Source organism: Nonomuraea sp. NPDC050680, from assembly GCF_040654555.1.
Lineage (GTDB): Bacteria > Actinomycetota > Actinomycetes > Streptosporangiales > Streptosporangiaceae > Nonomuraea.
Genome location: NZ_JBFAIF010000003.1, coordinates 113,111 through 169,789 on the forward strand (window position 1 = coordinate 113,111; position 56,679 = coordinate 169,789).

General features: G+C 68.4%; 55 protein-coding genes (2 of these 55 only partly in view). 33 read left to right on the top strand and 22 right to left on the bottom strand.

The features are described from left to right. The 6 genes in view from AB0H88_RS11680 to AB0H88_RS11705 are tightly spaced (at most 11 nt apart) and all read left to right on the top strand, a layout consistent with a single transcriptional unit that may run on beyond the window. On the top strand, window positions 1-476 hold the 3' end of the coding sequence (locus AB0H88_RS11680) for an ROK family transcriptional regulator (protein ID WP_357643314.1). Its footprint begins 682 nt before the window's first position; only the last 476 of its 1,158 coding nucleotides appear in the window; its start codon lies off the left edge, out of view; the stop codon is at window positions 474-476. An 11-nt stretch (window positions 477-487) separates the two neighbouring features. Then, window positions 488-1,972 carry a sugar ABC transporter ATP-binding protein gene (locus tag AB0H88_RS11685; RefSeq protein WP_357643316.1) on the top strand — a complete coding sequence of 495 codons (1,485 nt, stop codon included), beginning with the start codon at window positions 488-490 and terminating at the stop codon, window positions 1,970-1,972. Continuing rightward, a complete protein-coding gene (locus AB0H88_RS11690) occupies window positions 1,972-2,979 on the top strand; it encodes an ABC transporter permease (RefSeq protein ID WP_357643318.1) in 1,008 nt (335 codons plus the stop codon). Before AB0H88_RS11685 ends, AB0H88_RS11690 begins: the two co-directional genes overlap by 1 nt. Further along, a complete protein-coding gene (locus AB0H88_RS11695; protein WP_357643320.1) occupies window positions 2,976-4,022 on the top strand; it encodes a substrate-binding domain-containing protein in 1,047 nt (348 codons plus the stop codon). Before AB0H88_RS11690 ends, AB0H88_RS11695 begins: the two co-directional genes overlap by 4 nt. A gap of 11 nt (window positions 4,023-4,033) precedes the next feature. Next, window positions 4,034-5,164, top strand: a complete 1,131-nt coding sequence (locus tag AB0H88_RS11700; protein WP_357643322.1) for a Gfo/Idh/MocA family oxidoreductase — start codon at window positions 4,034-4,036, stop codon at window positions 5,162-5,164. Further along, window positions 5,161-6,165, top strand: coding sequence for a sugar phosphate isomerase/epimerase family protein (locus AB0H88_RS11705; RefSeq protein WP_357643324.1), 1,005 nt, complete (start codon window positions 5,161-5,163; stop codon window positions 6,163-6,165). The genes AB0H88_RS11700 and AB0H88_RS11705 overlap by 4 nt, the downstream gene beginning before the upstream one ends. Before the next feature lie 231 nt (window positions 6,166-6,396). Here AB0H88_RS11705 and AB0H88_RS11710 read toward each other — a convergent pair whose 3' ends face one another. Both AB0H88_RS11710 and AB0H88_RS11715 read right to left on the bottom strand, forming a co-directional pair. Continuing rightward, complete coding sequence (locus AB0H88_RS11710; protein ID WP_357643326.1) at window positions 6,397-6,879, bottom strand: DinB family protein; 483 nt, start codon at window positions 6,877-6,879, stop codon at window positions 6,397-6,399. 208 nt (window positions 6,880-7,087) lie between these two features. Then, on the bottom strand, window positions 7,088-7,726 hold the full coding sequence (locus tag AB0H88_RS11715) for a helix-turn-helix domain-containing protein (RefSeq protein ID WP_357643328.1): 639 nt from the start codon (window positions 7,724-7,726) through the stop codon (window positions 7,088-7,090). Between the two features lie 158 nt (window positions 7,727-7,884). Between AB0H88_RS11715 and AB0H88_RS11720 the strand changes: the two genes are divergently transcribed. Continuing rightward, entirely contained in the window at window positions 7,885-9,513 is a 1,629-nt protein-coding gene (locus tag AB0H88_RS11720) for a ubiquinol-cytochrome c reductase cytochrome b subunit (RefSeq protein WP_357643330.1), read from the top strand. Between the two features lie 81 nt (window positions 9,514-9,594). Beyond that, window positions 9,595-10,149 carry a dihydrofolate reductase family protein gene (locus tag AB0H88_RS11725; protein WP_357643332.1) on the top strand — a complete coding sequence of 185 codons (555 nt, stop codon included), beginning with the start codon at window positions 9,595-9,597 and terminating at the stop codon, window positions 10,147-10,149. Window positions 10,150-10,164: 15 nt separating this feature from the next. On the opposite strand, the gene AB0H88_RS11730 is transcribed toward AB0H88_RS11725, so the two are convergent. The 3 genes from AB0H88_RS11730 to AB0H88_RS11740 form a co-directional block, all read right to left on the bottom strand. Beyond that, on the bottom strand, window positions 10,165-10,680 hold the full coding sequence (locus AB0H88_RS11730; RefSeq protein ID WP_357643333.1) for a hypothetical protein: 516 nt from the start codon (window positions 10,678-10,680) through the stop codon (window positions 10,165-10,167). A gap of 118 nt (window positions 10,681-10,798) precedes the next feature. Continuing rightward, window positions 10,799-11,701, bottom strand: coding sequence for a hypothetical protein (locus AB0H88_RS11735; protein WP_357643335.1), 903 nt, complete (start codon window positions 11,699-11,701; stop codon window positions 10,799-10,801). Then, window positions 11,698-12,210: an RNA polymerase sigma factor gene (locus AB0H88_RS11740; protein ID WP_357643337.1), complete on the bottom strand. Its 513-nt coding sequence runs from the start codon at window positions 12,208-12,210 to the stop codon at window positions 11,698-11,700. Before AB0H88_RS11740 ends, AB0H88_RS11735 begins: the two co-directional genes overlap by 4 nt. Before the next feature lie 225 nt (window positions 12,211-12,435). Between AB0H88_RS11740 and AB0H88_RS11745 the strand changes: the two genes are divergently transcribed. The 3 genes from AB0H88_RS11745 to tsaA all read left to right on the top strand — a co-directional run bounded on the left by AB0H88_RS11745 (window position 12,436) and on the right by tsaA (window position 14,975). Further along, window positions 12,436-13,755: an aspartyl protease family protein gene (locus AB0H88_RS11745; protein ID WP_357643340.1), complete on the top strand. Its 1,320-nt coding sequence runs from the start codon at window positions 12,436-12,438 to the stop codon at window positions 13,753-13,755. A 101-nt stretch (window positions 13,756-13,856) separates the two neighbouring features. Next, window positions 13,857-14,528, top strand: coding sequence for a carboxymuconolactone decarboxylase family protein (locus tag AB0H88_RS11750; protein ID WP_357643342.1), 672 nt, complete (start codon window positions 13,857-13,859; stop codon window positions 14,526-14,528). A gap of 39 nt (window positions 14,529-14,567) precedes the next feature. Continuing rightward, window positions 14,568-14,975, top strand: coding sequence for a tRNA (N6-threonylcarbamoyladenosine(37)-N6)-methyltransferase TrmO (tsaA, locus tag AB0H88_RS11755; protein WP_357643344.1), 408 nt, complete (start codon window positions 14,568-14,570; stop codon window positions 14,973-14,975). A 13-nt stretch (window positions 14,976-14,988) separates the two neighbouring features. Here the strand turns inward: tsaA and AB0H88_RS11760 are convergent, their stop codons facing one another. Genes AB0H88_RS11760 through AB0H88_RS11770 form a run of 3 tightly spaced genes read right to left on the bottom strand, consistent with a single transcriptional unit; the run spans window position 14,989 to window position 16,733 of the window. After that, complete coding sequence (locus AB0H88_RS11760) at window positions 14,989-16,074, bottom strand: alcohol dehydrogenase catalytic domain-containing protein (RefSeq protein ID WP_357643346.1); 1,086 nt, start codon at window positions 16,072-16,074, stop codon at window positions 14,989-14,991. A gap of 18 nt (window positions 16,075-16,092) precedes the next feature. Then, entirely contained in the window at window positions 16,093-16,284 is a 192-nt protein-coding gene (locus AB0H88_RS11765) for a ferredoxin (RefSeq protein WP_219533778.1), read from the bottom strand. After that, complete coding sequence (locus tag AB0H88_RS11770) at window positions 16,281-16,733, bottom strand: pyridoxamine 5'-phosphate oxidase family protein (protein WP_357643348.1); 453 nt, start codon at window positions 16,731-16,733, stop codon at window positions 16,281-16,283. Before AB0H88_RS11770 ends, AB0H88_RS11765 begins: the two co-directional genes overlap by 4 nt. A gap of 85 nt (window positions 16,734-16,818) precedes the next feature. On the opposite strand from AB0H88_RS11770, the gene AB0H88_RS11775 reads away from it, so the two are divergent. Next, window positions 16,819-17,448: a class I SAM-dependent methyltransferase gene (locus AB0H88_RS11775; protein WP_357644746.1), complete on the top strand. Its 630-nt coding sequence runs from the start codon at window positions 16,819-16,821 to the stop codon at window positions 17,446-17,448. Here the strand turns inward: AB0H88_RS11775 and AB0H88_RS11780 are convergent. From AB0H88_RS11780 to AB0H88_RS11795, 4 genes are all read right to left on the bottom strand, one after another. After that, complete coding sequence (locus tag AB0H88_RS11780) at window positions 17,445-18,413, bottom strand: DUF1702 family protein (RefSeq protein WP_357643350.1); 969 nt, start codon at window positions 18,411-18,413, stop codon at window positions 17,445-17,447. The two genes, AB0H88_RS11775 and AB0H88_RS11780, sit on opposite strands and share 4 nt — an antisense overlap. A gap of 214 nt (window positions 18,414-18,627) precedes the next feature. Beyond that, window positions 18,628-19,668 carry a prenyltransferase gene (locus AB0H88_RS11785; RefSeq protein WP_357643352.1) on the bottom strand — a complete coding sequence of 347 codons (1,041 nt, stop codon included), beginning with the start codon at window positions 19,666-19,668 and terminating at the stop codon, window positions 18,628-18,630. Then, the gene (locus AB0H88_RS11790) at window positions 19,665-20,381 is read right to left on the bottom strand and encodes a methyltransferase domain-containing protein (RefSeq protein ID WP_357643354.1); all 717 of its coding nucleotides are present in this window, start codon (window positions 20,379-20,381) and stop codon (window positions 19,665-19,667) included. Before AB0H88_RS11790 ends, AB0H88_RS11785 begins: the two co-directional genes overlap by 4 nt. 43 nt (window positions 20,382-20,424) lie before the next feature. After that, window positions 20,425-21,678, bottom strand: coding sequence for a glycosyltransferase family 4 protein (locus tag AB0H88_RS11795; RefSeq protein ID WP_357643356.1), 1,254 nt, complete (start codon window positions 21,676-21,678; stop codon window positions 20,425-20,427). A 250-nt stretch (window positions 21,679-21,928) separates the two neighbouring features. Here AB0H88_RS11795 and AB0H88_RS11800 point away from each other — a divergent pair, with 250 nt between their 5' ends. From AB0H88_RS11800 to AB0H88_RS11810, 3 genes are all read left to right on the top strand, one after another. Continuing rightward, on the top strand, window positions 21,929-22,951 hold the full coding sequence (locus AB0H88_RS11800) for a GDP-mannose 4,6-dehydratase (RefSeq protein ID WP_357643358.1): 1,023 nt from the start codon (window positions 21,929-21,931) through the stop codon (window positions 22,949-22,951). 77 nt (window positions 22,952-23,028) lie between these two features. Next, window positions 23,029-23,586 carry a helix-turn-helix domain-containing protein gene (locus tag AB0H88_RS11805; RefSeq protein ID WP_357643360.1) on the top strand — a complete coding sequence of 186 codons (558 nt, stop codon included), beginning with the start codon at window positions 23,029-23,031 and terminating at the stop codon, window positions 23,584-23,586. Beyond that, complete coding sequence (locus AB0H88_RS11810; RefSeq protein WP_357643362.1) at window positions 23,579-24,409, top strand: SRPBCC family protein; 831 nt, start codon at window positions 23,579-23,581, stop codon at window positions 24,407-24,409. Before AB0H88_RS11805 ends, AB0H88_RS11810 begins: the two co-directional genes overlap by 8 nt. Here the strand turns inward: AB0H88_RS11810 and AB0H88_RS11815 are convergent. Next, window positions 24,406-24,870 carry a MarR family transcriptional regulator gene (locus tag AB0H88_RS11815; RefSeq protein ID WP_357643364.1) on the bottom strand — a complete coding sequence of 155 codons (465 nt, stop codon included), beginning with the start codon at window positions 24,868-24,870 and terminating at the stop codon, window positions 24,406-24,408. The genes AB0H88_RS11810 and AB0H88_RS11815 overlap by 4 nt on opposite strands. Before the next feature lie 85 nt (window positions 24,871-24,955). On the opposite strand from AB0H88_RS11815, the gene AB0H88_RS11820 reads away from it, so the two are divergent. From AB0H88_RS11820 to AB0H88_RS11830, 3 genes are all read left to right on the top strand, one after another. Beyond that, window positions 24,956-25,816, top strand: a complete 861-nt coding sequence (locus tag AB0H88_RS11820; protein ID WP_357643366.1) for an LLM class flavin-dependent oxidoreductase — start codon at window positions 24,956-24,958, stop codon at window positions 25,814-25,816. A gap of 268 nt (window positions 25,817-26,084) precedes the next feature. Continuing rightward, entirely contained in the window at window positions 26,085-27,143 is a 1,059-nt protein-coding gene (locus tag AB0H88_RS11825) for a DUF559 domain-containing protein (protein ID WP_357643368.1), read from the top strand. Continuing rightward, window positions 27,118-27,609 (top strand): SMI1/KNR4 family protein, encoded by a 492-nt coding sequence (locus AB0H88_RS11830; protein WP_357643370.1) that lies wholly within the window; start codon window positions 27,118-27,120, stop codon window positions 27,607-27,609. Before AB0H88_RS11825 ends, AB0H88_RS11830 begins: the two co-directional genes overlap by 26 nt. A gap of 329 nt (window positions 27,610-27,938) precedes the next feature. Here AB0H88_RS11830 and AB0H88_RS11835 read toward each other — a convergent pair whose 3' ends face one another. Then, entirely contained in the window at window positions 27,939-28,601 is a 663-nt protein-coding gene (locus AB0H88_RS11835; RefSeq protein WP_357643372.1) for an NAD(P)-binding domain-containing protein, read from the bottom strand. A gap of 101 nt (window positions 28,602-28,702) precedes the next feature. Between AB0H88_RS11835 and AB0H88_RS11840 the strand changes: the two genes are divergently transcribed. The 4 genes from AB0H88_RS11840 to AB0H88_RS11855 all read left to right on the top strand — a co-directional run bounded on the left by AB0H88_RS11840 (window position 28,703) and on the right by AB0H88_RS11855 (window position 32,559). Next, entirely contained in the window at window positions 28,703-29,089 is a 387-nt protein-coding gene (locus AB0H88_RS11840) for a helix-turn-helix domain-containing protein (RefSeq protein WP_357643373.1), read from the top strand. A 171-nt stretch (window positions 29,090-29,260) separates the two neighbouring features. Next, entirely contained in the window at window positions 29,261-30,844 is a 1,584-nt protein-coding gene (locus tag AB0H88_RS11845) for an alpha/beta fold hydrolase (protein ID WP_357643375.1), read from the top strand. Between the two features lie 342 nt (window positions 30,845-31,186). Beyond that, entirely contained in the window at window positions 31,187-32,002 is an 816-nt protein-coding gene (locus AB0H88_RS11850) for a class I SAM-dependent methyltransferase (RefSeq protein ID WP_357643377.1), read from the top strand. A gap of 56 nt (window positions 32,003-32,058) precedes the next feature. Further along, on the top strand, window positions 32,059-32,559 hold the full coding sequence (locus tag AB0H88_RS11855; protein ID WP_357643379.1) for a GNAT family N-acetyltransferase: 501 nt from the start codon (window positions 32,059-32,061) through the stop codon (window positions 32,557-32,559). Window positions 32,560-32,646: 87 nt separating this feature from the next. On the opposite strand, the gene AB0H88_RS11860 is transcribed toward AB0H88_RS11855, so the two are convergent. Beyond that, window positions 32,647-33,834 carry a cytochrome P450 gene (locus AB0H88_RS11860; protein WP_357643381.1) on the bottom strand — a complete coding sequence of 396 codons (1,188 nt, stop codon included), beginning with the start codon at window positions 33,832-33,834 and terminating at the stop codon, window positions 32,647-32,649. A 777-nt stretch (window positions 33,835-34,611) separates the two neighbouring features. Here AB0H88_RS11860 and AB0H88_RS11865 point away from each other — a divergent pair. The 8 genes from AB0H88_RS11865 to AB0H88_RS11900 all read left to right on the top strand — a co-directional run bounded on the left by AB0H88_RS11865 (window position 34,612) and on the right by AB0H88_RS11900 (window position 42,363). Continuing rightward, entirely contained in the window at window positions 34,612-35,457 is an 846-nt protein-coding gene (locus AB0H88_RS11865; RefSeq protein WP_357643383.1) for a fumarylacetoacetate hydrolase family protein, read from the top strand. Further along, window positions 35,454-36,761 carry an L-fuconate dehydratase gene (locus AB0H88_RS11870; protein ID WP_357643385.1) on the top strand — a complete coding sequence of 436 codons (1,308 nt, stop codon included), beginning with the start codon at window positions 35,454-35,456 and terminating at the stop codon, window positions 36,759-36,761. Before AB0H88_RS11865 ends, AB0H88_RS11870 begins: the two co-directional genes overlap by 4 nt. After that, window positions 36,758-37,492: an SDR family oxidoreductase gene (locus tag AB0H88_RS11875; RefSeq protein WP_357643387.1), complete on the top strand. Its 735-nt coding sequence runs from the start codon at window positions 36,758-36,760 to the stop codon at window positions 37,490-37,492. The genes AB0H88_RS11870 and AB0H88_RS11875 overlap by 4 nt, the downstream gene beginning before the upstream one ends. Before the next feature lie 117 nt (window positions 37,493-37,609). Further along, window positions 37,610-38,632: a sugar ABC transporter substrate-binding protein gene (locus AB0H88_RS11880; protein WP_357643389.1), complete on the top strand. Its 1,023-nt coding sequence runs from the start codon at window positions 37,610-37,612 to the stop codon at window positions 38,630-38,632. A gap of 29 nt (window positions 38,633-38,661) precedes the next feature. Further along, a complete protein-coding gene (locus AB0H88_RS11885) occupies window positions 38,662-40,113 on the top strand; it encodes a sugar ABC transporter ATP-binding protein (RefSeq protein ID WP_357643391.1) in 1,452 nt (483 codons plus the stop codon). Further along, a complete protein-coding gene (locus tag AB0H88_RS11890; protein WP_357643393.1) occupies window positions 40,110-41,102 on the top strand; it encodes an ABC transporter permease in 993 nt (330 codons plus the stop codon). The genes AB0H88_RS11885 and AB0H88_RS11890 overlap by 4 nt, the downstream gene beginning before the upstream one ends. Further along, complete coding sequence (locus tag AB0H88_RS11895; protein ID WP_357643395.1) at window positions 41,102-41,407, top strand: L-rhamnose mutarotase; 306 nt, start codon at window positions 41,102-41,104, stop codon at window positions 41,405-41,407. Before AB0H88_RS11890 ends, AB0H88_RS11895 begins: the two co-directional genes overlap by 1 nt. After that, entirely contained in the window at window positions 41,404-42,363 is a 960-nt protein-coding gene (locus tag AB0H88_RS11900; RefSeq protein ID WP_357643397.1) for an aldo/keto reductase, read from the top strand. Before AB0H88_RS11895 ends, AB0H88_RS11900 begins: the two co-directional genes overlap by 4 nt. A 102-nt stretch (window positions 42,364-42,465) precedes the next feature. On the opposite strand, the gene AB0H88_RS11905 is transcribed toward AB0H88_RS11900, so the two are convergent. Beyond that, window positions 42,466-47,955, bottom strand: coding sequence for a VWD domain-containing protein (locus tag AB0H88_RS11905; protein WP_357643399.1), 5,490 nt, complete (start codon window positions 47,953-47,955; stop codon window positions 42,466-42,468). Window positions 47,956-48,174: 219 nt separating this feature from the next. On the opposite strand from AB0H88_RS11905, the gene AB0H88_RS11910 reads away from it, so the two are divergent. After that, the gene (locus AB0H88_RS11910; RefSeq protein ID WP_357643401.1) at window positions 48,175-49,077 is read left to right on the top strand and encodes a hypothetical protein; all 903 of its coding nucleotides are present in this window, start codon (window positions 48,175-48,177) and stop codon (window positions 49,075-49,077) included. A 91-nt stretch (window positions 49,078-49,168) separates the two neighbouring features. Here the strand turns inward: AB0H88_RS11910 and AB0H88_RS11915 are convergent, their stop codons facing one another. Further along, window positions 49,169-49,588, bottom strand: coding sequence for a GNAT family N-acetyltransferase (locus AB0H88_RS11915; protein ID WP_357643403.1), 420 nt, complete (start codon window positions 49,586-49,588; stop codon window positions 49,169-49,171). Window positions 49,589-49,817: 229 nt separating this feature from the next. On the opposite strand from AB0H88_RS11915, the gene AB0H88_RS11920 reads away from it, so the two are divergent. Both AB0H88_RS11920 and AB0H88_RS11925 read left to right on the top strand, forming a co-directional pair. Further along, window positions 49,818-50,810 (top strand): aldo/keto reductase, encoded by a 993-nt coding sequence (locus AB0H88_RS11920; RefSeq protein WP_357643405.1) that lies wholly within the window; start codon window positions 49,818-49,820, stop codon window positions 50,808-50,810. A gap of 154 nt (window positions 50,811-50,964) precedes the next feature. Next, the gene (locus tag AB0H88_RS11925; protein WP_357643407.1) at window positions 50,965-52,137 is read left to right on the top strand and encodes a C45 family peptidase; all 1,173 of its coding nucleotides are present in this window, start codon (window positions 50,965-50,967) and stop codon (window positions 52,135-52,137) included. A 46-nt stretch (window positions 52,138-52,183) separates the two neighbouring features. Here AB0H88_RS11925 and AB0H88_RS11930 read toward each other — a convergent pair whose 3' ends face one another. The 5 genes from AB0H88_RS11930 to AB0H88_RS11950 all read right to left on the bottom strand — a co-directional run. After that, window positions 52,184-53,149, bottom strand: coding sequence for a DNA polymerase ligase N-terminal domain-containing protein (locus AB0H88_RS11930; protein ID WP_357643409.1), 966 nt, complete (start codon window positions 53,147-53,149; stop codon window positions 52,184-52,186). Between the two features lie 16 nt (window positions 53,150-53,165). Further along, window positions 53,166-53,840: a FadR/GntR family transcriptional regulator gene (locus AB0H88_RS11935; RefSeq protein ID WP_357643411.1), complete on the bottom strand. Its 675-nt coding sequence runs from the start codon at window positions 53,838-53,840 to the stop codon at window positions 53,166-53,168. 25 nt (window positions 53,841-53,865) lie between these two features. Continuing rightward, on the bottom strand, window positions 53,866-54,891 hold the full coding sequence (locus tag AB0H88_RS11940) for an MBL fold metallo-hydrolase (protein WP_357643413.1): 1,026 nt from the start codon (window positions 54,889-54,891) through the stop codon (window positions 53,866-53,868). Between the two features lie 82 nt (window positions 54,892-54,973). Continuing rightward, entirely contained in the window at window positions 54,974-56,092 is a 1,119-nt protein-coding gene (locus AB0H88_RS11945; RefSeq protein ID WP_357643415.1) for a steroid 3-ketoacyl-CoA thiolase, read from the bottom strand. 43 nt (window positions 56,093-56,135) lie between these two features. Further along, a protein-coding gene (locus AB0H88_RS11950) for a sigma-70 family RNA polymerase sigma factor (RefSeq protein WP_357643417.1) crosses the window boundary here: on the bottom strand, window positions 56,136-56,679 show its 3' portion. 449 nt of this gene lie beyond the right edge of the window; only the last 544 of its 993 coding nucleotides appear in the window; its start codon lies beyond the right edge, outside the window; the stop codon is at window positions 56,136-56,138.

Genomic DNA, 56,679 nt, shown 5'->3' on the forward strand with positions numbered 1-56,679 from the left:
CCGGCGACATCGGCCACATCCGGGTCTCCGGCCACGAGGACGCCGGCTGCCGCTGCGGCAACAGCGCCTGCCTGGAGGCCGTCGCCGGCGGCGCGGCCGTCGCCAGGAGGCTGACCGAGCTCGGCACGCCCGCCGAGACGGGGGCCGACGTCGTGGCGCTGGTACAGGCAGGCAACACGCAGGCGCTCCGGCTGGTCAGAGAGGCCGGCCGGCTGATCGGCGAGGTGCTCGCCAGCCTGGTCAACTTCTTCAACCCCGAGGTGATCGTCATCGGCGGCGCACTGTCGCGGGTCCACGAGCACCTGCTCGCCGGCATCAAGGAGACCGTCTACCGCAGATCGCTGCCGCTGGCCACACATCACCTCTCGATCGTGCCCAGCCGGACCGGGATCAACGCCGCCGCGCTGGGCGCCGGGATCCTGGCGATCGAGAACTACCTGTCGCCCGAGAACATCAACCGGATCGTCAACGCCTGAAGGGGTCTCCGATGCTGGTCATGAGGGGGATCGTCAAGCAGTTCCCCGGCGTGCGCGCGCTCGACGGGGTGGACCTCGACGTGAGCGCCGGCGAAGTGCACTGTCTGCTCGGCCAGAACGGCGCGGGCAAATCGACGCTCATCAAGGTGCTGGCCGGCGTCCACCAGCCCGACGGGGGCACGATCGAGTTCAACGGCGCGCAGGTCAGGGCCGGCAGCCCGATCGACGCCATCCGGCTCGGCTTCGCCACCATCTACCAGGAACTCGACCTCGTCGACGGGCTCAGCGTCGCGGAGAACATCTTCCTCGGCCACGAGCACGCCCGCGCCGGCTTCGTGAACAGGGGAGCGGCCAACCGGGCCGCCGGCGCGGTGCTGGCCAGGCTCGGCCACCCGGAGATCCGGCCGAAAACCGAGGTGGGGCGGCTGGCACCGGCCGCCAAGCAGGTCGTCTCGATGGCCCGCGCGCTCTCCCACGAGGCCCGCCTGATCATCATGGACGAGCCGTCGGCCGCGCTGGCCCACGACGAGGTGGCCAACCTGTTTCGCATCATCCGCGAACTCACCGCCCAGGGCGTCGCCGTCGTCTACATCTCGCACCGCCTGGAGGAGATCCGCGAGATCGGCGACCGGGTCACCGTGCTCAAGGACGGGCGCACGGTCGCCGTCGGCCTGCCCGCCCGCGACACCCCGACCTCCGAGATCGTCTCGCTGATGACCGGCCGCAACGTCGAGTACGTCTTCCCGCCCCGCGCCGCCGAGTCCCCGGGCGAGGAGGTGCTGCGCGTCGAAGGACTCAGCTCGCCGGGCGCGTTCGCCGACGTGTCGTTCTCGGTGCGCGCCGGTGAGATCGTCGGGCTGGCCGGGCTGGTCGGCTCCGGACGTTCGGAGATCCTGGAGGCGGTCTACGGCGCCCGTCGCGCCGCCGGCCGCGTCCTGCTGTCGGGCAAGGCCGTACGGGGCGGCGTCGTCGGCACCGTACGGCAAGGCATGGGCCTGGCCCCGGAAGAGCGCAAGGCCCAGGCTCTCCTGCTGGACCAGAGCGTGACCGCCAACATCACCCTGGGCAGCCTGCCGGAGTTCGCCACGTTCGGCTGGATGAACCGGGTGCGCGAGAAGGCCGAGGCGCGGCGCCTGGTCGAGATGCTCGACATCCGCCCGCCCGACCCCGAACGGCCGATCAAGACGTTGTCCGGCGGCAACCAGCAGAAGGCCGTACTGGCCCGCTGGCTGCTCGGCGGGCGCAAGTTACTCCTGCTCGACGAGCCGACCAGGGGCGTGGACGTCGGGGCCAGGGCCGAGCTGTACGCGGTGATCCGCGGGCTGGCCGACCAGGGCATCGGCGTGCTGCTGGTCTCCAGCGAGGTGCCCGAGGTGCTCGGACTGTCCGACCGCGTGCTGGTGCTGCGCGAGGGGACGGTCATCCACCAGGGCGACGCCCAAGAGCTCGACGAGCATCGCGTGCTCGACATGATCATGGATGGGAGAGCCGCCTGATGAGCAACCCCGCAGAAGCGGGCCCGCACGACCGCCTCGCCGTGCGGGCACAAGGTCCGCTGGCCTGGCTCGGAGAGGCACGACACCTGGGCCTGGTGGTCGCACTGGTCCTGCTCGCGATCGTCGGCCTGGTCACCAAGCCCGAGAACTTCGCCACCACCTCCAACCTGGTCAGCATCCTGTCGCTGGCCGCCACGATCGGCGTCATCACGGTCGGCGCCACGTTCGTCATCATCGGCGGCGGCATCGACCTGTCGGTGGGCGCCACCATGGCCCTGGCCTCCGTCTGGGCCACCACCCTGGCCACGCAGGCGTACGGACCGGTCGTCATGGCCATCTGCGCGATCCTCGTCGGCACGGGCACGGGCCTGGTCAACGGGCTGCTCATCGCGTACGGGCGGCTGGTGCCGTTCATCGCCACCCTGGCGATGCTGGTCGCGGCGCGCGGGCTGGCCCAGCGCATGTCCGACCGCAAGACGCAGATCATCCAGCCCGACAACGGCGCGATCGTGGACCTGTCGACCACGCGGCTGCTCGGCGTCCCGCTGCTGGTCTACATCTTCGCGCTGGTCGTGGTGCTGGGCTGGATCCTGCTCAACCGCACCACGTTCGGCCGCCGTACCTATGCGGTCGGCGGCAACCCCGAGGCGGCCCGGCTGGCCGGCATCAACGTCCGCCGGCACACGATGCTCCTGTACGCCCTGTCCGGGCTGTGCTGCGGCATCGCCGCCATCCTCATCATGGCCCGCACCACCACGGGCTCCTCCACACACGGCGACCTGTACGAGCTCGACGCCATCGCCGCCGTCATCATCGGCGGCACCCTGCTCACGGGCGGCCGCGGCACGATCATCGGCTCGATCCTGGGCCTGCTGATCTTCACCCTCATCACGAACCTGTTCATCCTCAACGGGCTCAACACCAGCGACCAGCTGATCGCGAAGGGCCTGATCATCGTCGTCGCCGTCCTTCTCCAGCGACGGAACCTGAAGGAGAGAGCACCATGAGCAACAACGTCGCGCGCAGGGGTTTCCTGGTCGGTGGAGCCGTGATGTTAGCGGCCGGCTGCACCAGCAACGAGCCCGCCGCCGCGCCCTCGACGGCGGCCCCCGCCCCCGCGCCCGCGGCCAGCGGCAACGACCAGCCCGGCACCAAGGTGGTCATCGGCTTCTCCGCGCCCGCCGCCGACCACGGCTGGATCGCGGCCATCGCGAAGAACGCCGAGTCCGCGGCCAAGCAGTATGCGGACGTCGACTTCAAGCCCGTCGAGCCGACGAACGACATCAACCAGCAGATCTCCGCCGTCGAGTCGCTGATCGCGGCCAAGGTCAGCGCCCTGGTGATCCTGCCGAACGACGGTCAGCAGCTCAACCAGGTCGCGCTCCAGGCCACCCAGGCCGGCATCCCGGTCATCAACCTCGACCGGATCTTCCCCGACAAGCTGGCGTACCGCACCTGGATCGGCGGCGACAACTACGGCATGGGCGTCGCGGCCGGCCAGTACATCGGCAAGCAGCTCAAGGACAAGGGCGTCTCAAACCCGGTGATCGTGGAGATCCAGGGCATCGCGACGCTCCCGCTGACCCAGGACCGCAGCAAGGGCTTCGCCGACGCGCTGAAGACGTTCGGCTTCAGCGTCACCGCGAAGCAGGACGCCAAGTTCACCGTGGAGACCGGCAACTCGGTGGCGGCCAGCCTGCTGCAGGCGCACAAGAAGATCGACGCCCTGTGGAACCACGACGACGACCAGGGCGTGGGCGTGCTCGCCGCCATCAAGGAGGCGAACAGGACCGAGTTCTTCATGGTCGGCGGTGCCGGCTCCCTGAACGCCATGAAGGAGATCCAGTCGGGCACCTCCGTGCTGAAGGCCACCGTCACCTACAGTCCTACGATGGCCTCCTCGGCCATCAAACTGGCCAGGTTGATCGCGCAGCAGAAGGGCATGAGCGACCTGGTGGAGAACCAGGTGCCACAGTCGATCACACTGGCGTCGGAGACCATTACCAAGGAGAACGTCGAGAAATACCTGCCACTCGGCTTCGAATCCTGATCGGGGGTTGCATGTCAGACCAAACCACCGTCGGCGTGGGCATGATCGGCTACGCGTTCATGGGCCGCGTCCACTCCCAGGCATGGCGCAGCGTCGGCGCCTTCTTCGACCTGCCGCTGGTACCCCGCATGGCGGTGCTGGCCGGCCGGTCCGAGGAGCACACCGCCGCCGCTGCCGCCCGGCTCGGCTGGGCCGACATCGAGACCGACTGGAGGGAACTGGTCAAACGCGACGACGTGCAGATCGTCGACATCTGCACGCCGGGCGACTCCCACGCCGAGATCGCCATCGCAGCCCTGGCGGCCGGCAAGCACGTGCTCTGTGAGAAGCCGCTGGCCAACAGCGTGGCCGAGGCGGAGGCCATGGTCCGGGCGGCTGCCTCGTCGGCCGGAAAGAGCATGGTGGCCTTCAACTACCGGCGGGTGCCCGCGGTGGCGCTGGCCCGGCGCTACGTCGAGGAGGGCAGGCTCGGCGAGATCAGGCACGTACGAGCCCAATACCTGCAGGACTGGATCGTCGACCCGGAGTTCCCGCTGGTGTGGCGGCTGCAGAAGGACAAGGCCGGGTCCGGCTCGCTCGGCGACATCGGGGCGCACATCATCGATACCGCCCAGTTCATCACCGGCCAGAACATCGTGGGCGTCTCGGCGCTCACCGAGACGTTCGTCAAGGAACGCCCGCTCTCCCCGGGCTCTTCGGAGACCGGGCCCGTCACCGTGGACGACGCCGCGCTGTTCATCGGGCGGCTCTCCGGCGGGGCGGTGGCCTCCTTCGAGGCCACCCGGTTCGCCACCGGGCGCAAGAACGCGCTGCGCATCGAGCTCAACGGCTCGAAGGGCAGCCTCGCCTTCGACTTCGAGGCCATGAACGAGCTGTGGGTCAGCGAGGGTGACAGCGGCTTCAAACGCATCCTGGTCACAGAGCCCGACCACCCCTACGCGGCGGCGTGGTGGCCGCCCGGACACGGCCTCGGGTACGAGCACACCTTCACCCACGAAATCAAGGACTTCCTGGAGGCCATCGCTCAGGGCGACGACCCGGTGCCGTCGTTCGCGGACGGGCTCCGGGTGCAACGCGTGCTCGCGGCGGTCGAGCGCAGTGCGGCTGACTCCAGCCGCTTCACAGTCGTGGAGGACATATGAGACCGGTCACCTTGTTCACCGGCCAGTGGGCCGACCTGCCGTTCGAGGAGGTGTGCCGGCTCGCCGCCGAATGGGGCTACGACGGCCTTGAGATCGCCTGCTCCGGCGACCACTTCGACGTGGCGCAGGCGATCAGCGACCCGTCGTACGTGTCCGCCAAGCGGGCGCAGCTCGACAAGCACGGCCTCAAGGTCTGGACGATCTCCAACCACCTTGTCGGCCAGGCGGTCTGCGACCATCCCATTGACGAGCGCCACAAGGCCATCCTGCCCGCCCGCATCTGGGGCTCGGGCGACCCCGAGTCCGTACGCCAGGCGGCCGCCGAGGACATGAAGAACACGGCGCGAGCAGCGGCCCTGCTGGGCGTCGACACGGTGGTCGGCTTCACCGGCTCGTCGATCTGGCACACGGTGGCCATGTTCCCGCCGGTCCCGGCCTCGATGGTGGAGGCGGGCTACCAGGACTTCGCCGACCGCTGGAACCCCATCCTCGACGTCTTCGACGAGGAGGGCGTCCGCTTCGCCCACGAGATCCACCCCAGCGAGATCGCCTACGACTACGTGACGACCCAGCGCACCCTGGAGGCCATCGGCCACCGCCCCGCGTTCGGCCTCAACTGGGACCCGTCCCACATGGTCTGGCAGGACCTCGACCCGGTGGCGTTCATCCTGGACTTCGCCGACCGGATCTACCACGTGGACTGCAAGGACACCCGCGTCCGCGTGGGCGACGGCCGCCGCGGCCGCCTGTCCTCCCACCTGCCGTGGGCGGACATGAGGCGCGGCTGGGACTTCGTCTCCACCGGCCGCGGCGACGTGGCCTGGGAGGACTGCTTCCGGGCGCTCAACTCGATCGGGTACGCGGGCCCGATCTCGATCGAGTGGGAGGACGCGGGGATGGACCGGCTGGACGGGGCACGGGAGGCCTTGGGGTACATCCGTGCCCTCAACGCCATCACCCCACCGACCACCGCCTTCGACGCGGCCTTCTCCACCACCTGACCACTCCCGGCTCGCCCGACACGCATGGTCATCGCGTGTCGGGCGCGCTTCGCGCGGATCGGCGCTCAGGCGTGTTTCCTCGGGGCTCCGCCCCGGCGAGGGGCTCCCGACCCTCGCGCACCCCAGCCTGCTCCAGCGGAGGACTGGCTGACTTCTGGGCCGATTCGGTCCTCGGAGCCGGAGGCGTCTGAACTGGCTGGTCCGACCAGCCCGGCACCAGCGGCGAAAGGGCTATCGAGGCCCGAGTCCCGTCTTTCCGTCGAGCAGTTCGCGTGCGACGTCGAGGTGGCCCGCATGGCGTGCGGTCTCCTCGATCATGTGCAGGACGATCCGCCGCATATCGGTGACCTCGTCTCCAAGCGGACCTGGGTGACGTCCTCGTGGGGGCGTCGACAGAGGAGTAGCGGCAAGCACTGCGTTGGACCGCTCGCACTGGGCGCGGTAGAACGCGAAGACCACAGACGGCGGTCGTGGTGTCGTCAGTGGCGTGGCGTCGTCGGGCCAAGGAAGTGGCTCGGCGGATCCGGTGGCGATCTCCTGGAACCAGTGCCGCTCCGCGTGACCGAGGTGCTCCACGAGGCCCAGCACCGTCCATCCCGTGGGCAGGACCGCGGTTGACAAGGCTTCGATGTCGAGGCCGTCCACGATCGCGAGAACGCTGGCGCGCTGCGCCTCCAGGAACATCAGCAGCGTGTTCTTCTCGTCGTCATCCACCGGGTCCACGCTCTCTCTGATCAGACAATGAAGAGCTGCCGGAGAGCTCGTGCAGGATCCTCGCCGGCGAATGCCGCACGGTAGCAAGCGGAACCGACATTTATCGGGACACCGGCCCGCCAAGCCAGTCAGGCTTCTTCCCGGCTCGGTCTGTGACGCGGGGCGTCTATCGGCGGCGGGCTGGAGGACGATCGTGACGTCCGTCCGCTCAGCCGGGATCGGCGCAGAGCTGGGACATCAAGGTAGTACAGGCCCACTCTTCCCACGTGTCCGGTGACCAGTCGCGGTCGCGGACGAAGATCAGGTAGAGCTGCGGGCTGAGCAGGCCGAACAGCAGGTCCGCCGCCATCTCCACGGAGAGGCCGGGGCGCGCGTCGGGCTTGCCGGCCAGGGCTTCGGCCGCTGCGTACTGCACGGTGTAACGCGGATCGGAGCCGTCCGGCCACTGGGCGGCGATCTCAGGGTCGGTGGCCGCGGCAGCCGCGATCAGCGGCATGATCGGGGCGACCCGGCCCAGGATCTCGCGGGTGCCGTGGACGTGCGCGCGCAGTTGCCCGGCTGCGGTGGGCTCGGCGCACGCGGCGCGAAACCACTCACGATCCATGGTGGCGACCGGCTCGGTGTCCCCGGCGATGGACGTATCGACGACGTCCTTGAACAGCGTGCGCTTGTTGTGGAAGACGAAGTAGACCGTCTGGACGGCCACGCCCGCCCGGTCCGCTACTTCCTGCAGGCTCGTCGCCCCGTAACCCTGCGCGACGAACAGCTCGCGAGCCGCCTCGACGATCTTTTCGTGGGTGCGGCGTGAGCGCTCTGCTCGCTTGTCCGGCCGCTTGACTCTGTCCACCGGCCTCCGCTATCAGATGTGCCGCGAGGCCGCTCGGTGTCGCGGAACATGTCACATTTCCAACCTCTACGGCGTCTATATAGGGAGGTGTCCACGAGAACGGGGAGTGACATGCCCACAGTGCCTGACGCGGAGGTCGGCGTGAGCGGGGATCACGGATGAGCGAGCTCAAGACCATCCCGAAGGCCGTCTCCAGCCCCTCGAACTTCCTCGACGAGCGCCTCGGTGCGGCCAACTTCGTCAAGCGCAACATGCGCAAGGTCTTCCCCGACCACTGGTCGTTCCTGCTGGGTGAGATCGCGCTCTACTCCTTCGTCATCCTGCTGCTGACCGGTACGTTCCTGACGTTCTGGTTCAAGCCGAGCATGGCGGAAGTCGCCTACGACGGGTCGTACGCCCCGCTCAAGGGCGTCATGATGTCCCAGGCCTACGCGTCGTCGCTGGAGCTCAGCTTCGACGTCCGGGGTGGCCTCCTGGTCAGGCAGCTGCATCACTGGGCGGCCCTGATGTTCGTGGCCGGCATGATGGTGCACGCGCTGCGGGTGTTCTTCACCGGCGCCTACCGCAAGCCGCGCGAGCTCAACTACCTGATCGGCGTGCTGCTGCTGACGCTGGCGCTCCTCGAAGGGCTGACCGGCTACTCGCTGCCCGACGACCTGCTGTCCGGCGCGGGTCTGCGGATCACCGAAGGGGTGTTGATCTCACTGCCGCTGGTCGGCACGTACGCGACGTTCTTCCTGTTCGGCGGGGAGTATCCGGGCGGAGATGTCATCTCCCGGTTCTATTCGCTGCACATTCTGCTCATCCCGGGCATCATCCTGGCGCTGGTCACCGTCCACCTGGTGCTCATGTGGACGCAGAAGCACACCCAGATGGCCGGCAAGACCCAGACGAACCAGAACGTGGTGGGCGCGCCCTTCTATCCGACGTTCATGGCCAAGGCGGGCGCGTACTTCATGTTCACGTTCGCGGTGGTGGCGGGGTTGGCGACGTTCGCGCAGATCAACCCGATCTGGCTGTTCGGGCCCTACACGCCCGCCGACGTGTCGGCCGGTTCGCAGCCCGACTTCTACATGGGCTTCCTCGAAGGCTCGCTGCGCATCATGGTGCCGTGGGAGATCAACCTGTTCGGTACGTCCCATGCGGGAACACTGCCGCTCAGCGTGATCATCCCGGCGCTGGTGCCGCTGGGCGTCGTTTTGACGGGTCTGGCGTTGTATCCGTTCGTGGAGCGATGGGTCACGGGGGACAACCGCGAGCACCACATCGCCGAGCGCCCGCGCGACAACCCGCACCGCACCTCTATCGGCGTGTCGGCCATCGCGTTCTACGGTGTGCTCTGGCTCTTCGGTGCCAATGATGAGATCTCGGCCAATTTCCATATCAGCCTCAACGTGACGACGTACGCGGGGCGGGTCCTGGTCTTCGTGGCGCCCGCGCTGGCGTACCTGATCACGTATCGCATCTGCCTCGGCCTGCAGCGCTACGACGCGGGAGTCCTCTCGCACGGTGTCGAGTCGGGTGTGATCAAGCGGTTGCCCAGTGGTGAGTTCGTCGAGGCCCACTTGCCGGCGGCGGACGACATCGAGGCGCACGTACGGGGCAAGGAGCCGGTGCCGATGCTGGCGGTCGCCGAGCCCGACAGCGCGGGCATCCCGCCGAAGGGCATGCGCGGCCCACTGGGCAGACTGCGCCGCCGGATGTCGAAGGCGTACGGGGGCGAGAAGATCCCCCTCGACGAGGGAAAGGGAGATCGCACGGGCGATGACCGTGCGCTGATCCACTAAGGGCACCTGAAGAAAATCGTAAGTGGGGTCTGAAAGGTTGTGGGCGTCACCAAGCGGCACCCCGACACTGAGGAGATCCCGATGCGCAAACTCATCAACTCGACCTACATCACCCTCGACGGCGTCATCGAGAACCCGGTGTGGACCATGCCCTACTTCGACGATGAGGCCGCCGCCTTCGCCGGCGAGCAGACGGATACCGCCGACGCGCTGCTGATGGGCCGTGCCACGTACGACGGTATGTCCGCCGCCTGGCCGACCCGGGACGAGAGCGACCCGAGCACCGGCGCGGCCTACTTCAACAGCGTCAAGAAGTACGTCGCCTCTACCACTCTGACCGACCCCGCCTGGAAGAACAGCGAGGTGCTGCAGGGTGACCTGATCGAGGAGGTCACCAAGATCAAGGCCCAGGAGGGCAAGGACATCCTGCAGTACGGCTTCGGCTCGGTCACCACTCAGCTCATCAGGGCCGGTCTGCTGGACGAGGTCCGGTTCTGGATCGTCCCGGTCCTGGAAGGCGCCGAGAGCCTGACGACGCCGCTCAAGGACTTCAAGGCGTCGTTCGAGCTGGTCGACACCAAGGTCATGAAGAGCGGCGTGATCATCGCCTCGTACCGGCCGAAGGCGGCCGAGTGACGGATGGGCCCGGGGTCACGACCGCGGGGTGGTCTCGGCGAGACGGATCTCACTGAACAGCTTGAGCGTCACCGGCCGCAGCCGCAGCCGTGCCTCGCGCGGCCAGCGCAGTCTCAAAGACGGGAACACCGTTTCCAGGACGATCTTCAGGTAGGGGCGGCCGGAACGACCGACGGGAATCTTGGCGCACAGAGCGGACACGCTCGCGAAGGTCTCCCGTCGGCCGAGCCGCAGCCGGGTCCGCCCGCTGAACTGGTTCGGGATCCCGGCGGCTTCGAGGCTCACCGATTCCCACAGCAGTTCGGCCGTCTCCTCCTCCCGCAGCCACGCCGGGCGCGTCGGTAGCGGCAGTCGCAGGGTGAATCCCGCCGGCAGTCCGGCCGGAGTCAGCCGGAAGGAACCCTGGAACCACGGCAGCTCGTCGAGGAGCCGAGGACCCTTCAGGGTGCTCATCGACAGGCTCGCCGCACTGGCTTCCATGGCGATCCGCCAGCTGGTGGGGTCGGTATATGGGACTTCCGGGATGGACACCAACGGGATTCATCTCCCCTGCGCGGACGCCTGGACTCACGGGCGGCTACCTATATGACGCTCGGGCGGCTACCTATAAGACGTTTTAACCGCGGAAAATGTGACAGGGCGCTGTTCCTCAGTTGGTGAGGTCGTCGTACCACTGAGGTGTCCTGACCTTCAGCGGGTCGGGGGCGGGACCGGCGCCGGGGCCGGGCAGGACGTAGAGGTCGACGGTGTCGGAGCTGTGGTCGCGGGAGCCGCTCACGATCCAGTCGTCCTTGATCCGGTCCGCGGGAACGGGCTGGTCGGAGAAGCCGCCGTCAGGGTAGCTCCACAGCAGGCGGTAGCCGACCTTCAACCCGCGGCGGCGCGCCTCGGCGCGCACAGCCGCGACCGTCTTGCCGTGAGCCGTGTAGCCGTCCATGGCCTCCTCTCCCTCGGGGTCGAAGGCAACGTCCTCGGCATAGGGTTCGCCCGGCTTGGCGGGGCGGCCGACCCCGAACACGACTCGTCCGGGGAAGTCCGAAGGCATCCAGACCTTGCCGCAGAACACCGACGCGCAAGGTGTCACGCCCTGCACTCCGATGCTTCCGTGCCATTTGAAGCCCTCCGGGACGACTGGGCCGATCAGCTTGCCGACCTCGTCCGGCGCCACCGGGATGACCTTCACCGTGACGTTCAACCCGACCGCCCGAAACGCCTCCTCGAAGCGCCGACGGTCGGCCGCAGGGTCGGTGATGGTGACGCTGAAATAGTCCTCGGCCCTCTTGATGGAGACGGCCGCGTTGGCGAACTCGGTCGCCGGGCCACTGGCCGGCAGGCCGACGCCGATCGCCACGGCCACGGCCGCGGCGGTGACCGCCGAGATCAGGACAGGCCAGCGGGGTCCGAAGGTTCCCCTTCGCGGAAGCCAGGACCGTCGGCGGCCTGGAGCCGGTGTCGCCATGATCGCCGCACGCAGCTCGCGCGCGCCGGGCCCCTGTTCCGGCGCGTGCGGGGTCGGGTCGATGGCCCTCATCAGGTTGTCGATGTCACTCATGCTTCCCCCATCGCGATCGTCATGGACGTCCGCCGCTCCAGCGCCGCCGCCAGCCGCTTGCGCGCCCGATGCAGCCGGGTCCGGGCGGCGACGGCCGTACATCCCAAAACCTTGGCGATCTGCTCGCTGCTCAGACCCTCCCAGTGGGCCAGCGCCATGACCTCGCGATCACGCTCGGGCAGCTCGTCGAAAGCGGCGCGTACGTACTCCAGATCGATCGGTCTGACGGGCCGGTCGGCGGCCAGTTCGTCACGGAGCCGCTCAGCGAGCCCGGCCCTGCGGGACGCGCCGCGTTGCTGGTTGGCCAGCACGCGGCGGGCCACGCCGTATAACCAGAGCAGTGCCCGCTCGCCCTCGGGCACATCGCCGATGCGCCGCCAGGCGGTGAGGAACGTCTCGGAGATGACGTCGGCGGTGTCGTCGGGGGAACTGGTACGGCGGACGGCGTACTGGTGTATCGCCGGATAGTACGCGTCATAGACCGCTTCGAAGCGATCTCGGTGTGTCACAGAGTCTCCTTACCGAAAGGTGCCGGACACCTTGGTAAGTGTCCGGCACCCTTCGGCCTGTTGCAGAGCAGGTCTCGACTCCTCAGTACACCGCCTGTCCAGTCAGATGCTGCGCCCTCGTGGGACCCGCTCCACCTCCCCCGAGGCTGGAAACGGGGAAGAAACACGCTGCTGGCTTCAATGCCTCCCATGACGCGACACCGATCAGCGCCGGCATGGTTCGGCATGAACAAGAGCGCTCCCGAGAGCATGGATCGGCGCGGATTTCTGCGGCGGGCCGGTCTGGCCGTCGGCGCCGGGGTGATGCTTCCGCAACTTGGGTTGGCACGGACGAGCGCGCCGCTCTCCATGGCCCTGAGTTCCTCGACATCGAGCATCGACCCCGACCGGCTTTTCAAGAGCGGCGACTTCAAGCAGGCCGACCGGGGTTATGCGTATCTCCTGCGCGAGGATCCCGGCAACGCGCACGCCGTCGCACAGCGCGGGCGTATCGCGCTGCTGTCCAACAAGTTCGAAGAAGCCGAGAAGTTGCTGACCAAGGCCATCGGTCTGGCCCCGGATGACACCTTCTCCAAGCGGCAACTGGCGGAATGCTTTGTCCGGCAGGACGAGGTCGCCCGCGCCGTTCCCCTGCTCCGGGGCACCGGGGATCCGAGCGACGCGGCATTCGCCACCCAGTACGCCGGCGTGACCGGCAGGCCGTATGAGGTGCGGGGCGCGCAGAAGACCCGAGTTCCCTTCGTGTGCGTCGATCCCCTGCCCTGTGTCGAAGCCGCGGTGAATGGGGCGCGGCCGCAGAGCTTTCTCATCGACACGGGGGCGACGCTGGCCTTCTCCACGAAAACGGCCGAGCAGGCCGGTCTTCGCGCGCTGTCCACCAGCATCAGCCATCCCGCCGGGCAGACCCTCACGACGTATCACGGCGTCATGGAATCGTTCCGGCTGGGCGACATCGTGCTGCGCAATGTTCCGGTCGTCTGGTACGACCTGAGAATGCCGGACCTGCCGGACGGCTCTCAGCCGTCAGGCGTCATCGGGACCACGCTGCTTTCCCACTTCCTGGCCACGATGGACTATGCGAAACAGGCGCTGATCCTGCGGCGTAAGACGGGAGCGCAACAACGGGAGTTCCAGGCGGAGGCCAGGCGCTCCGGAGCCGACCGCCTGCCGTTGTGGCTGGCGGGTGACCACGTGCCCTGCACGCTGGGCAGCCTCAACGACTACGGTCCGCGAGTGGCCTCTCTCGACACGGGAGGCATGGAGATGGGGGTCATGACGACCGAGGAGAACGCGAAACGCGCGGGTATCGCGATCGATTACGAACATCCGACGACAGGTGGCGGTATGACGACATACCCGATCACGCCGGCCAGAATAAGCCTCGGAAGCAAGGTCGGCCGAAACATTCCCGGTGTCGTCGGCGGATGGCCGTGGCTCCAGCTCTTCGGGTTCGAGACGATCGCCAACTTCACCCATGAGTTCTTCAAGCCCCACGCCATCACCTTCGACTATGCGAACATGAATTTCTATATCGCAAATAAATAGCTCGGGCACTTTCGCGTCGGGCGAGGCGGCCGGCGGCTGGCATCCGCTGGACGCGGCGCTGGAGGAGAGGTCGGCGCGGCTGGCCACACTCGGCGGCTACGGTGGCGCTCGCCGCGCTGCTGCGGCGCCTGCCGGGCCTGCGGCTGGCCGTGGCGGGGGAGGAGCTGAGCTGGAAGAGCGGGATGGTCGTCCGCGGGCCGGTGTCCGCTCCCCGTCACCTGGTGATCATCAGCGGTCTGTCACATTCCTCCGGTCCGGGGAGTCATATGAGTAACGGCCGGGACCCTGCCGGCCGATGTGACTCCTGGAGGAACGCGATCATGCAAGCGCGGATGACCAACCCGGCGAAGCTCGTCCCCGACGCCATGAAGGCGATCCTGGCTCTCATCGAGGCGTGCAAGCAGGGCGGCGTGCCCGGCACGACGCTCGAGCTCGTCCACCTGCGGGCCAGCCAGATCAACGGCTGCAGCGTGTGCGTGGACATGGGCTCGCGCAGCGCCAAGAAGGCGGGCGAGAGCGATGAGCGGCTGTGGGCGGTGGCGGCCTGGCGGGAGGCCCCCTACTTCACCGACGCCGAGCGCGCCGCGCTGGCGCTCGCCGAGGCCGTCACTCGGCTCAGCGACCGCATGGACCCGGTTCCGGACGAGATCTGGGACGCGGCCGCCAAGCACTACGACGAGCAGGGACTCTCCTCCCTGCTCCTGATGATCTCCGCGACCAACGTCTTCAACCGTCTCAACGTCGCCACCCAGCAGGTGGCGGGCGCCTGGTGACGACGAGTACGGAGAAACACCGAGAATGGAGAAGCACGGATGAGCATCGCGGTGGAGCCCATCGGCTGGGTCGAGTCCCCGCTGGTCGAGCGGGACCAGGCCCCGAGGCAGGGTGACGAGGGCGCGCCCGAGGCGTGGCTGGTGTTCGTGGACTCGGTGCTCGACGGGCTGCGCGACCTGCGGGTGGGTGCCGAGGTCATCGTGCTGACCTGGTTCGACCGGGCCTGCCGGGACACGCTGGTGGTGCACCCGCGTGGCGATCGTTCGCGGCCTGCACAGGGCGTGTTCAGCACGCGGTCGCCCGATCGGCCGAACCCGATCGGGCTGCACCGCGTACGGATCCTCGCCATCGAGGGAAAGCGCCTGCGCGTCAGCGGCCTCGAAGCGCTGAACGGCACCCCGCTCGTGGACGTCAAGCCGGTGCTCGACCGCGACACCGAACGCTGAGTCCTGAGGACATTCAGTCCATCAGGACGATCTGGCGCAGCACCTCGCCGCCCTTGAGCGCGGCCACGGCGTCGTTCAGGTCGGCCAGCCGGATCCGGGCGCTGATCATGGATTCCAGGTCCAGCTGGCCTGCCTTGTAGAGCTTGGCGAAGTAGGGGAAGGCGTGTCGTACGTCGGCTTCGCCGTACAGGCTGGACAGCAGGTTCTTGCCCTCGAACAGCAGGCTGAACGCGGAGATCGACACCATGTCGTCCACCGCGCCCGCGCCGACCACGATGACCTCGCCGCCCGCGCGGGTGACCTGCCACGCGCTCTGGATGGTGGCCGCCTTGCCGACCACCTCGAAGCCGTAGTCGAAGCCGCCGCCGCCGGTCAGCTCGTTGAGCGCCTCGGGGACCTGCTCGGGGGTGACGGCGTGGGTGGCGCCGACCTTCTTGGCCAGCTCGTGCTTGGACTCCAGCGGGTCGATCGCCAGGATCGTCCGGGCGCCGGAGACGCGCGCGCCCTGGATGACGGACAGGCCGACGCCGCCGCAGCCGACGACGGCGACGGTCGAGCCGGGCCGTACCTTGGCGGTGTTGAGGGCGGCGCCCACGCCGGTGGTGATGCCGCAGCCGATCAGCGCGGCCGCCTCCCACGAGATGTCCGTGTCGATCTTGATCGCGCCCTGCCACGGTACGACGATCTCCTCGGCCCAGGTGCCGCACCCGGCCATGCCGTACGCCGTCTGGTCGCCGCCGAAGCGGAAGTTGCCCTTGGTGAAGGACTCGATCACGTACTTCATGCAGAGGTACGGCTGGCCGCCCAGGCACAGCTCGCAGTCCTGGCAGGACGGACGCCAGTTGATGATCACGTGATCGCCCGGCGAGACCGAGGAGACGTGCTCGCCCACCTCGACCACCTCGCCCGCGCCCTCGTGACCCGGGACGAGCGGCACGGGCTGCGGCAGCACGCCGGACATGGCCGACAGGTCCGAATGGCAGACGCCCGTAGCCTTGATCCGCACCCGCACGTCGGTCGGGCCGACAGGGGTGAGGGTGACATCGTCGCGGATGTCCAGCTTGTCGTCGCCTACGGCGTGCAGAAGGGCGGCGCGCATGGGGAGTTCCTCCTCCGGCTATTCCTCTAGGGAAAGAGCGGCTTTGGGGCAGGATCGGACCGCGTGGCGGACGCGGTCCAGGAGTTCGGGGGGTGGTTCCGGGAGCAGGATGTGGAGCTGGTCGTCGTCGTCCACGTCGAACACCTCGGGTGCGAGCCCCATGCACACCGCATTGGCCTCGCACACCATCTCATCGACCTTGATTTTCATGTGAGCCTCCTGTGATCCCATGAGACCACTTTGGTGCGCTCGACAAGGTACGCGACCCGTTTCCGGCCGGTTTGTTCGACATAGGGGTGCAAAAGTTCGTCCGGCACGTCCGGGGTCATCCTGCGCGTGACCTTCATGCCGATGGCCAGGACCTGCTCGGGCTCGTCCACGCGCTTGGCCTCGCCGTACAGCAGGACGCCGCGCAACTCGTTGTAGTCCTCGCCGGTCTCGATCAGGCAGCTGACCCGCGGATCGCGCTCCAGGTTGCGGACCTTCTGCGCCTTGGCGTAGCTCCAGAAGACGATCCGCCCCTCGTCGAGGCCGTAGAACATGGTCACCAGATGCGGCGTGCCGTCGGGGTTGATGGTCGCGAGCTGGAGCTTGCGGGCCCCTTCGAGGAAGGCGGTGACCTCGTCGCCGGACATCGCGATGCGAGCGCGCTGATTCACGTTGCCAAGTAGAACAGGTTGCAGAATAGCGGGCAAGGGGGCGCTGGAATGTTGTTCGGTTCTACTAGGGTGCATCCCTATGACGATGCCGCCTGAACTGCGATTCGCAGCCAAGCAAGCCAAGGGTTTCATGCCGGAAAAGGAGGGCCTGGCGCTGTTCGAGGCGGCTTGCCAGTACGGCAAGCTCGGGCCGATCTGTGAGATCGGTACCTACTGCGGCAAGTCGGCCGTCTACCTCGGGGCGGCGGCCAGGCTGGCCGGGTCCGTGGTCATCACGGTGGACCACCATCGCGGCTCGGAGGAGATCCAGCCCGGCTGGGCCCACCATGACCCGACGCTGGTCGATCCGCGCTTCGGCAAGATGGACTCGCTGCCGACGTTCCGGCAGACGATCGCCGCCGCCGGGCTGGAGGACGAGGTGATCGCCGTGGTCGGCCACTCCGAGCAGGTGGCCCGGCTCTGGAACACGCCTTTGGGGCTGCTGTTCATCGACGGCGGCCACTCCGAGGAGCCGGTGATGCGCGACTACGAGGGCTGGGCGCCGCACGTGATGGCGAGCGGCGCACTGGTCTTCCACGACATCTATCCGGATCCGGCCACCGGTGGTCAGGCTCCCTACCAGGTGTACCTGCGAGCGCTCGCCTCGGGCGCGTTCACCGAGACCTCGGTGGAGGGCTCGCTGCGCGTCCTGGAGCGCGTCGCCCCGGGGATCTAGCCGCGCCTTCTACGGGTCCATGCTCTGCGGGTGTGGGCCCGCCAGGACTGGAAGTCCTCGTGGGTGCGCGGGTCGTGGCCGAGCGCGATGAGCGCCCCCTCGGCCCACCCGGCGGCCTCGTCGGGCTCCGCCCCCGCCAGGATCGGTACGGCCTGCGCCACGTGATCCGGCAGCGCCCCCGCCTGGAGCCTGGCCGAGGCGGCGAACGCGCTCCCCTGAGCCAGATGGGCCCGGAACCCGTCGGCCCCCGCGTGTTCGGTCAGCCACCACAGCTCGTCGGCGCTCGCGCCACCCGTGTGCGTCGCCGCGAACCCGACACCGCTCCACAGATCGGCCCGGCGGCCCGCGGGGTAGGCGGCGATCCTGGCCGCCACGTCGTCGGGTGAGGCGCACTCGTGGTACCAGAGCAGCCGCCCCAGCCCCTGGTCGAAGATCGCGCAGTGGCTCCGGGTGAGCAGGTCGGGCATGGTCCGCTCGCCCACCATCCGATCGGCCCGCGTCAGGCTCCACTGGAACCCGAACCCGTCCACGGCCAGCCACCGGAACAGCGGGTGGGTCCGCCGTACGCCCCACATGGGCCGTACGCGCAGCAGCGCGTAGCCGCGCCCGGCACCGAGGTGCACGGCGTACGGGTGAAGTTGGGCGGGGCCGGCCAGTAGCTCATGAAGGCGCCGGCCCCGAGTCATGGTGAGCAGGTCGAGCACGGTGCACGCGGCACCGGCCCCCTCATAGGCGAAGCTCCGCTGCTCGGGAGCCACCTCGTCGATCCTGTCGGCTTCATCGGAAAGAGCGGCGTTGTACCCGAAAAGGTATGACCGCTCGGCTCCTTCGACGGCCGCCCGGGAATGTCCCTGCCGTAGCCGGAACCTCCGCCGGGCCAGGTCGGCTTCGGACTGCTCCTTCAGCAGCAGCTTCCGTGGCCCGCGAACCGGCGAAAGCGTCGGCTCGGTCCCGTCTTGCGCCAAGAATGCTGTCGGCTCGGTCCTGTCCTGTTCCAAGAACGCTGTTGTGCCCGTGTCGCCCACGCTTCCCCCGAAGACGCCTCGTACGGCCACTCACGAAGCTAGTAACCCCAATGAGGCGTTCGGCGGTGCCGCTCCGCATTTCCCGGCAAAGAACCCGCAAAAGCACTTGCGTACCCGGGCACGATCACGCCCGAGCGGGCGTGCCACGCACTTGTCAGGCGCGAGCGGGCGTGCAACCACACAGGTGCGGGTCGGCTGGGGAGACGGAGGGGGCGCTGATGTCGCGGAAGATCCCCGCTCCCGGGGAGAAGGCGGACAACGCGTCTGCCGCGAGCACCGCCGCCGCGGCGGTATATCCGCTCCGCTCATGTGGGAAGTGCCGCTGGTTGGCGAACTGCCAGCCCGTCCAGTACGACCCGTCCTCATGGCGCAGGTGCTGGACGTCGGCGAACAGCCGGGCGGCCCGGTCGCGGTCGCCCAGCGCGTCGAGGGCCAGCGCCAGCTCGCACGTCTCCGCCCCGGTCACCCACGGCTGGTCCGACACGCACCGGATCCCCAGCCCCGGCACCACGAACGTGCCCCACTCCCGCTCCAGCAGCTCCTGCGCTGCCGCGCCCCGGACGGCGCCGCCGAGCACGGGGTAGTACCAGTCCATGGAGTAGCGGCTCTTGTCGGCGAACGCCTCCGGGTGCGCGGCCAGCACGTGGGCCAGGCGGTCGGCGGCCAGCTCCCAGTGCGGCTGCGGGTCTGCCAAGTGGTCGGCCAGCAGGACGCCGCAGCGCAGCCCCTGGTGGATCGACGAGCAGCCGGTGAGCAGCGCGTAGGAGGAGGCCCGGCCCTGGGCGTCGCGCTCCCAGACGACCTCGCCGCGCTCGGTCTGGAGCCCCACCACATAGTCGAGCGCCCTCTTGACCATCGGCCACCTGAGCTCGGTGCACTCCTGGTCGCCCGTCACCAGGTGATGGTGCCAGACGCCCACGGCGACATAGGCGGCGTGGTTCGACTCGCCGCCCTGCTCGGTGGCGACGCCGTCGACCAGCTTCATCGCCCACGAGCCGTCGTCGCGCTGGTGCCGGGCCAGCCAGTCGTAGCCGCACGCGACGGGGTCGCGCAGGCCCGCCACGGTCATCGCCATCAGGCACTCGACGTGGTTCCACGCGTCCACGTGGCCTTCCGGCCAGGGCACGCCGCCGTCGTCGCTCTGGATCGCCGAGATGCTCAAGGCCGTCCGTACGGCCTCCTCGCGTGAGATCACGCGGCGGGCTTCCTGACGTAGAGCACCACGCTCTTGCCGATGAGCGGGTTGAGCAGGTTCTCGGCCAGCCGGGTGAGCGGCGGGCGCTTCATGATGTCCCAGACCAGCAGCTCGTGGTACGCCTTGGCGAGCGGATGGTCGTCGTTGTTGACGCCGACCGCGCACTTGATCCACCAGTACGGGGCGTGCAGCCCGTGGGCGTGGTGGTGGGGGCCGATGTGGAAGCCGATGGACTTCAGCTTGGCCGACAGCTCAGCCAACGTATAGATCCGGACATGTCCGCCGGGGGCCGTGTGGTAGTCCTCGTCCAGCGCCCAGCAGATCCGCTCGGGCAGGAAGCTCGGCACGGTGATCGCGGCGGTGCCGCCGGGCTTGAGCACCCGGAAGATCTCCCGCATCGCGGCCATGTCGTCGGGGATGTGCTCCAGCACCTCGGCCGCGATGACCCGGTCGAAAGAGCCCTCCTCGAACGGCATGTCCAGAGCCGTACCCTGAACGGTCTCACCGCCGGCGCCGGGCGGCACCTCACCCGCCTTGTCCATCGCCACGAACATGGCCGCCACGCTGTCCAGCTCGGACTGGTCCATGTCGAAGGCGACCACGTCCGCGCCCCGGCGCAGTACCTCGAAGGCATGCCGGCCGCCGCCGCAACCCAGGTCGAGCACGCGTACGCCGGGCCCGACCGGCAGCCGGGCGAAGTCCACCGTCAGCACTTATCGATCTCCTTGAAGTTGGGTCAGGGCCTCGGACGTTCGGTCAGCGGGTACGACGAGTACGGCGGGCCGCGATGGCCTCGCGGTACGCCTCGACGGTTCTCTGGGCGACGACGCGCCAGGTGTAACGCTCCATGACCCGGTCGTATCCGGCCTTGCCCACCCGCTCGCGCTCCTCGGGGGAGTCGTGCAGGCGGCGCAGCACCGCGGCCAGCTCCTCGGCGTCGCCGGGCGCGACCTGGATCGCGGCGTCCCCCACCACCTCGGGCAGCGCCCCGGTACGGCTGGCGACCAGCGGAGTGGCGCAGGCCATGTGCTCGACGGCCGGCAGCGAGAACCCCTCGTACAGCGACGGCACCACGGAGACCTCCGAGGTGGCGATCAGCTCGCCCAGCTCGTCGTCGGAGATGCCGTGCACGAAGCGGACCCGGTCCTGCAGCGACAGCTCCTGTACGAGCTGCTCGGTGGGCCCGCCGGGGGTCGGCTTGCTGACCACCGTGAGGTTGACGTCGCGCTCGGTGGCCAGCTTGGCCACCGCCCGCAGCAGTGTGGAGACGCCCTTCATGGGGGAGTCGGCGCTGGCCACCGCCACGATCGAGCCCTTGCGCCGGGGCTTGTCCGGGCGCGGGTGGAAGTAGCGGGTGTCGACGCCGAGCGGGATCAGGCGCATGTTCGCCTGCGGGACGTTGAAGTCGCGGTGGATGTCGGCCAGCGACGACTCGCTGACGGTCAGGATCGGGCTCAGGCGGGGCGCGACCTTGGCCTGCATCTTCACGAAGGCGTACCAGCGGCGCATGGTCAGCTTCTTGGCGCCGGTGGCCGCCTCCAGCTCGATGCGCCGGTCCACGCTGATCGGGTGGTGGATCGTGCCGACCACCGGGAACAGCTTCTGGATGCCGAGCAGGCCGTAGCCGAGCGTCTGGTTGTCCTGGACGACGTCGAAGTCGCCCACCCGCTTCTTCAGCGCGCGGTGCGCCCGCAGCGTGAACGTCAGCGGCTCGGGGAATCCGGCGGTCCACATCGTGCCGACTTCCAGCCAGTCGATCCAGTCGCGGTACTCGTGCAGCTTCGGCGTCCTGAACGGGTCCTCGTCGCGGTAGAGGTCGAGGCTCGGCACCTTCTGCAGGATCACGCCCTCGTCCAGCTCAGGGTACGGCTGGCCGGAGAACACCTCGACGTGATGGCCCAGGGCGACCAGCTCGCGACTCAGGTGGCGGAGGTAGACGCCCTGGCCACCACAGGTCGGCTTGCTGCGGTAGGACAGCAGCGCGATCCGCAGCGTGTCGCTCACGGACACCCCTTTCTAGCCCGGTATGCACCCAGAGATGGGCGTGTACCGTGAAGATGACCTTAGTCCGAGAAGGCTACCATTCGGTAGGTCACCTGGAATTGTTCACAACTCCCGCCAAAGGCCGTGCGAACTGCGATGTTGGCACGACCGAGCGCGGTTCGGTGGAACGTGTTCTAGGGGGCTTTGGTGCTGCATCGAGGCGCTTAGCTGTACATTCCCGTCCAAACGGACGCGGTCGTGATAGTGGGAGGACCCCTTGGCCAGGCGCGCTCTGATCACCGGCATCACCGGCCAGGACGGTTCCTATTTGGCGGAGTACCTGCTCGGTCAGGGGTACGAGGTATGGGGCCTGGCGCGAGGTCAGGCCAACCCGCGCGTGTCGCGGCTGCGCAAGCTGCTGGCCGATGTCCAGGTGGTGCGCGGCGACCTGCTCGACCAGGGATCGCTGATCTCGGCCGTGGAACGGGTTCAGCCCGACGAGGTCTACAACCTCGGGGCCATCTCGTTCGTGCCCATGTCATGGGAGCAGGCGGAGCTCACGGCCGAGGTGACCGGGATGGGCGTGCTGCGGATGCTGGAGGCCATCCGGGTGTGCTCCGGCGTGTCGCGCGGCAGCGCCGCCTCCGGCCAGATCCGCTTTTATCAGGCTTCGTCCTCTGAAATGTTCGGCCAGGTCAGCGAGACGCCGCAGACGGAGCGCACCGCCTTCCACCCGCGCTCGCCGTACGGCGTGGCCAAGGCGTACGGGCACTTCCTCACGCAGAACTACCGCGAGTCCTACGGCATGTACGCCGTCTCCGGCATCCTGTTCAACCACGAGTCGCCCCGGCGTGGCGCCGAGTTCGTCACCCGCAAGGTCTCGCTCGGCGTGGCGCGCATCAAGCTCGGCCTCGACACCGAACTCCGGCTCGGCAACCTGGAGGCCAGGCGGGACTGGGGCTTCGCGGGTGACTACGTACGGGCCATGCACCTCATGCTCCAGGCCGGCACCCCCGAGGACTACGTGATCGGCACCGGGCGCATGAAGTCGGTCCGGGAGCTGGTCGAGGCCGCCTTCGCGGCGGCCTCCCTCGACTGGGAGCAGTACGTCGTCACCGACCAGGCCCTGCATCGGCCCGCCGAGGTCGACCTGCTCTGCGCGGACCCGAAGAAGGCCCGGGTGCAGCTCGGCTGGGAGCCGACGATGTCGTTCGACGAGCTGGTGGCGACGATGGTCGAAGCCGACCTGCGCCTGCTGTCGAACGGCGGCGACCCCGACCAGGACAGTTCCTGGCCCTGATCCACCCCGATCGACGGTGCTCCTTCGAGCATGCCCCATTGACAAAATACTGTTTTACATAAAGGATAGTTTTTGCGATGAGAGATGTCCTGTATCTGGAACAGATCGAGCAGGCCGAGGCGCTGCTCAAGCCGCAGCGCGTCGAGGTGCTGCGGCAACTGGCCGAGCCGCGCACCTGCACCGAGGTCGCGGCCCGGCTCGGCCAGACGCCGCAGCGCGTCTACTACCACGTCAAACGGCTGGTGGACGCCGGCCTGGTCGACCTGGTGTCGGAGCGGAAAGTGCGCGGTGTCCACGAGGGCATCTACCAGGCCGGCGCGCGCTCGTACTGGCTGTCACCCCGCCTGGTCGGCCGGATCGGCGTGCGCAGGGCGCAGGACGAGCTGAGCCTGGGCTACCTGCTGGACCTCATGGAGGAGGTTCAGTCCGACATCGCGAGCCTCGACAGGACCGCGACGGAGCTGCCGTCGATCGGGCTGTCGGGGGAGATCCACGTGCGCCCCGAGGATCGTCAGGAGTTCCTGCACGAGCTGCAGGGGATGCTGCAGGACCTGTTCACGAGGTACGGGGGGGCTGAAGGCGACGCCTTCAAGCTCGCCGTCGCCTGCTACCCCAAGGGAGACGAACATGAGTGAGCCGATGACCGTCCGCGCCCGCGTCCAGGCACCGGTGAAGGAGGTGCACCACGCGCTGACCGACGCCGCGACGATGCGGCTCTGGCTGGCCGAGCACGCCGAGGTGGAGCTGCCGGACCGCTATGAGTTCTGGGGCCGCCACACCCCCGAAGGCGACGCGCCGCACCAGCGGCTCCTGCACGTCGACGACCACACGGTGCGCTTCTCCTGGCTGCTGGACGGTGTGGACACCACGGTCGAGTTCGGCCTGGAGGAGGAGGGCCCCGAGACGACGATCGTGTCCGTCTCGCAGACCCACTTCGACTTCCAGGAGGCGCTCACCGGGACGACGATCCGCGGCGTGATCCAGACGTACTGGTGCCTCATGCTGGCCAACCTGGCCGAGCACATGGAAGGCCGCCCGCTCACCCCGAAAGCCGACTTCACCTCCTCCGACCTGCGGGCGGAGGTGCTGATCGCGGCGTCGGCGGAGAAGGTCTTCGACTCACTGATCGACTCGGAGTCGGTGACCCGCTGGTTCGGCTTCCCGATCGAGATCGAGCCGTACGTCGGCGGTCGCTTCGCCATGGGCGGGCTGGCGAACAACGACCAGCCGGCGAAGATCGTCGAGCTGGAGCCGGGGCGTCGGCTGTCGGTCGACTGGGGCGGCGTCGGGATCGGCACCTGGGAGCTGGCGGAGTCCGGCGGCAAGACGCGGCTCATGATCGTGCACAGCGGCTTCGACCGCCCGCCGTACGCGAGCTGGAGCGGCATCCTGTCCGGGCTCTCCGAGCTGCGCCGCTTCCACGAAGTCGCCGGCTGGACCCCCATCTGGGTGTCCTAGTCGCCGTTCTCACCCAGGTGGCTCAGTACGGTCTCCGCGACGGCCCCCAGAACCTCGATCTGCTCCGGCGTCAACAGGTCGATGAAGTGGCGGCGTACCGACTCCACATGATCGGGAGCCGCCACCTCGATGGCCCGCAGCCCCTCCTCGGTCAGCACGATCACGGCGCCGCGGCCGTCCGTCTCGCACTCTTCCCGGGTCACCAGGCCGCGTTGTTCCATCCGTGAGATGTGCCGCGACAGCCGGCTCTTCGACCAGAGCATCCGCTCGGCCAGCTTGGTGAGCCGCCACCGGTGCCCCTCGGCCGACGACAGGGACGACAGCACGTCGTAGTCGGGCGCCGACAATCCCGAGTCGCGCAGCAGATCACGGCTCACCTGGGCGTCCAGGAGCAGCCGCATCCGGCGGTAGCCGAGCCAGGCCCGGAACTCCGCCTCATCCAACCAACGCGGGTCACCCATGCCGCCCAGATTAGCTTACTTAGTTGACGTGTAACCAACTCTGGATTTAGGTTCCATGTAAACGAAATAGTTGGAGGCGGACGCGATGTCGGGTGCGATGTTCGGTGTGGGTATTTCGGCCTCGGCGGCTCCCGGTGCCGATCCGGTCGGGGACGCGCGGCTGGCCGAGGAGCTCGGGTTCGACTTCGTGTCGACGTCCGACCATCCGTGTGGGACGTCGCCGACGTACGAGATCTGGACCCTGCTCACCTGGATCGCCGCCGCCACCTCGCGGATCCGCGTCGCCACGCGGGTCCTCGGGGTGCCGTACCGGCCGCCGGCGATGGTGGCCAAGATGGCGGAGTCGCTGCACCGGCTCTCGGGCGGACGCCTGATCCTGGGGCTCGGCGGCGGCTATTCGGACGAGGAGTTCCGGGCGTTCGGGCTGGGCGTGCCGACGCCGCGGGAGAAGGTCGACGGGATGGTGGAGGCGATTCACATCATCCGGGGGCTGTGGTCGTCTCCGTCGCTCACGTACGAGGGCGACCGGTATCACACGCTCGACGCCTCGCTGGAGCCCAAGCCTGACAGCCCGATCCCCATTTGGTTGGGCACGTACGGCAACCGGGCGCTGGCGGCGACCGGGGAACTGGCGGACGGGTGGATCCCTTCGCTGGGGTTCGCCCCGCCTTCGGTGGCGGCGGGTATGCGGGATCGGGTGCTGGCGTCCGCTGGGCGGGTGGGGCGGGAGGTGGAGTGCGTGTACAACGTGCCGGTTTCGGTGGGCGGGTCCTCGTCCTCCTCTACGGTGGCGGGTTCGTCGGAGGAGGTGGTGGAGAAGTTGCTGGAGTTCGTCCGGCTGGGGTTCACCTCGTTGAACCTCATGCCTGTGGGAGCGGACTTCCGGGAGCAGATGGAACGACTCGCGACCGACGTCCTTCCGGCATTGCGCGCATTCTCTACATAGCACTTAAGATCCACCACAAGCCCGGTAATCCCGGATCGGCTGAGATATCGGCTACACAAAAGATCATGCCGCACGCTCATGCTTTCCTCGCCGGCAAGGATCGGCCCAGATCGGCAGCGGGCTCCGATCGCGCGGCCGTGAGAGGCGGATCAACTTCCCAACGGGCGATCGCTGATCAACTACTCCGTGGCTTGTGAGTGATCTGTTTCATCCACAGAATCGGATTCGGCGCCTGTTGCCCATCGCCTGCTCCCTCATTCTGAACGGCGTGTACGAACCCTCGCTGCTCCAACGTGCCCAGCACATTACGCGGCTGATTCCCCAAGCGGTCGCCTGCCGCCGGACAGCCGCCCACATCTGGGGCCTGCACGTACTGAGCCTCGACACCACCGAAGACGACTGGCCGGTGGAGCTCATCGCCCCCGGCCACCTGGCGATCCCCGGCTGCGTCACCCACGTGACCACCCTGCCCGCCGACGACATCACGGAGCACAAGGGTGTCCGTCTCACCACCCGGGAGCGCACGGCCCTCGACTGCGTCCGCTGGCTTCCCCGCCTGGAGGCCGTGGCCGCCCTGGACCAGTTCCTCCGTCACGGAGTGGATCTGGAGGCCCTCTGGCACCAGTCCACTTCATGGCACCTACGCGACACGCTCAGCCTCGCCGACCGGGGCGCCGGTTCGCCCAGGGAGAGCCGGCTGCGCGTGATCCTTGTGGACGGCGGCCTTCCCAGACCGACGACCCAGATTCGCGTTCTCCTGGCGGACAACCGCTTCGCCTACCTCGACCTCGGCTGCCCGGAGTTCCAGGTGGCGGTCGAGTACGACGGTCAGCAACACCACACGTCGCCCGCCGACCAGCTCCGCGACGAGCAGCGCCGCACAGAGCTACGCAGCCTCGGCTGGCGGATCATCGCCGTCCGCCGAGACGTGTTCCCCGGTCAGACCGCCGACCTCCTCCACCAGGTGGCGGACACCCTCATCCAGCAGGGCTGGCAACCAGGCGCCCGCCAGACGATCCGCATCCTCTCCCGCATCAGAGCCGCCCGCCGCCGTCGACGGTTACCTGATGCGGGCGAGGCCGCCCTTACAGCACATCAACCATCAGACCATTCCGAACGTCGCGTTGTACGTTGTGTGCGGTCAAGGGGTGCTGGTCCTCGGACGAGCGAGGCTAGGGTGTGTGGGCATGGTGACGGAAGCGTGGGCGCGGATCGAGGAGTGGCTGGCGCGGCATGCCCCGGCCAGCGCGGCCGCTCTGGCCCCACCCGCCGCCCCGGCCGACGTCGCTGCCGCCGAAGCCGTGCTGGGACTCGCCTTTCCGCCTGAGCTCGTCGAGTCGCTGAGCCGCCACGACGGCCAACGCATCTGGGCGAACATCCTGCCCGAAGGGCCGCCGCTGTCGACCGCCGGCATCGTCGACCACTGGCGCGCGTGCATGGACGTCGCCGCGAGCGTCGACGGACTCACCCCGCACCGGCCGGGCGCCGAACCGTGGTGGCACGAGCGATGGATACCGTTTGCCGCCGCGGACGGCGATGCGCAGGTGATCGACCTGCGACCCGGGCCCGGGTACGGGCGGGTCGGTTTGACCGCGCACGACGGCCTCGGCGACTTCGATGCTGCCTGGCCGACGCTCGGCGCCTACCTCACCGAGGTGGCCGACGCGCTCGCCGCGGGCGCCCCGGTGCGCTACTGGGTGCCGTACCTGACGGTCGACGGCGAGCTGTGGTGGAGCACCGAAAATCCGGAGGTTGCGCCCGCGGGTGTCAGGCGTTTTCTCCCAACTCCCTGACATGGCGCACATCGCCATCCGGTAGAGGCGCCGGGACCTACCGACATGATTTCTGAGAGACCGGACAACTAGGTCTGCGGCGCCGGTTTACGAGCTTTCGTCGGCGTGATGCGATCCAGCAGAGTGGGCCACGGTCAGTTCGCACCGGCCATCTATGCAGGAGCGCCGCACCCGGCCCATCGATATGGTCTGGATTGCGCGGCCCCCGCCGACGCTGTTGTCGGGTACAGGTATAAGAGACGCGAACCCCACCAAGGGATTCACCCGGCACCCAAGACTGGGACTCATCCAAGGGATGCCCCCTCCCAAAACCCATGAACGGGTCGATGTCAGGCGTCAGAGTGGGCGAAGGCCTCCTGAAGAGGCGGCAGCATCTGGCGGGCGTCATACCCGGCGAACCACAAGCCGACCACGAACACACTCACGGCTTCCAGGTATCGCGCCCGCCTCAGCCCACCTGCCCGTACCGGCTCGAATCCCAGATCGCTCACCAGACCGGCGACCACCTTCACGGCCCGCTCATCGTCGCCGCACAGCGGCACCCCCAGCCCGCGCCCTGCGTGGGCGGTCCATACCTCCGCGGCGCACATGTTGAACGCCTTGACAACCCCCGCCCCAGGGGCCAGCCGGGCCACCCGCTCGGACACCGCGTCGTCGGCCAGGAGGAACGAGTTCGGCGCGTCGGTGAACGCGTCAGGCTCGTAGGCGTTGGTGCAGTCGATCAGCGTCCGCCCGGCCAACGCGCCGTCCGCCGCGCCGACCTCGGCGAGAACCCCGTCCACCGACAAGGCCGGTACGGCCAGCAGCAACGCCTCGCCGTGCTCCGCGGCGGCCCGCAGATCACCGCCACAGGCGCCCGCCCCGATCGCCTCGGCCAGATTGCGTGCCTTCTCCTGCGACCGTGCGCCGACCATCACCTCGTGCCCAGTCCGCGCCCAGCCCGATCCCAGCGCCTCGGCCATCTGCCCGGCCCCGAGTATGCCAATACGCATGTCTTTCCCTTTTCCTCGCCTGAACTGCAGCTTCCCGCGACGACAGTAGGCGTACCGATAGGCACCTCCAGGTGTCCAACGGATGCGGGAGACTGGCGAATGTGGACCACCACGACGACGCTCCGTTTGAGCCCTACGGCGACTTCGTCGCCGACTGTCCGGCCCGTCTGGCCGTGGACCTGTTCGCCCATGCCTGGCTGCCGGTGGTGGTGTTCGCCCTCAAGGAGGGGCCCATGCGCCCCGGCCGACTCCGCCGGGAGATCGGTGGCATCAGCCAGAAGGTGCTCACTCAGACCCTGCGTCGCATGGAACGCTGTGGCCTGGTCGAACGCCGACGCTATGCCGAGGCCCCGCCGCGGGTGGAGTACGAGTTGACCCAAGCGGGCAAGGACCTGCTGGTGCCGATCCGTGCTCTAGGCGATTGGGCCTTCCGCCACGCCGACACGGTCCTGGCCGCCTACGACGACTGCACCCGCACGGCCGGCTGACCCGCACGGCCGGCTGACCTCCACGGCCGGCTGACCCGCACACTGAGGTGATGTTCGGGTTCACCTTCCGGGGAGACGAGTCCCCCTCGAGACGGGGCGAAGAGCCTGCGGTCCGGCGGCCATTTTCCTGGAAACAGTAGGGAAACAACCGCTGCGTTATTACTCGTCCGCATGACATACCGAAGATCGCTGACGGCACTGGCACTGGCACTGGCGGGGCTGGTGGCGCATCCTTCCACAGCAGGCGCCACCACTGAGGCCGACCTGAGCGTGAGTGTCACCGCGAACCCCAGCCCGAGCTCCGGCGTATCGTCCGTTCAATGGAAATCCTGCCCGAACTACTCCGATGAGGCGATCCGAAGCCTGCGCGTCACGCAGGAGCAGCTTCCGGCCTTCCGGGCGCTGATGAAACGTCTGGAGTGCGGGACGGTCAGCGTCCCGCTGAACCACCGCGACCCCGGCGGGCGGAAGATCGACATCGCGATGACCCGGCTGGCCGCCACCGACAAGGCACACCGGCTCGGCGCCACCGCCGTCCTGCCGGGAGGGCCGGGCAACAGCGGATACCTGGACCCGATCCTGCGGGCCGCGCTCAGGAACGAGGAGATGGCCAAGCTCAACGAGCGATACGACATCATCGGCTTCGACCCGCGCGGGGTCGGGTACAGCACCAAGGTCGCCTGCCCCACCTTGCCAGGAGGCCCGCAGGAGCCGGGCGCGCTGACTAAGGAGGCCGCCAGGAAGATCTACGACGGCCAAGTCGCCGCCAACCAGAAGTGCGGACGCTCCGACCCCGTCTTCCTCGGTCAGCTCACCACCGCCAACGTGGCCAAGGACCTGGACCTGGTACGGGCCGCACTGGGTGAGCGCGAACTCAACCTGCTCGGCTTCTCCTGGGGCACCTACCTGGGCATGGTGTACCGCAGCCTGTTCCCCGAGCACACCGGACGGGCCTTCCTGGACAGCGTGGCGCCGCCGTGGACCCGCTTCGACGAGCACGTCAAGGACAGCGCGGAGGCGGCTGAGCGTGACTTCGGGCGCATGGCCGCCTGGCTGGCCCGCCGCGATGAGACCTATGGTCTCGGTGCCACCGCCCGGCAGGTGCGCGAGCAGGTGGCCAAGCTGGTGCGCGACTATGACAAGAGCCCCAAGACCTACACCGACCTGCCGCGGCCCATCGACGGCTCGGCCGTCGCCGACCTGGCCAAGCGCAACTCGACCGAGTGGGTACTCGCGGGCAAGGCACTGGCCGAACTGCGGACGGCGACGGGCACCCATGCCCCGCCCACCGTCAAGGAGTTGTTGGGCGCTTCGATGATGGGGACGCCCGTACCCGGCGTACCCGAAATGCTGAACATGACCATGAACTGGGCGGTCGCCTGCAACGAGGACAGCAGCCGGGCCGGTTTCGACACCGCCTGGAGCGCCTACCAGCAACTCGTGAAGCGCCACCCGGCGACCGGCCGGTCCTGGGGACTGGGTGTCATGTGTGCCGGCTGGCCGCTGCCGGTACAGCAGGCCACGTTGAAGCGGAGCAGCGGGTCGCTGGTACTGGCGGGGCACCTGTACGAGTTCATGTCCGTCTACGACTGGACGTTGCAGACACGGCGCGCCATCGGCGGCACCGTCTACACGGTCGCCGACGACGTGCACGTGTCGACCACCCGGGTGCCCGAGTGCGCCGCCGACGTGGTGCGGTACTTCGAGACGGGGCGGATCGACAGAGGCTGCGAGGGGAGCGCAATCCCGAGCTGACCGCAGGTTCCCGGGCGCGATGTTCCCGCAACCAGGAAAAGGATCTCCATCGTGAATCGTGTGACAGCGTTCGGCCTTGCCAGCCTTAACGCCACGCGGCCGGGTCCCGCTGTCATTGATCCGTATCTTCTCGGTGGCGTGGCCGAAGCCAAGGAAGCGCCCGTTGAGGCTTTGCGGCGGAAATTTGCCGGAGAAATGCTGGAACTCTCGCGCCTAGCAGACGGCCGGGCTTCGCATAGCGGACGCCGAGCTGGGCGTTCGAGTTCTGCATCCCGGCCAAGCCCGGTTGAAAGTCATTCACGGACTTCACGAAATTCTTGAAATAAGTTTAGTGTGGTTGTCATGAAAGACGCCGAACTCGTCGGAGTGCAGAAAACCCTCAGCCCCGTCCTCAAGGCCAAAGCACTGGACAACCGACTGCCGGATCCGATTCTCGGCGACGAATACGCCGAGCGGGCGATGCGCCGCCTCGACCCCGGCTACGACAACCGCAGATTCGGCACCAGCCAGATGGGCCTCGTCGCCGTGGTGCGCACCAAGGCCCACGACGACTGGGCCCGAAGCTTCCTCGCCGATCACCCCGACGCGGTGGTAATGCATCTGGGCTGTGGCCTCGATGCCCGGGTGTACCGGATCGACCCGCCCGCCACCGTCGACTGGTACGACCTGGACTACCCCTCCGTCATCGAACTGCGGCGACAATTCCTGCCGCCCCGCGAGCACTACACCCTGATCGACTCCACCGTCACCGACCTGACCTGGCTGGAACGCATCCCTCGGGGGCGGCCGGTGCTGGTGATCGCCGAAGGACTGGTGCCCTACCTGACCGAGACTGACGTCCGGCGGCTGCTGACCAGTGTCGTCGACGCCTTCCCTGCCGGCCAAATACAGTTCGACACGGTGCCGGTCTGGGCGTGGCGCACCTCGAAATGGGATCCCACGCTGCGCAAATACGGCGCCCAGTTCCACTGCGGCTTCAACGACCCGGCAGAGCTGGCCGATTGGCACCCGCGGCTCGAATACGTCGACGAGGCGCCGATGTTCGATTCGCCGGTGCTGATGGCCAAGGCGCCCGCGAGCGTACGCCGCATATACCGCCTCCTGAACCTCCTGCCGGGCATGAAGCGGTCCACCCGCATCGTGCGGTTCCGCTTCTAACGCGGCCGATGGTTAACTCAGGCGATCTCGGTGCGCCCTCTGGGTAGAGTCGGGCGGTGCCCGAGCTGAAGCAACTGCATGCTGGTCATGCCCCGGCGGTCCTAGCCTTCGAGCTGGCGAACCGCGCCTACTTCGCTGCCTCGGTCCCTGATCGCGGCGACGACTTCTTCGACCAGTTCACCGACCGGTACACCGCCTTGCTGGCTGAGCAGGAGGCCGGCATCTGCGCCTTCTACGTACTCATCGACGAGGACGGCTCGGTGCTCGGCAGATTCAACCTGGTCGACATCGAGGATCGCATCGCGGACCTTGGCTACCGGGTGGCGCAGCACGTCGCCGGCCACGGCGTGGCGACCGCGACCGTCCGGGAGCTGTGCCGGCTGGCGGCGTCGCGGCACGGTCTGCGCACACTACGGGCGGCCGCCGCCCACACGAATGCCGCGTCCCAGAAGGTGCTGACCAAAGCCGGGTTCGTCCTGGTCGGCCCAGCTGGCCCGGCCGACCTTGGCGGCAAGCCAGGCAACTGGTATCAGTGCGACTTGGTACCCCAGTCGTAGAGCCCTACCGGGCCGGCTGGCTCGCGATCACCCAGGGCGGCCGGCTGGCCGAAAGGGCCAGCCGACCGGCGGTCAGCCCATGCAGGGTCAGTCCATGACGACCGGTAGTTCCTTGATGCCGTTGATGAAGTTCGATCGTAGGCGCCGCGCCTCTCCCGTTTGCCGCAGTCGGGGATACCGCCGGGCCAGTTGCTCGAACAGCACCCGCAGCTCCAGCTTCGCCAGGTGATTGCCGAGGCAGAAGTGCGCCCCACCGCCTCCGAACCCGATGTGCGGGTTCGGGTTGCGGCCGATGTCGAATACCTCGGCATCGGGGAAAATGGAGGTGTCCCGGTTCGCCGATGAGTAGAAGACCACGACCTTGTCGTCCTCGCGGATCTGCTGGCCACCCAGCACCGTGTCCGCCGTGGCCGTGCGCCGGAACAGGTTCACCGGTGACACCCACCGGACGATCTCGTCGGACGCCGTGCCCGCCAGCGTGGGGTCCGCGACCAGGCGCTGCCACTGCTCAGGGTGCTCGAAGAGGGCGAGCATTCCGCCGGAGGCCGCGTTGCGGGTGGTCTCGTTGCCGGCGACCACCAGCAGGAGGACGAACAGGTCGAATTCATCCTCACCGAGCGTCTCACCGCTCTTCTCATCCGGCTGGATGAGCTTGGTGACGATGTCGTCGCGTGGGTTCGCCTTGCGCTGGGCGGCCAGCTGGTTGGCGTACGCGTACACCTCCATGGCCGCCGCGCCGCCCTGGTCCTCCGAGGTGGCGTAGTCGGGATCCTGCGCGCCGATCATGCGGTTCGACCAGTTGAAGATCTTGTCCCGGTCCGCGACCGGGGCGCCGAGCAGTTCGCAGATCACGTAGAGCGGCAACGGAGCCGCCACCTCGGTGACGAAGTCTGCCTCGCCCGAGCACTTGTCGAGAAGGTCGTCGCAGATATCCCGGATGTGCTGTTCGAGCGCTCCGATCGTGCGCGGTGTGAAGCCGCGGTTGACCAGCGACCGCCGCCGCGTGTGCTCCGGCGGGTCCTGGTTGAGCATCATCAGCCGCTGCAGTGCGCGCTGCTCCTCGGGGACCTCGTTGAACAGTGCCAGTTTCCTGGACGAGGAGAAGAGGTCCGAGCGCCGAGACACCTGTACGACATCGTCATATCGGGTGACGGCCCAGAAGTCGGGCTCGCCCTCGTGCCGGTGTACGGGATCGTTGTCGCGCAGCCAGCGCAACTGCTCGTGTGGCGGGCCGGAGGTTGCGTAACGGTCCTGGTCGACGAGGTCAATATGCACTCGAGCTCACCTCGGGCCTGTGGAGTGATCAAGCGCTTGGTTAAGCACCTTATTGAAACGTGTTCTATTACGTACCGCTGTCTCAGTCAACCGCCCGCCCCGCCATCATCCCGATCCCCGCCATCCAAGCCCGCCGACGCTCCCAAGCGGGCTCCGCCATGCCTGAGGCCGACTCACCTTGTCTGCTCGTCCATGATCATGCCAACCTGTCCGCGCATCCGTCCAGCGGCCCAGCTCTTGCCCTCTCAGCTCTCTCTCAGGCGCCCTCCCACGGCTCGTCCTACAGCCTGCGGTGGCATTCCAACCGCTTGCCGGATGGCTCTCGATTGGGGTTGGTGTGGTTGGTGGGTTGGGAGGGGCTGGTCATGGGGGATGTGGGACGGCTCAGTACGTGATTCATCGGGTGTTTGGTGGCCATTGGTGGAGGTTTACCCGTTAAGTGGGGCTTGCGATGGAGGCGCATGGGGAAGGCTGCGGGGTGGGTGAGCCTCGGCTCCGCCCGGCACTTTATGCTAGACCTCCGAGGATCTCCCCGTTACGCAGGGGAAAGGAGTCCGGCATGTGGAAGACATGCCATCCGATGTATGTGGCGGCTGTGTCATGGGCCTGGGGGCAAGGGGTGTTCCCAGTTGACCACTGCAACCGTTTGTAATGCGACTTAAGCACCACCCTCGGCCTCTATGGATCCGATGTATCGCGCGTGGAGGCTTGACAGGCCCTACCCAGGCCGACCAGCATCATGCTAGATACATCCGATGTATAACTTAAGGATGCGGTGTGAAGCTGCTGCGAGTAGGACCTGTCGGCCAGGAGCGTCCGGTGGTGATGGACGGCGCCGGTAACCTGCGCGACATCGGAGAGCCCGAGATCGATGGGGCTTTCCTCGCTTCCGGGGGAGTGGCGCGCGTCCGCGACGCGCTCGAACGTGATGCGCTGCCCGTGATCGCGGCCGAGGGGCTGCGAATCGGAGCTCCGGTCGCGCGACCGGGCAAGATCGTCTGTATCGGGCTGAACTACAGCGACCACGCGGCCGAGTCCGGCGCGGAGGTTCCGGCGGAGCCCGTCGTGTTCATGAAGGCCGCCAACACCATGGTCGGCCCCTACGACGAGGTGCTCGTACCGCGGAACAGCCTGAAGACCGACTGGGAGGTGGAGCTGGCCGTCATCGTCGGTAAGCGGGCCCGCTACCTGGGCAGCCGGGAGGAGGCGCTCGACGTCATCGCGGGGTACGCGGTGGCCAACGATGTCTCTGAGCGCGAGTTCCAGCTGGAGCGGGGTGGCCAGTGGGACAAGGGCAAGTCGTGCGAGACGTTCAATCCGCTCGGGCCTTGGCTGGTGACCGCCGATGAGGTGGCCGACCCGCAGAACCTGACCATGCGGCTGTCGGTGAACGGCGAGGTGCGCCAGGACGGCGTCACCAAGAACATGATCTTCGATGTGGCGGAGATCGTCCGGTATCTGAGCCAGTTCATGGTGCTCGATCCGGGTGACGTGATCAACACCGGCACTCCGGCCGGCGTCGCCATGGGGATGCCCGGCCAGCCGTACCTGCGCGCGGGTGACGTGATGGAGCTGGAGATCGAGGGGCTCGGCCGCCAGCGCCAGACGGTGGGCCAGGCATGACGGCTCCCGAGGAACGAAAGAGCTACCGGATCGTGGAGTTGGAGACGCACGACATCCGTTTCCCCACCTCCCGGGAGCTGGACGGCTCCGACGCCATGAACCCCGACCCCGACTACTCCGCCGCCTACGTGATTCTCAAGACCGATGACGGCTACGCGGGGCACGGGTTCGCGTTCACCATCGGGCGCGGCAACGACGTGCAGACCGCGGCGATCAGCGCGCTCGAGTCCTATGTGATCGGCAAGGACGTCGAGGACCTGGGCGCCCTCTACAAGGAGATGGTCTACGACTCGCAGCTGCGCTGGCTGGGCCCCGAGAAGGGCGTCATGCACATGGCGATCTCCGCCGTGGTCAACGCGCTGTGGGATCTGAAGGCTAAGCGGGCGGGCAAGCCGCTCTGGTTGCTGCTGTCCGAGATGACCCCCGAGGAGATCGTCGATCTCATCGACTTCCGCTACCTGAGCGACGCCCTGACGCCCGAACAGGCCCTAGAAATCCTGAAAAAGGCGGAAAATGGGAAGGAAAAGCGGGTCGAGGACATCAAGCGCGAGGGGTACCCCGCCTACACGACCTCCCCGGGCTGGCTCGGCTACGACGACGACAAGTTGCGCCGGCTGTGCAAGGAGGCGCTCGACGCGGGGTTCGGCCAGATCAAGCTCAAGGTGGGCGCCGACCTCAACGACGACATCCGACGTTTCCGGGTGGCCCGCGAGGTGTGCGGGACCGACTTCCCCATCGCGATCGACGCCAACCAGCGCTGGGACGTAGGCGCGGCCATCGACTGGGTGAACGCGCTCCAGCAGTTCAACCCGCACTGGGTGGAGGAGCCGACCAGCCCCGACGACGTGCTCGGCCACGCCGCCATCGCCGCGGGCATCAAGCCCATCCCAGTGGCCACCGGCGAACACGTGCAGAACCGGATCGTGTTCAAGCAGCTCCTGCAAGCGGGCGCGATCTCGTACCTGCAACTGGACTCTGCTCGGGTCGGCGGTGTTAACGAGAACATCGCGATCCTGCTGCTCGCGGCCAAGTTCGGCATCCCCGTCTGCCCGCACGCCGGCGGCGTGGGGCTGTGCGAGTTGGTGCAGCACCTGTCGATGTTCGACTACGTGGCCGTGACCGGCACGATGGACAACCGGGTGATCGAGTACGTCGACCACCTACACGAGCATTTCGTCGACCCCGTGGTCATCGAGGACGGCCGGTACGCCGCCCCCAGCACGCCGGGCTTCAGCGCGGCGATGCACCCCGAATCGATCGCCGCCCACACTTTCCCCGGCGGCGAGGTCTGGAGGGACGCATGAGTCTCAAAGCGATTGTCACGGGCGGCGGAGCCGGTATCGGCCTCGCCACGGCCACGTTGCTCGCCGAGCGCGGCATGAAGGTCGCCTGTTTCGACATCAACCCGCCCGGTGACCCGTTCATCGGCATCAAGGTGGACGTCACGGACGATGCCGGCGTACGCGCGGCCGTGGCCGAGGCGGCCGAGCGGCTCGGCGGCATCGACATCGTGGTCAACAACGCGGGTATCGGGGCGCAGGGCACGGTCGCCGACAACCCCGACAGCGAGTGGCAGAGGGCGTTCGACGTCAACGTGTTCGGCATGGTCCGCGTGACCCGGGCGGCGTTGCCGTACCTCAGGAAGTCGGAGCACGCGGCGGTGGTCAACACGTGCTCGATCGCGGCGACCGCGGGCCTGCCGAACCGGGCGCTCTACAGCGCGACCAAGGGCGCGGTGCTGTCGCTCACGCTGGCGATGGCGGCGGACCACGTACGGGAGGGCATCAGGGTCAACTGCGTCAACCCCGGCACAGCGGACACCCCGTGGGTCGGCAGGCTGCTCGACGCCGCCGACGACCCGGTGGCGGAGAGGCAGGCGCTGAACGCCAGGCAGCCGATGGGCCGCCTGGTCAGCGCGCAGGAGGTGGCCGCGGCGATCGCCTACCTGGCCGGGCCCGAGGCCGGCGCGACGACCGGCACCTCGCTCGCGGTGGACGGCGGCATGCAGGGGCTGCGGCTCCGGCCGGTCAACTAAGCCAGTCGACGGCTGGCCAACGGGACAACCAGGCCGGCCGAGGGCCGGTCAATCGGTCAGCCAAGCCAGTCGAGGGCCGGTCAAGCAGAGGTATTCGAGCAAAGGAACCCCCCCACCATGAAGTTCGGTCCTTTAGCCGCAGGCGCGGCCCTCCTCGCGGTCATCACCGCGTGCGGCTCCGGAGGTCAGACAGCAGCCGGAGGCGGCGGCGGGAAGGTCGGCATCGACCACCCGCGCGCCGACTCCGACTTCTGGAACTCCTACATCAAGTACGTCCCGCAGATGGCCGGCGAGCTCAAGGTCGACCTGATGCCCGCGACGAACTCGCAGAACGACGTGACCAAGCTGGTCAACAACGTTCAGGCGCTGACCGGCCAAGGGGCCAAGGCGATCGTGATGGCTCCCCAGGACACCGGCGCGATCGCCACGACCCTCCAGACGCTGGCGAACAAGAAGATCCCCGTCGTGACCGTCGACACCAGGCCGGACAAGGGCCAGGTCTACATGGTCGTACGCGCCGACAACCGGGCGTACGGGACGAAAGCCTGCGAGTTCTTGGGCGAGAAACTCGGCGGCAAGGGCAAGGTCGTCCAGCTGATGGGCTCCCTGAGCTCGATCAACGGGCGCGACCGGGCCGAGGCGTTCCGGGAGTGCATGAAGAGCAAGTTCCCCGGGATCACGGTCTTCGAGGAGCCGACCGAGTGGGAGGGCAGCAAGGCCGCGTCCATGCTGCAGACCAGGTTGGAGCAGAATCCGGATATCAAGGGCATCTATCTGCATGCCGGTGGCGTGCACCTGGCCCCGACGCTGCAGGTGCTGAAGCAGAAGGGCCTGCTCGTCCCGCCGACCGATCCCAAGCACGTGTTCGTGGTGTCGAACGATGGCATCCCGCAGGAGTTCGAGGCGATCCGCAAGGGCGACATCGACGCCACGGTGTCGCAGCCCGCTGACCTGTACGCGAAGTACGCCCTCTTCTACGCCAAGGCAGCGATCGACGGCAAGACCTTCAAACCAGGACCGACCGACCATGACAGCACGATCATCCAGCTGCCGAACGGCCTGGAGGACCAGCTCCCCGCCCCGCTCGTCACCAAGGACAATGTGGACGACAAGAGCCTCTGGGGCAACCAGGTCAAGTAATGAAAAATCATGTTGAAGCCCGAAATGTAGTGAAGCGCTTCGGCCCCACCACGGCGCTGAACGGCGCGGGCATCGCGATCGCGCAGGGGGAGACCCACGCGCTCGTCGGCAGGAACGGCGCGGGAAAGTCCACCCTGGTGTCGATTCTCACCGGGCTTCAGCGGCCGGACGAGGGCGAGGTGCTGTTCTCGGGAGAGGCGGCACCCGCCCTCGCGGACCGCGACGCCTGGCGGCAGCGGGTCGCCTGCGTGTACCAGAAGTCGACGATCATCCCGGCGCTGACCGTCGCCGAGAACCTGTTCCTCAACCGCCAGACCACCGGCGGAATGATCAGCTGGCGGACACTCCGGACGAAGGCCCGCGAACTGCTCGCCACGTACGAGGTGGAGGTCGACGCGGAGGCACTCGCGGGCGACCTGAACGTCGAGCAGCGGCAGCTCGTGGAGATCGCCCGCGCGCTGTCGTTCGGCGCGCGGTTCATCATCCTCGACGAGCCGACGGCCCGGCTGGACGGCCCGGCCATCGAGCGGCTGTTCGCCCGCATGCGGGCGCTGCGCGAGCAGGGCGTGACGATGATGTACATCTCCCACCATCTCGATGAGGTGTACGAGATCTGCCAGAGCGTCACCGTCTTCCGCGACGCCCGGCATGTCATGACCAGACCGGTCGCCGAGCTGCCGCACGACGAGCTGGTCTCGGCGATGACGGGCGAGGCCACGGCGGCGTACGAGGCCAGGACCCGCGGCGCCGCGAACGGCGCGGTGGTCCTGTCGGCCGAGAGGCTGTCGCTGGCCGGCCGCTTCCAGGCGGTCGACCTGGCCGTCAGGAGCGGCGAGGTGGTCGGCCTGGCCGGATCCGGCAGCAGCGGCAAGGTCGGCCTGGCCGAGACCCTGGTCGGCCTGCGCAAACCCGACTCGGGCACGGTCACGGTCAACGGCACCCAGGTCAGGCCGGGCGACGTCCCGGCCGCCCTGGGGGCGGGCCTCGGCTTCGTGCCGGAGGACCGCAACCGCGAGGGCTTCGTCCCCCTGCTGTCGGTGGGGGAGAACGGCACGCTGCCGATCGCCCGCAAGCTCGGCAGGTACGGCGTCATCTCACCGACGAGACGCCGGAACAGGGCCTTGCGACTGATCGAGGATCTCGACATCAAGACCGAGGGACCCGATCAGTCCGTCGGCGATCTGTCGGGAGGAAACGCGCAGAAGGTGGTGTTCGCGCGGGCGCTGGTCGACGACCCGTCCGCGTTGGTGGTGATCAACCCGACCGCGGGCGTCGACGTCAAGGCCAAGCAGGCCCTGCTCGGCGCCGTCGAGGACGCGGTCGAGCGGGGAGCGGGGGCCGTGCTGGTCTCCGACGAGCTCGACGACCTGCGTATCTGCGACCGGGTGCTGGTGATGTTCCACGGCAGGGTCGTGAAGGACGTGCCGCGTGGGTGGACCGACCACGAGCTCGTGGCCGTGATGGAAGGCATTGAAGAGTGACAACCACACTGTCCGCGCCGGCCCCCCGGGTGCGGCTCGCCAGGTTCCGGGACCTCACGCTGGTGCCGGTGATCCTGATCCTGCTCATCGTGGGCGCGTTCCTGGACCCGGTCTTCTTGTCCGTGGGCAATCTGACGAACGTGCTCCAGCAGCAGGCGTCGATCTCGCTGCTGGTGCTGGCCGAGGCGATGATCCTGATCGCCGGCAAGTTCGACCTGTCGCTGGAGTCGACGGTCGGCATGGCTCCGGCGATCGCGGTGATGCTGGTGATCCCGGCGTCGGCCGGCGGGTTCGGGCTCGGCTTACCCGGGCCGCTGGTGATCCCGCTCTGCCTGCTGATCGGGGCGGCGATCGGGGCGTTCAACGGGTTCCTGATCATCAAGTTTCAGCTGTCGGCGTTCATCGTCACGCTCGCCATGCTGATCATCGTGCACGGCCTGCAGCTGGGCCCGACCGAGGGCAAGACGCTGTTCGAGCTGCCCGAGTCCATTCTCTACCTGGGCAGCGCCATCTGGCTCGGCCTGCCGGCGGCGATCTGGATCGCGGCCGTGCTGTTCGTGGCGGGCATCGTCGGGCTCGGCTACTTCCGGCTCGGGCGCTCGCTCTACGCGATCGGCGGCAACGCCGACGCGGCGCGGGCGGCGGGTATCCGGGTGGACCGGGTGCTCTGGGGCGTGTTCATCCTCGGCGGTACGCTGGCCGCGCTCGCCGGCGTCCTGGAGACCGGGCGGCTCGGCGCCATCGGCTCCAACCAGGGCGTGGGCTGGATCTTCATGGTGTTCGCCGCGGCCGTGATCGGTGGCGTCAGCATGGACGGCGGCAAGGGCACGATCCTCGGCGCGCTCACCGGCGTGCTGGTGATCGGCCTGGTCCAGAACATCCTCACGCTCAAGGGCGTCTCCGGCTTCTGGCAGCCGGTCGTCTACGGGTGCATCATCTTGATCGCGCTCATCATCAGCCGCATCGCCGGCGGAAAGGCCCAGGACTGATGGAACGGATCGCACTGCGTACCCGGCTCAAACCCGGCAACGAGGAGACCTACGACCGGGAGCACGCGCAGATCCCCGCCGAACTGGACGCGGTCATGCGGGCCAACGGCGTGCACTCCTGGCGCATCTTCCGCGACGGACTCGACCTGTTCCACTTCGTCGAGGTCGACGACTACGCCGCGCTGCAGGCGGCGCTCAAGGACGATCCCGTCGACCAGGCCTGGCAGGTGCGGATGAACCGGCTGCTCGACGGCGACTTCGACAAGGGCGCCGGAACGCTCCCGCTGGTCTGGGAGATGACGTGACGAATGCTGAGCTGGAGAACGACATGATCGAGCTGCCTCGTTACGGCTTCGGATCGGCGCCGATCGGCGGCCTCTTCGAGGCGGTCAGCGACGAGCGGGCGCGCGCGACCGTGGACGCCGCGTGGGCTCATGGCGTGCGCCTGTTCGACACGGCTCCGCACTACGGGGTCGGCCTGTCCGAACGCCGCCTCGGCGCCGCGCTCGCCGACCGCAAGGGCTACATGCTCTCGACCAAGGTCGGCCGCCTGCTGGTGCCCACCGCCTCGGGCGGCCGCGACGGACAGGGCTTCGACGTACCGGCCGCTTTCGAGCGCGTCTGGGACTTCTCGGGCGACGGCGTGCGGAGATCTCTGGAGGAGTCCCTGGGCCGGCTGGGCCTGGACCGCGTCGACATCGCCCTGATCCACGACCCGGACGCCCACGCCGACCAGGCCATCAGCGAGGCGTACCCGGCGCTGGCCGAGCTCCGCTCGCAGGGCGTGATCGGCGCGATCGGCGTCGGCATGAACCAGTGGCAGGTGCCGCTGCGGTTCGTCCAGGAGACCGACATCGACGTGGTCATGCTGGCCGGCCGCTACACGCTGATCGACCAGTCGGGGCTCCCGCTGCTCGACGCCTGCGCTGACCGGGGCGTACGCGTGCTCGCGGCGGGCGTCTTCAACAGCGGCCTGCTGGCCACCTCCACCCCGGCGGGCACGTACGACTACGAGCCCGCTCCCGCCGAGGTGCTCGACCGCGCCAGACGGATCGCCAAGATCTGCGAGAGGTACGACGTGCCGCTCCCGCAGGCGGCCATGGCCTTCCCCCTCCGGCACCCGGCGGTCGCCTCCATCGTCATCGGGGCCCGATCGCCGGAGGAGGTCGCGGCCAACGCGGCGCTCTGGGAGCGTCCGGTCCCCGACAACCTGTGGTCGGAACTGGAAGCCGAGGGCCTGCTGCCGCGCCAGCCCGCCTGAAGACCACCCGCCGGTACAGCTTGCCATCCACGTAAACGCCACGGCGGCGTGGGTTCGGTGGCTTTCACCACCGAGCCCACGCCGCCGGTTCGTCGTGCCGATCTAGCTCGCCAGCGCGAGTTTGACGGTCAGGGCGCCGGTCTTTTCGGCCTTGGGGTCGAAGAGGATGGTGTAGGTGCCCGTGGCGGGCAGAGTCGTCGCGGAGATGGTGCAGTTGCGGCCGCAATAGGAGGGGGAGCCCAATGCGGTGCCGTCGGGCTTCTTCACCGATACCTGGGCGTCGACGGAGCTGCCGAAACTGGAGTTGGTGAAGGTGAAGGTCACCTTCTGGTTGGCGGTGCCGTTGAAGGTCCAGGTTCCGTTCTGGCCTGGGGTCACGGTGGTCAGGGTCGAGGTGGCACCACCGATGGTGATGCTCACCGGAGAGAGGTCGGCGACCGAGTAGATCCTCAGCGTCAGCTTGCCGACCTGTTCGTCTCGCGGGTTGAATTCGACGGTGTAGGTGCCTGTGGCCGGCAGAACCACCGGGTCGAGGAAACAGTTGCGGCCGCAGTAGGTGGCCGCCACCAGCACGGTGCCGTCAGGCTTCTTCACCGTCACCTGGGCGCCGGTGCTGTTGGCGAAGTTGGCATCGGTGAAGTTGAATGAGACGAGCCGGCCCGAGGTGCCGGAGAAGGACCAGGTTCCGTTCTGGCCCGGCGCCGTCGTCGTGAGGCTGGACGCGGCGCCTCCGACCGTGACGCTGCCGGTCAGGTCAGTCACCGTGTAGAGCTGAGCGGTCAGCTTTCCGACATTCCCATCCTGCGGGTCGAATTCCACCGTGTAGGTACCCGCCACCGGAAGAGCAACCGGTTCCAGGAAGCAGTTACGACCGCAGTAGGTGGCCGACACCAGCACGGAGCCGTCAGGCTTCTTCACCGACACCCGAGCACCGGTCGCACCGGCGAAACTCGCTTCTGTGAAGTTGAACGAGACAAGCCGGCCCGAGGTGCCGGAGAAGGACCAGGTTCCGTTCTGGCCCGGCGTCGTCGTCGTGAGGCTGGACGCGGCGCCTCCGACGATGACGCTGCCGGTCAGGTGAGTCACCGTGTAGAGCTGCAGGGTCAGCGAACCCGTCTTGGCGTTCTGCGGGTTGAGCTCGACCGTGTAGGTACCGGTCACCGGCAGCACGGTCGGCTCGAGCAGGCAGTTGACGCCGCAGCGGGTGTCGGCGACCAGGTCGGTTCCATCCGGCTTCTTGACCTTGACCTTGATGTCGGAGCTGGAGGTGAACGTCGAACCGGTGAAGTTGAACGACACCTGCTGGCCCTCGGTCCCGGCGAACGTCCACACACCGTGCTGTCCGGCGATCGTGGTCGTCAGCGTGGACGCCGCCCCACCGACGGTGACCTGCGCCGCCACGTCCTGCGCCACGAGGTTCACCTGGGCGGAGCCCGAGCCGGTGTAGATGCCGGCCGGGTCGACCACCACCTGGTAGGTGCCGTCCGCCGGCAGTACGGTCGCATCGAAGAAACAGGAGGTGGAGCAGGACTTCTTCGGCAGGAAGACCGAGCCGTCCGGTCCGAGCACCGACGCCTGCGCGCTGGTGAACGTTCCGCCCGAGATCGTGATCGAGATCCGCTGCCCGGCCTTTCCTGCCAACGACCAGGTCGGGTTCTGCCCCGGCTCGGTGGTGGTCAGCTTGACCGCGGCGCCGCCCGGTGTGAGCGTCCCGGTGACGTCGCCCGCGACGACCTGCGCGGAGATCGAGCCCACGGCCGTTCCGTACGGGTCGGCGACCACGGTGTACGTTCCGGTCTCCGGCAGCGTGGAGGTGTCGAACGCGCACGACGGCTGGCAGTAGACCGGCTTGAACAGGTCCGATCCGTCGGGATAGCGCACGGACGCGCGTGCGTACCCGTTGTTGTCGAACGTCGCGCCCGTCAGGACGAACGCGATGCGCTGACCGGCCGTCCCGGCGAACGACCAGGTGGCTTTCTGCCCCGGCCCGGTGGTGGTCAGCTTGACCGGTGCCCCGCCGGCGGTCAGGGAGCCGGTGACGTCGCCCGCGACGACCTGCGCGGAGATCGAGCCCACGGTCGCCCCGTACGGGTCGGCGACCACCGTGTAGGTCCCGGTCACCGGCAGCGTGACCGTGTCGAACGTGCACGACGACTGGCAGTAGGTCGGCTTGAACAGGTCCGTTCCATCCGGGTTGCGCACCGAGGCGCGCGCGTACCCGTTGTTGTCCCACGTCCCGCCCGTCAGGGCGAACGCGATGCGCTGACCGGCCGTCCCGGCGAACGACCAGGTGGCGTTCTGTCCCGGCCCGGTGGTGGTCAGCTTGACCGCTGCCCCGCCGACGGTCAGGGAACCGGTGATATCGCCCGCGATCACCCCTGCCGTCATCGGCCCCGGCCGCGCGGTGGTCGGATCGACGACGATCGTGTAGGTGCCGTCCGCGGGAAGCGTGACGGTGTTGAAGGCGCAGGCCGTCGAGCAGTAGGTGGAGCCGTACAGCGGCGTTCCGTCCGGTTTGCGGACCGAGGCGTAGGCGGAGCCGGTCAGCCCGCTGACCCCGAACGCGATCCGCTGCCCGGCCTTGCCGGCGAACGACCAGTACGCGTCCTGTCCGGGAATCGTGGTCGTCAGTGTGGAGGGCGCTCCGAGCGCGACCGTCCCGGTGAGGTCGCTCACCTCGAACAATTGCAGCGCGAGCGAGCCGGTCTTGGCGTCCTTCGGATCCCACACCACCGAGTAGGTGCCGGTGACAGGCAGGGTCTCGGTGTCGATGAAGCAGGTCTTGCCGCAGCTCTGCGACGCCAGGACCGCTCCGTCGGGCCGCTTCACCCGCAGGGTGGCGTCGATGCTCGAACTCAGGGTGCCGTCGGTGAACTCGAAGGAGACCTTCTGGCCGGTTGTTCCGGCGAACGTCCAGGTGCCGTACTGGCCCGGCTGGGTGGTCGCCAGCGACACCTTCGGCCCGCCGACCGCCGCGGTCTTGACGACGTCGGGCGCGATCGTGCTCACGCTGAGCTTGTAGGCGCCGAACTCGTCCTCGTGCGGTGAAACGCGTAGCCGGTACGCGCCCGCCGCGAGGTTGTCGAGGCGCTTGCCACCGCACATGGAGTTGGAGGCGACGCTCGCGCCCGCGGCGTTGAACAGCTCCCAGTTGAGCCAGAGCCCCGGGCACTCCTGCGCGTCAACGAAGATCGAACCCGGCTGGCCCAGCGTGAACTGGTACTCGTCGCGCGCGACCTCGGTCTCCAGGTTGCCCGCTCCCGCTGCAGGGACGCCGTCCGAGGCCGTGAACGGCAGCGACACCGTGAACGTCTGTGGCGGCGTGACGTCCAGGTCGAGGTTGACGTTGTCGATGCCGAACGCCTGGTTCGAGATGCCCGCCACCCCGGTGGCCGTGGTCTTGAACTCGATCTGACTCTTGTTGTGGGTGATCGGCATCGTGATCCGGTACTTGGCCCACGGCAGGCCGGTCGCCAGTTTCCCGGTCGCGACGGGCGTCAGCGTACTCGGCGTGATCGTGTACGGAGTGCCGCGGTCGGTCTCGACCTGGACCGTCTCGGTGTCGGAGTCGGACGCCCAGTCACCGACGGCCAGCAGGTCGAAGCTCAGGGTCCCGCTCTTGTGAGACGGTAGCGACTGCGCGTAGAACCGGTACGAATCCGTCCCACTGAACGGCCCGGCGAACGCGCTCACCGCCGGATCGGTCGACACCCGCGACGGCCGCACGTTCGAGCTGAGCGCCCCCTGGAAGTCGATCGCCAGGTCCCCGTCCTCGTTGACGGCCTGTGCCGTCGGGTCGAGGATGGCTTTCGTCTGCTCGGCGGCGGCCTTCGCGAACGAAGTGTCCGCCGTGAGCGCGATGTCCAGGATGCAGTCGTTGAACTGCAGGCCCGCCGGGACACCGTTCGCCTCGCACTGAGTGGTCGCCAGCTGGACCTGCTCGGGCGTCAGGTCGGCGATCGAGACGATCTTGGCAGGGAACTGCTTGTTCGTGAAGGTCGCGGTGCTCTGGCCCGGACCGTAGGTGAACAGCGACTCGTTGTCGTCGATCCGCCAGGAGTCGGCGAAGCTGCTGTGCAGCACGGTCGGCGAGGCGTTGGCGGGAAGCTGGGTGCCGTCCCGCAGACGCAGGTCGTTCTTCGGGTTGCCGTCGGCGTTGCCGAGCAGGCCCACGAGGTCGCTGTCGGGGGTCGGCGGCATGTAGAGGCTGGCGGCGCCCCTCCTCCAGGACAGGGCAGGGCCGGCCACGCCGTCGAACATGACGGCCCACTTGTCGTCCTTGCGCAGGATGAACGCGTTCTTGCCCAGGTGGAGGAGCTTGCCGGTCTCGAGCGTGCGCTTCTGGTTGTCGATGTACAGGTCGTCCTCGTGGAACTCGACCAGGTGGTCGCCGGCCTCCATCGCGGCGTCGAACATCACCGAAACGTCCCTGCCGCCGCTGGCGGGGCTGAGCCGGCCCTGGATCTCCAGGTTCCACTTGTCGGACTGGGCGAGGATGAACTCGCCGACGGACTGCAGGTCGTAGCCCAGGTTGTCCGGGGTGGTGAAGTGCGGTTCGCCCTTCACCAGACTGCCGTGGTGGGTGAAATACCACCACAGGATGAGGCCGACCAGCGCCACTACGCCGAGCGCCAGCGCCATCTCGATCGTGGCGAAGCCGGCCTCGAGCAGGAACGCCCTGCCCGCCTGGCTGGCCAGAAACAGTTCGACCTCGGCGGTCAGCTCGGCCGCGGCGAGTTCGACGCTGCCATAGGCGCCGATGTCCTCGGCGAGCGTGGTCGGACCGACGGTCCGGATGCCCCTGATCAGCGGCAGAAGGTAGTCCGGGGGCTCCCATTTGAAGTCGTCGTCGTCCTCGTCCACGACCGGGATCTTGGCGGGCGGGTTGTTGGGATCCGCCGGGTCCTTCTGCCTCTCGCACTTGCGCTCCTTCTTCACCTCCCGGATGTCCAGGAGGCCGGAGGCCGGCGAGGTGGCCCTGTAGGTGGACAGCTGGTATCCCTTGGCGCCGCCGGCGAGCGGGCACGTCTTTCCCTTGCCGTAGACCTGGAACCAGTCCTCGTACCCGCCCCAGCGGTCGAGGACCGACCCGGCGCGGACGCCGTTGACACCGTTGGCGGCGATCGCCGCGACGTACCGGCCGACCTGGCGTCCCCAGCCCTCATAGTCCGGGTTGCCCTTGACCTTGGCCTCGACCACCTCGGCGAAGCTGGTGCCGACCCGGTCGTAGTAGACGATGTCGGGCCGATCGCGGCCGTTGTTGAGGTACGTCTCCCACTGGACGTCCGGGTTGATGACCGCGCCGGGCTGTGCGGGCGGCGGGACGCCAAGGTGGTCGTTCAGGTACTTGATGGCGCGCGCCTGCCCGATGGACTCGATGCCGCCGCCGTTGCTGCACTCGTTGGACTGGTAGAAGTGGGTGCCGAGCGCGGGACGGGCGGTCAAGCAGAAGCTGTTGATGCGGCGGCGGGTGGAGTACATGCTGTTGAACACGCAGCGTTTGTCACCTCTGCCGGCGTTCGACCAGTCGTCGCTGTTCGGGGGGCAGGGGGCGGCGGCTGCGGTCACCGCCGCCGCTGCCGCTGCCGCCATTCTGGCCGTTAATGTCTCGTGGACGGGTCCTAACAGTGACGCCACGAGCACGCCCACCATGATTACGCAGAGACGCCGCACGCATTCACCTCGGATAAATGGGACATAAAGATCGCAGCGGGAACGTACACCATGAAGATCGCTTGCGGCAGATCTGGAATCACCACGTTCCGTGATCGTTGACTATGCTGCGGTTCGGATCCGCTCTTGGGAGGTACCGTGGTCGTCCACCGGTCGTGGGAGATCGCATTCGACGCGCCGGCTTCACGGCCGGTGCGGGCGGCTCGAATGGTCGTCGCGGCTCATGGCCTCGATCGGGACGCCGTGCTCGTGCTGGACGCCGACAGCGACGAGTTCGTGACCGTCCCGGGGCTTCCGGCCCACCTCTCCCGCAATACGGTGTCGCTGTCGTCCGACGGGACCCGGCTGGTGTTCCTGTCGCGACAGGACGACGGCGCCGGACCCATGCGGGTGGTGCTGCACGCGCTCGCCACCGGAGCGCGGCAGGAGTTCGTCTCGGACGGTTTCGTGCGGGCGGCGCTCTCACCGGACGGCAGCCGGATCGCCGTCCTGGCCGACCTGTCGAACGGACCCGGAATCCCCGGCGAGGGCGACGAGATCGCCGGCATCGTGCTGATCGAGACCGCCACCGGCGCCCGGCAGCCGCTCTGGTCGGCCGAGGGCTACTGGCAGGAAGACGCCATCAGCTGGTCCCCGGACGGGCGACTCCTCGCCGCCACCTATCTGACGCTGGACGACGTCATCACCACCGTCGTCCTCGACCTTTCCGGCAAGGTGATCGGCGTCTACGAGGATCGGGTCGCCCTACCCGGGGCGCACTCCGTCTGGACGTCCGACCGGGAAATCATCGTCTACCCGGAGCCCGACGACGAGAGCCCCCTCATCGCGATCGACGTCCCGACCGGAAGCGAGCGTCGCTTCACCAGGCGGAACTTCAGCGGCTACCTCGCCATCACCGGTGGCCGGGTCGTGCGTCCGGGATCTTCGCCCGAGCGGGTCGTCACGACCGACTTGAACGACACCGACGAGCGTCCCTTCCTGACCTTCCGCCCCGCCGTGTCGATCGAGGCCATCGACATCGTCCCCTCCGCCGTCAGGTGACCCGATTGACCTCCACTTCGGCACCAGAACGCCAGGCCGGCCGCTGAGCGGGATCGTCAGCGAGCAGTTCGAGCTGTAGGCGGTAGCTGGTTCAGCGGCTGTAGGCGTAGTTGGCGATCCACAGCCCCGGGATCACCTCCACCTCGTCGAGGCCCTCGAACCCCAGCCGCTCGTACAGCTTCCTGGCCGGCGCGTTGGCCCGGCCGGTGGACACCACGATCCTGCGGTTGCCCGCCCGGCTCATGACCTCCTCGACCAGCGCCCGCCCCACGCCTCGCCGATGCGCCGCGGGATCGACCACCAGCCGGTCGATGTCCACCTCATCCACCGTCTCGCTCCACGCGACGGCCCCCATCAACGACTCGTCCTCGTCGAACGCCCCCACCCACCGCAGTGGCTGCGCCCGCAGCTCATCGAGCGTCTCGCTCAACGGGGGTATCCGGTCATCCTCGATGATCTTCGCCTCGACCGCGTACGCGGCATGCTGAACGGCCAGCAACCGAGGCCCCACCGACTCACCATCGGGCGATATTTCGGAAATCAACACCCACCGAGTATCCCCTAACCGATCTCCCACAACGCGCTCACCGGCATCGCCCGACGGACGACCTCGGTCAGAGCCTGGTGCAGGGGTGCGAGATCGGCCCGGACCCGGCTGATGCCGTACTTGACCTGGAGTCCGCTCCAGGTGACAGCGTGTTCCTGGAGCCGTTCCCGCGAAGTCAGAGAGTGAGTACGAGATGACTGATTCGTTCCGGACCTTGGGGCGTAGTGGCCTGCAGGTGAGTGCGATCGGGTTCGGGGCATGGGCGATCGGGGGACCCTTCATGGCCCGTGGCAAGCCGGCCGGATGGGGGCAGGTGGACGACGAGGAGTCGGTGGCGGCCGTGCATCGGGCGCTCGACCTGGGGGTCACCTTCTTCGACACGGCCGACGTGTACGGCACCGGACACAGCGAGCGGGTGCTCGGGAGAGCGCTGTCCGGACGGTGGGACGAGGTCGTGATCGCGACCAAGTTCGGCCTCACCTTCGACGCGGCGACGCGGACGCTCACCGGCGAGGACACCTCGCCCGGATACATCCGGCGGGCTTGCCGGGCGTCGCTGGAGCGGCTGGGAACCGATCACATCGACCTCTACCAACTGCACGTCGGGGACGCGGCGCCGGAGCGGGTGGACGAGATGATCGCCGCTCTGGAGGAGCTCGTAGAGGAGGGCCTGATCCGGGCCTACGGCTGGAGCACCAACGATCCCGAACGGGCGGCCGCGTTCGCGAAGGGACCGCACTGCGCCGCCGTGCAGCATGACCTCAACGTCCTGCACGACACCCCGGCGATGCTGGCGGTGTGCGACACCCACGAGCTCGCCTCCGTCAACCGGGGGCCGCTGGCGATGGGGCTGCTCACCGGCAAGTACGGCCCGGACTCGCGGCTGCCGATGGACGACGTACGCGGCGATTCTCCGCAGTGGATGACCTTCTTCAAGGACGGCCGGCCCGCCCCGGAGTTCCTCGCCATGCTGGACGCGATCCGCGACATCCTGACCTCCGACGGCCGTACCCTCGCCCAGGGCGCCCTCGGCTGGCTGCTGGCCCGCAGCGGGCGCACGGTGCCGATCCCCGGCATCAGGACGGTCGACCAGGCCGAGCAGAACGCCGGCGCGCTGCGGCACGGGCCGCTGGAGGCGGCCCAACTGGCGCAGATCGACAAGGTGCTACAGCCACACACCCGCTGAGAGGCGAGTGGGGATCCCCACGTGGGCGCGGGTGTTCGTCCAGAGAAGGCGCAAACCGTTGCCGTCCGTATCGCCGTTATGGCCGGCCGGTAATGGGGCCGCTCAACCAGGGCAGCTTCTAGGTGTGCGGCGTTCTTCGACGACTGGAGGAAACATGATCGAGTACGGTCAACCCAACCCGGCGGCGGGCCCGCCGCTCGTCGCCGTCGAGGGGACGCCTCGTGAGATGGGGGCCGAGATCGGCCGCAGGACCAGCGCGCTCGTCGAGCGGAGTCTGGAGACGTACCTGCGCAGGTTCCGTGACGACGTGGGCCTGTCGGACGCCGATGTGCTGCGCTGGGGCGCCACCTATCTCTCTGTGGCTCAGGGTTACGACCGTACGATCGCGGAGATGCTGGAGGGCCTGGCCGAGGGCGCGGGCCGGCGGGTCGAGCACATCACGGCGCTCAACGCGCGTACCGAGCTGCTCTACGGGACCGGCTACCACGATGAGGGCTGCACCTCGGTGGCGGTCTTGCCGCAGTACACGCGCGACGGCCACACCCTGCTCGCGCAGAACTGGGACTGGAACCCCGAGCAGGGCCCCGTCACGTTCCTGCTGGCGACCCGCGACACCGAGGGGTTCTCGGTGCTCACGCTGGCCGAGGCGGGCATGCTGGCCAAGAGCGGGCTCAACTCCGCGGGCCTCGGGGTCTGCGCCAACCTGCTCGTCTCCGACCTGGACACCGGCGGCGAGGGCGTGCCGTACCACTATCTGCTGCGCGGGGTGCTGAACGCCCCGCGGATGAGTACCGCGCTGCGCAGGACGCTGAACGTCACCCGCGTCTCCTCTGGGAACCTGCTCATCGCCGACGCCGGAGGTGAGGCGATCGATCTGGAGGTGGCGCCCGGCGTGTTCGGGCACCTGCTGCCGGAGGACGGCCTGCTGGCCCACTCCAACCACTTCCAGTGCCCGCTCCCGCTGCACGACGAGAAGGTGGCGGCCTCGGCTCTGACGCTGCTGCGGCCCGCGCGGATGCGCCATCTGCTGGAGGACGCGGCGCGCGTACGGGCGGTGACCGTCGAGGACATCGTGGCGGCGCTGCGCGACCACTTCTCCTTCCCCGACGGCATCTGCCGCCACCGCGACCCGGACGTCGCGGAGGCCGATCTGTCGACGACGGTGTACTCGATCGTGATGGACCTCGACGAGCGGGTTCTGTCCATCGCGAGCGGGCCGCCGTGCGAGCACCGGTACGCGAGCTGGCGCCTGGACGACGTCTTCACGCCGGACGCCGTGCCCGCCCTGCACTCCACGCCCGAAGAGACGGTCGGCGCTCGGGGGTGAAGGTCGACGGCTGGCGTCGGGCGGGGATGAAGGTCGCCGGTCGGCGCTAGGCGTGGACGAAGATCCAGGACTTCGACTCGCCCGGCTCGTAGGGGGAGTCGAGGCGCTTGGCGACCACGCCGGGCAACCCCTGTTCGCGGGCCGCCTGCCGTACCGGCTTGGCCTGGCCCGGCCAGGAAGGGGCGGTCTGCCAGCGGGCGGAGGCGAGCTCGAGCGCTTCCAGGGCCGCGCGGCGGGCCGTGTACGGCAGCGCGACCAGGGAGTGGCCGTCGTCGTAGAGGAGGTCGTAGCAGACCAGGACCTCCGTGCCCGCCATCGTGACCACCTCGCCGTCCAGCACCGCCGTGCGGCTGCCGAAGGACGCCGCGAGCGGGCGCAGCCAGGGATGGCGCCGCGCCGCCTCCGTACGCCCGCCGTCGATCGCCACCAGCACGCGCTCCCCGCCCCACGCGAACTCGAACGCGTAGTCGGCCACATCGCGTGGCAGCCGGGTCCGTTCGACCGGGAGCATCGGGTCGAGCGGGGGCAGGGGGTCTCGGGAGGGCGGGTCCATGCGGTGGATCATCCAGTTCTTGCCGTTCGTCGGGAACAGCACGAACCGCCCCGTGGCTCGCGAGCCGTGCAGGACGACCTTGACCTCGCGGTCGGCCCACTTCTCGGTCTCGTACGTGCCGCGGTCCCAGACCGTCATCGTGCCGCCGCCGTACTCGCCCTGGGGGATCTCGCCGTGGAAGTCGAGGTATTCCATCGGGTGGTCCTCGGTGCGTACGGCCAGATGGTTGACTCTCGGGTCGGCGGGCAGGCCCTTGGGGATCGCCCAGGAGGCGAGCACGCCGTCGCGCTCCAGCCGCAGGTCCCAGTGCAGGGCGCGGGCGTGATGCTCCTGGATCACGAACGCGGCCTCGTCACCCGGCTCAGGCTCGGAGCCGGGTGACGAGGCCGCGCCGGGGACGGGCTCAGGGGTACGGCTGGCGTCGCGCTTACTGCGATATTTCTCCAGTTTGTCGGCCACGCCGGGGTATCTACCCTCAGTCGAGGGCCTTGCGCAGCCAGGATTCCACTCCCGCGATGTGCACCGTGGCCCACGAGCGGGCCACGTCGGGCTGACGGGTGGCGATGGCCTCGTAGATCGCGGTGTGCTGCTCCCGCGTCTTCTCCATCGCGCCCTCCTGGGTCAGCCCGCGCCAGATCCGCGCCCGGGTCGTCGGCCCGGACAGGCTCTCGATGAACGAGCAGAGCACGCTGTTGCCCGAACCCCGCGCGATCCGGTGGTGGAAGTCCAGGTCGTTGGCCACCAACTCCTCCACCGTGGGCGAGTCGGGCAGCGACTCCAGGATCACCCGGAGCTCGTCGATCTCCCCGTCGGTCATCTGCTCGGTCGCCATCGCCGTCGCCGCGGGCTCCAGAATGCGGCGCACCTCGAAGAACTGGATCACCGTGTCGTCGCGATGCAGGTCGAGCACGAACGACATGGTGTCGAGCAGCAGGCGCGGCTCCAGGCTGGTGACGTAGGTGCCGTCTCCCTGGCGTACGTCGAGCACGTTGATCAGCGCCAGTGCTCGTACGGCCTCGCGGAGCGAGTTGCGCGACAGGCCGAGGCGCTCGGCCAGGTCGGCCTCCTTCGGCAGCCTGTCGCCGGGCGTGAGCTCGCCCGAGAGGATCATCTGCTTGATTCTGTCGATGGCTGCGTCGGTGACCGCCACGCTTTTCTCCCTAGACATCGGATGTCTAGGATTCTATGGCCTGGAAGCGCACCGTATCGACTCCGGAGACGCGGCGAATCACGCCGCGCGCCTCCAGCGTGCGCAGATGCGCGGCCGCCTCTCCCGCGGCCATGCCGCGCAGGACGGGGGACAGGTCGTCCCAGGGCCGGTTCCAGGTCATCATCGCGGCGGTCTCCCAGATGGTCAGCGGTTGCGCGCGCTCGGCCAAGAGGGCGCCGAGCCGCTGGAGCTTCTCCTCGTGATGGTGGCGGATCTCGGCGGCGCGCGCGGCTACATCCGGAAATATCCATTCATGGGCGGGAAGCGCGTCCAGCGGGCCCAGCTCGCCGACACGGTCCAGCGACTCCAGAAAATCCCCCAAAGGATCAACATCGTCCCGGTCATAGGGATAAATCCCGACGTGGGGGGTGATGTCGGGGAGGACGTGGTCGCCGGTGAACAGGCGGTCGGCGTCCTCCAGGTGCAGGCAGATATGGCCGGGGGTGTGGCCCGGCGTGTGCACGGCCCGTAGCTTGCGGCCCGGCAGATCCACCAGGTCGCCGTCGCGCAGCTCGCGGTCGGGCAGCGCGGGCGTGTCCGGGCGGCCTGCGGTCGCGACCGCCACGTCCTCGTGCCCGGCCCCCGCCCGCCTGAGCATGTCGGCCTGGAAGTCGCGGTGTTCGCCGTCGGCGAGGCTGTGCATGAGCCTGACCAGCGCGGCGTCCGATTCGTGCATCGCGATCCAGGCGCCGGACTCCGCCCTGACCTGGCCGGCCAGCCCGGCGTGGTCGGGGTGGAAGTGGGTGACGACCACGCCTCTGACCGCGCTCACGTCGAGGCCGAGCGTCCGCAGGCCGCCGCTGAGGGCCGCCCAGGCGTCCGGGTGGTTCCACCCGGCGTCCACCAGCACGGGGCCTTTGGGGGAGTCGACGGCGTAGACAAGCGTGTAACCGAGCGGGTTGCCGGGGATCGGCACGGGCACGCTCCACACCCCGCCGCCGAGGTCCTGCGGGCGCTGCTCGGTGTACGGCCTGCGCCGGGTCGTCTTCATGCCTGGGCCCCCGTTGAGCGTGCTGGTACTTGTTCGAGTGTGCGGGACGGAACGTGAGATCGGTACGGGATTCCCCCGTACGTCACGTGATGCGTTCGATGATCGTGGCCGTCGCCAGCGCGCCGCCCGCGCACATCGTGATCAGCGCGGTCGCCGAGTCGGAGCGCTCCAGCTCGTGCAGCGCCGTCGTGAGCAGCCGTGCCCCGGTGGCGCCGACGGGGTGGCCGAGCGCGATCGCGCCGCCGTTGACGTTGACGTGGTCGAAGTCGGGCTCGTGCACGCTCGCCCATGACAGCACGACCGACGCGAACGCCTCGTTCACCTCGAACCTGTCGATGTCGCCGATCGTCATCCCGGCCGTCGCGAGCACCTTCGCCGTCGCGTCCACCGGCCCGTCGAGGTGGTAATAGGGCTCCGCGCCGATGAGGGCCTGGGCCAGGATCCGCGCCCGGGGCCGCAGGCCGTGGCGCAGGGCCGTCTCCTCGCTCATCACCAGCACCGCGGCGGCGCCGTCGGAGATCTGCGACGAGGTGCCCGCGGTGTGCCTGCCGCCCTCGCCCATCACCGGCTTGAGCGCGGCCAGCCCGGCGACGGTGGTCTCGCGTAAGCCCTGGTCCCTGCGTACCTGCCCCACGGGTACGATCTCCCGCTCGAACCGTCCGTCGGCCCACGCCTTGGCGGCCAGGTGCTGCGACCGGGCCCCGAACCAGTCGAGCCGCTCGCGGGTCAGCCCGCGTCGCTCCGCGATCCGCTCGGCCGCGGTGAACTGGTCGGGCAGGTCGATGTTCCAGTCGTCGGGCTTCGGCTTGGCCGGCAGGACGTTGCTGCCGAGCGGCGCCCGGCTCATCACCTCGACCCCGCACCCGATGCCCACGTCGATCACGCCGGCCCGGATCATCGCCGCCGCCATGTGCACGGCCTGCTGCGATGATCCGCACTGCGCGTCGACCGTGGTCACCCCCGTTTGGTACGGCAGCCCCGCGTACAGCCAGGAGTGCCGCCCCACATGCCCGCCCTGCTCGCCCGCCTGGGTCACGCACCCGGCGAAGACCTGGCCGACGATCGCCGGGTCGATGCCGGAGCGCTCGATCAGGCCGTTGAGCGCGGTGGCCAGCACCTGCTGCGGTTTGAGCTCGGCCAGCCAGCCGCCACGCTTGCCGATGGGGGTGCGGACGGCCTCGACGATCACCGGTGTGCCCACAGTAGCCTCCAGAATGATGCTCTGGCCGCGACTGTAACGCGTTCTAGTTTCCGGTGGAAGCCCCGCTCAGCGTGTGAGGCAGCCCGAACGTCTCGAAGAGGCCCACGTCGAAGAACATCGCGACATGGCTGACCCGCGATCCGGTGAACGTGAGCACCGGCAGCGAGAACGCCTCATAGACCTCGCCCTGCCGCAGATACATCCCGAACGCCGCCTGCCCGTTCGCCTCGACCGGCACCAGCCGCAGGTCACCGGCCTTCTTCGCCGGGCAGTTGGTCGCGATGAGCCGGCCGATCTCCTCGGCGCCCTGATACCACCCGGTGAACGGCGGCATCTCCCAGACCGCGTCCTTCGTGAACAGCTCCACGATGCCCGCCACGTCGTAATTCTCGAACGCCGCCACATAACGGTCGAGCTGCGCCCGCTGCTCGGCCGTCAGCGGCTCGATCGGGTCGTCGAGACTCGGCGCCACCTCGTCGAGCTGGGCACGGGCGCGCTGCAACGTGCTGTTGACAGCCACGGTCGTGGTGTCGAGCACTTCAGCCACCTCGGCGGCCCGCCACTTGAGCACGTCGCGCAGGATCAGC

What these genes read in the sequence shown, in the direction of transcription:
- AB0H88_RS11685 (WP_357643316.1), top strand. Translation starts at nt 488, where the DNA reads ATGCTGGTCATGAGGGGGATCGTCAAGCAGTTCCCCGGCGTGCGCGCG.
- AB0H88_RS11690 (WP_357643318.1), top strand. Translation starts at nt 1,972, where the DNA reads ATGAGCAACCCCGCAGAAGCGGGCCCGCACGACCGCCTCGCCGTGCGG.
- AB0H88_RS11695 (WP_357643320.1), top strand. Translation starts at nt 2,976, where the DNA reads ATGAGCAACAACGTCGCGCGCAGGGGTTTCCTGGTCGGTGGAGCCGTG.
- AB0H88_RS11700 (WP_357643322.1), top strand. Translation starts at nt 4,034, where the DNA reads ATGTCAGACCAAACCACCGTCGGCGTGGGCATGATCGGCTACGCGTTC.
- AB0H88_RS11705 (WP_357643324.1), top strand. Translation starts at nt 5,161, where the DNA reads ATGAGACCGGTCACCTTGTTCACCGGCCAGTGGGCCGACCTGCCGTTC.
- AB0H88_RS11720 (WP_357643330.1), top strand. Translation starts at nt 7,885, where the DNA reads ATGAGCGAGCTCAAGACCATCCCGAAGGCCGTCTCCAGCCCCTCGAAC.
- AB0H88_RS11725 (WP_357643332.1), top strand. Translation starts at nt 9,595, where the DNA reads ATGCGCAAACTCATCAACTCGACCTACATCACCCTCGACGGCGTCATC.
- AB0H88_RS11735 (WP_357643335.1), bottom strand. Translation starts at nt 11,701, where the DNA reads ATGAGTGACATCGACAACCTGATGAGGGCCATCGACCCGACCCCGCAC.
- AB0H88_RS11745 (WP_357643340.1), top strand. Translation starts at nt 12,436, where the DNA reads ATGAACAAGAGCGCTCCCGAGAGCATGGATCGGCGCGGATTTCTGCGG.
- tsaA (WP_357643344.1), top strand. Translation starts at nt 14,568, where the DNA reads ATGAGCATCGCGGTGGAGCCCATCGGCTGGGTCGAGTCCCCGCTGGTC.
- AB0H88_RS11760 (WP_357643346.1), bottom strand. Translation starts at nt 16,074, where the DNA reads ATGCGCGCCGCCCTTCTGCACGCCGTAGGCGACGACAAGCTGGACATC.
- AB0H88_RS11765 (WP_219533778.1), bottom strand. Translation starts at nt 16,284, where the DNA reads ATGAAAATCAAGGTCGATGAGATGGTGTGCGAGGCCAATGCGGTGTGC.
- AB0H88_RS11775 (WP_357644746.1), top strand. Translation starts at nt 16,819, where the DNA reads ATGCCGCCTGAACTGCGATTCGCAGCCAAGCAAGCCAAGGGTTTCATG.
- AB0H88_RS11805 (WP_357643360.1), top strand. Translation starts at nt 23,029, where the DNA reads ATGAGAGATGTCCTGTATCTGGAACAGATCGAGCAGGCCGAGGCGCTG.
- AB0H88_RS11810 (WP_357643362.1), top strand. Translation starts at nt 23,579, where the DNA reads ATGAGTGAGCCGATGACCGTCCGCGCCCGCGTCCAGGCACCGGTGAAG.
- AB0H88_RS11815 (WP_357643364.1), bottom strand. Translation starts at nt 24,870, where the DNA reads ATGGGTGACCCGCGTTGGTTGGATGAGGCGGAGTTCCGGGCCTGGCTC.
- AB0H88_RS11820 (WP_357643366.1), top strand. Translation starts at nt 24,956, where the DNA reads ATGTCGGGTGCGATGTTCGGTGTGGGTATTTCGGCCTCGGCGGCTCCC.
- AB0H88_RS11835 (WP_357643372.1), bottom strand. Translation starts at nt 28,601, where the DNA reads ATGCGTATTGGCATACTCGGGGCCGGGCAGATGGCCGAGGCGCTGGGA.
- AB0H88_RS11845 (WP_357643375.1), top strand. Translation starts at nt 29,261, where the DNA reads ATGACATACCGAAGATCGCTGACGGCACTGGCACTGGCACTGGCGGGG.
- AB0H88_RS11850 (WP_357643377.1), top strand. Translation starts at nt 31,187, where the DNA reads ATGAAAGACGCCGAACTCGTCGGAGTGCAGAAAACCCTCAGCCCCGTC.
- AB0H88_RS11870 (WP_357643385.1), top strand. Translation starts at nt 35,454, where the DNA reads ATGACGGCTCCCGAGGAACGAAAGAGCTACCGGATCGTGGAGTTGGAG.
- AB0H88_RS11875 (WP_357643387.1), top strand. Translation starts at nt 36,758, where the DNA reads ATGAGTCTCAAAGCGATTGTCACGGGCGGCGGAGCCGGTATCGGCCTC.
- AB0H88_RS11880 (WP_357643389.1), top strand. Translation starts at nt 37,610, where the DNA reads ATGAAGTTCGGTCCTTTAGCCGCAGGCGCGGCCCTCCTCGCGGTCATC.
- AB0H88_RS11895 (WP_357643395.1), top strand. Translation starts at nt 41,102, where the DNA reads ATGGAACGGATCGCACTGCGTACCCGGCTCAAACCCGGCAACGAGGAG.
- AB0H88_RS11905 (WP_357643399.1), bottom strand. Translation starts at nt 47,955, where the DNA reads ATGGCGGCAGCGGCAGCGGCGGCGGTGACCGCAGCCGCCGCCCCCTGC.
- AB0H88_RS11920 (WP_357643405.1), top strand. Translation starts at nt 49,818, where the DNA reads ATGACTGATTCGTTCCGGACCTTGGGGCGTAGTGGCCTGCAGGTGAGT.
- AB0H88_RS11925 (WP_357643407.1), top strand. Translation starts at nt 50,965, where the DNA reads ATGATCGAGTACGGTCAACCCAACCCGGCGGCGGGCCCGCCGCTCGTC.
- AB0H88_RS11940 (WP_357643413.1), bottom strand. Translation starts at nt 54,891, where the DNA reads ATGAAGACGACCCGGCGCAGGCCGTACACCGAGCAGCGCCCGCAGGAC.